Here is a 56,853-nt window from a genome sequence, read left to right on the forward strand (position 1 = left end):
CTTCGGAGTCGGCCAGTCGAAAAGCGATGGCGCAATATTGGCTTTGCGGCAGCGGCCTGCTCTATAATGTGCCGCATCGCCCAAAACGGCTGACGAAAAGCCAGAACGGACAACAAAAAGAATGGCGGAATATTCGGCCTTCTCGCTTCTCAAAAATGCGCTGACCGGCAACAAGGACTGGAAGCCGGCCTGGCGCAAGCCGGATCCGAAGGCGTCCTACGACGTGATCGTCATCGGCGGCGGCGGCCATGGCCTGTCGACCGCCTATTATCTCGCCAAGGAGCACGGCATCACCAACGTGGCGGTGCTGGAAAAGGGCTGGCTCGGCTCCGGCAATGTCGGCCGCAACACGACAGCCGTCCGCTCCAACTACCTGCTGCCGGCCAACACGCGCTTCTACGAACATTCGATGAAGCTGTGGGAGAACCTGTCGCACGATCTCAACTACAACGTCATGTTCTCGCAGCGCGGCTGCCTCAACCTCGCGCACACGCCCGCCCAGCTCGACGATTTTGCCCGCCGCGGCAACGCCATGCGCCATCTCGGCGTCGACGCCGAACTGATGACCACGGCCGAGATCGCGCGCCTGGTGCCGGCGCTGGACGTCTCCGCCACGGCGCGCTTCCCAATCGTCGGCGGCCTAATGCAGCGGCGCGCCGGCACCGCCCGCCACGATGCCGTCGCCTGGGGCTATGCGCGCGGCGCCGACCGCCGCGGTGTCGATATCATCGAGAATTGCGAGGTCACCGGCTTCCTGCGCGACGGCGACCGCATATCAGGCGTCTCGACGTCGCGCGGAGATATCCGCGCCAGGAAGGTGGCGGTCGCGGTGGCCGGCAGCACCGGGCAAGTCATGCGGCTCGCCGGCATCGATACGATGCCGATCGAGAGCCACGTGCTGCAGGCTTTTGTGACGGAATCGCTGAAGCCGTTCATCAACACAGTCCTGACTTTCGGCATGGGCCATTTCTACATGTCGCAGTCGGACAAGGGCGGCCTTGTCTATGGCGGCGATCTCGACGGCTACAACAGCTACGCCCAGCGCGGCAGTTTGCCTGTTGTCGATGAGGTGATGAGCGAGATGCTGGCGCTGTTTCCGGGTCTCGCCCGAGTTCGCATGCTGCGCTCCTGGGGCGGCGTCTGCGACATGTCGATGGACGGTTCGCCGATCATCACCACAGGCCCGCTGCCGGGCATGTATCTCAACTGCGGCTGGTGCTACGGCGGCTTCAAGGCGACGCCGGCCTCCGGCTGGTGTTTTGCCTGGACCATCGCCAAGGATGAACCGCACGACATCAACACGCCCTTCACGCTGGATCGCTTCCATGGCGGACTGGTGATCGACGACAAGGGCCAGGGCGCGACGCCGCGGCTGCATTAGACCATGATCCCGAACCGCAGGTCGGCGTAACAAAGAGTGGAAACCGGTTTTCGGCCAAGATCATGGTCAAACGAGAAGATACAATCGCATGCTGATTACCTGCCCCTATTGCGGCCCGCGCGACGTCATCGAGTTCACCTATCAGGGTGACGGCAACCGCGAGCGCCCTCAGCCTGCCTCGCAGGACCTCGATGCCTGGAACGCCTATGTCTACGACCGATTGAACCCGGCGGGTGACCACAACGAGATCTGGCAGCATTCCGGCGGCTGCCGCGCCCATCTCAGGGCCGTGCGCAACACGCTGACACACGAGATCTCCAGCGTCGTGTTCACGCGCGGCGACCACAAAGTGGCTGCCCGGCACAAGGCGGAGGGCAAGTCATGAGCCCGCGCCGCACCGATGCCGGTGGCCGGATCGACCGGCTGCGAACCATCCGGTTCACCTTCGACGGCGCGCCTTACACCGGCCATGCCGGCGACACCCTTGCCTCAGCGCTGCTGGCCAATGGCGTCACCCTGTTCGGACGCTCGTTCAAATATCACCGTCCTCGCGGGGTGCTGACGGCAGGCGTCGAGGAACCGAATGCCCTGGTGACGGTGTTGCGGGGCGAGGTTCGCGAGCCCAACATCGCCGCGACCATGGCCGAGATCTATGATGGGCTGACCGCCGTCAGCCAGAACCGCTTTCCATCGCTGGCCTGGGATGTCAGCGCCGCCAACCAGCTCGGCGGCAAGCTTCTGTCCGCCGGCTTCTATTACAAGACCTTCATGGGGCCGGCGATCGGCCCGCTGAAGAGCACGCGTTTCTGGATGTTCTGCGAGCATTTCATCCGCCGCGCCGCCGGTCTCGGCCGCGCCGGGACGGCTGCCGACGCGGCGCGTTACGAGCGCATGAACGCCTTCTGCGATGTGCTGGTGGTCGGTTCCGGTCCGGCCGGACTGATGGCCGCCAGGGCAGCCGCCGATCAGGGCGCGCGTGTCATCCTCAGCGAGCTCGAACCGCATTTCGGCGGCTCGGCCAACTGGTCGGGCGAGACGATCGACGGGATGCCCGGGGCCGACTGGGCAGCGCGAGCCGCCGGCCAGCTCGAAGGCTATGACAATGTCCGCCTGCTGCCACGCACCACGGTCTGGGGCTATTACGACGGCAACACGCTCGCCGCGCTTGAACGGGTTGCCGACCACAAGGAGAGGCCCGGCAAGGGCGAACCACGCCATCGCTACTGGATCATTCGCGCCAAGTCGGTGGTGCTGGCCACCGGCTCCTTCGAGCGGCCGCTGGTGTTTCCGGGCAACGATCGGCCGGGAGTGATGCTGGCGCATGCCGCCGAACGCTACGCCAACGAGTACGGCGTGTTGGCGGGCAACAGGATCGCACTGTTCACCAACAATGACAGCGCCTATCGCTCCGCCCTGACGCTGAAGAAGGCCGGTGCGGCGATTGTCGCCATCGTCGACGTGCGGTCGGAGCTTTCGAGCAGGATGCGCGAACTCGCCGATGAAGCGGAAGCCAAGATCCTTTTCGGTCACGCCGTGGTCGCCACCGAAGGCGGCAAGGCGCTGTCCGGCGTCAAGGTGCAGCGCTTCGACATGGTCAACGGCGCGCTTGCCGGCGAGGCGCGCAGCATTCAAGCCGACTGCCTGCTGATGTCGGGAGGCTGGTCGCCGACCATCCATCTGGCCAGCCAGGCCGGCGCCAAGGCGGAATGGAATGCCGCCAGACAAGCCTTCCTGCCACCGAAGCCAACCCAGCAATGGATTGGCGCCGGCGCTTTCACCGGCAGCTTTTCCACCGCCGAGGCAATCGCCGAAGGCCGCGCCGCCGGGCTTTCGGCGGCAGGTGGAACAGGTGCGCCAACGGCCCTGCCGGTCGTCGAAGCCGCACCCGGCGGTCCCGACCCGGCGCCGGTGTTCGAGATCAGGGCCGATGGAAAAAGCTTCGTCGATTTCCAGCACGACGTGACGGCGGAGGATGTACGGCTGGCGCATCGCGAAGGCTTTGTCTCGGTCGAGCATTTGAAGCGCTACACCACGCTCGGCATGGCGACCGACCAGGGCAAGAGCTCCAACATACCCGGCCTCGCCATCATGGCCGAGGCGCTGGGCAAGCCGATTCCCGAAGTCGGCACGACACGCTTTCGCCCACCTTTTTCGGCCGTGTCGATCGGCTCACTGGCCGCGGAGCGTTTCGGCGACTTGAGGCCCGAACGACTGACGCCGATGCATGACTGGCACGTCGCCAACGGCGCGACCATGTATTCAGCCGGCCTCTGGTATCGCCCGATGATTTATGGCCATCCCGGCGAGACGATCGAGCAGGCCTATGTGCGCGAAGCCAGGGCGACGCGGGAGAGCGCCGGCATCGTCGATGTCTCGACGCTGGGCAAGATCGCCGTGCAGGGCCCGGACGCGGCGGAATTCCTCGACCGGGTTTACACCAACATGTTCTCGACATTGGCCGTCGGCAAGGCCCGCTACGGGCTGATGCTGCGCGAGGACGGCCTCGCCTTCGACGACGGCACGACGTGGCGGCTCGGCGAACAGGACTTCCTGATGACCACCACCACCGCCAATGCCGGCAAGGTGATGCAGCATCTGGAGTATTTCCTCGACGTCATCTGGCCGGAATTGAAGGTCCATGTCACCTCGGTGACCGACGAATGGGCGGGTGCGGCGATCGGCGGGCCTAGGGCGAGAGAGATCCTTGCTGCTTGCGTCACCGGCACCGTCGTCGACAACGCAACCCTGCCTTTCATGGGCATCGTGCACGGCAAGATATCAGGCGTGCCGGTGATGATCTGCCGGCTTTCCTTCTCCGGCGAAATGGCCTTCGAAGTCTACTCCGGCGCCGGCTACGGCGCACTTGTCTGGGAAGCCTTGATCGAAGCCGGCAAGCCGTTCGGACTGGTGACCTACGGGCTTGAGGCGCTTGGCACGTTGCGCATCGAGAAAGGCCACGTCACCGGCGCCGAGATCGACGGCCGCACCACCGCACGCGACCTGCATCTCGACTGGATGCTGTCCAGGAAGAAGCCCTTCATCGGCTCGGCGATGATGGATCGCGAGGGCCTGATCGCGCCTGGCCGCCTGGAACTCGTCGGCCTGATTTCGCTGGACAACCAGCCGCTCAACGGCGGCGCGCACATCGTCGAAGCGCTTGACGAAGCCAATCCGCACGATTCCATCGGCCACATCACCGCTTGCTGTTATTCGCCGGCGCTCGGCAAGTACATCGCGCTCGCTCTGGTCAAGGACGGCAAGGCACGGCGCGGCACGCGCGCCCATATCTCCGATCCTCTGCGCAACCGGTTCGGCCCGGTCGAGATCGTCTCCAACCACTTCTTTGATCCGGACGGGAGCCGCATGCATGGTTGAGCGCCAATCCCCGCTTGAGCTGGAGCTGCGCACCGGCTCGCATGGCGATTTCGAACACGGCATCGAGGTCATCCTCTCCGAAACCAGGCCGGGATCGATCCTGCAGCTCGCTGCCTGGCCGGGCCAGGAGAAGGCGTTGATAGCAGGCATTCGCACCGTTACCGGCCTTGCGCTGCCCGATGGCGCCGGCGCCGGCAGCACCGACGGCGTGAGGTCGGTGTTCGGTTTTGCGCCGGGAAAATTCACCGTGGTCGACGAGGCCGAGGGCCTGGCATCGGCCTTTGCCAATGTCGTCACCCCTGATATCGGCACGGTGACTGACCTGTCGCATGGCCGCACCGCGATCCGCATCGCCGGACCGAGGGCCGAATGGGTGCTGGCAAAGTTCTTCGCCATCGACTTCGCGCTGCCGGCCTTCCCGGTCGGTGCCGGCCGCTCGACCATGCATCATGACGTCTTCGCCCAGATCCAGCGCACCGGCGCCGACCAGTTCGACATCTATGTGTTCCGCTCGTTTGCGCGCTCGTTCTGGAAGGCGCTCTGTCACGCCAGCGAGGAAGTCGGCTACGAAGTGCAGTAGACCGACGCGGCGCGTCGTCACCACGCTTGGCGTCACCTCAACTGGCGAACGTCACCCACTCTTCCAGCGGCGCGCGGTCGGTGCGGAACGCGTTTTCGGGCTTGGATGTGTCCTCACGGCCAAGCGCCATGCCACAGACGACGATCTCCTCGTCGGGAATGTTGAGCACCGGCCTGATCTGCTTGTGATAGGGTGCAAAGGCCGCCTGCGGGCAGGTGTGCAGACCCCTGCCCCGCGCCGCCACCATGATGTTCTGCAGGAACATGCCGTAATCGATCCACGAGCCCTTGTTCAGCCGCCGGTCAACGGTGAAGATCATGCCGACCGGTGCGTCGAAGAAGACGAAGTTGCGGTCGTGCTGCGCGCGCATCCTGTCGACCTCACGCCGGCCGATGCCGAGCACGCTGTAGAGGCCGAACCCGTTGGCTCGCCGCCGGGTCAGATAGGGCTCGAAGAACTGGTCGGGATAGTAGCGATACTCGTCCCACTCGGCCTTTTCGGCACGGATGCCGGAGTTGAGGATGGCGTCGGTGATCCGCTGCTTGACCTCGCCCCTGGTCACGTAGACCCGCCAGGGCTGCATGTTGGTGCCCGAAGGCGCCCGCGCGGCAACGGCGAGTATGGCGCGGATCGTCTCGTCGTCGACCATGTCGGGCAGGAACGCCCGCACCGAACGGCGCGACGTGATCGCCTCGTCGACGATCGCCGCGCCATCCGTAATCTTAGTCCTGTTTTCCAGCATGGGCGTCCCTTTGCGCGTGCCACGGAAACCGGAATCGATTCCGGAAAGGATACATGCGCCGTCTAGAAATGAGAGAGCACCATTGCGGTCCAATTTGACGCATGGCGCTCTAACGCAAACCTCGACCGGACGCCCTCACTGGCCGTTCGAGGCCAAGCCTTTGCCTGAACCGTCAAAACGGCGCAAGCAAATCTTGTGGCCTCATGAAAATTATCTTGATTTTTTCACGAACCTGACCCCTGATGAAATTTGCCCTCAATTTTTCACCAATTTCACCAGACAGATTTTTACCGAGAAAAAAGCTTTGACCTCAACCGCCGTCAGATCGGAGCAGGAAAGCCGCGAACGGCTGCTGGCCGGCGATATCAGGGCGCTGCGCAGGGCGCGCGGGCTGACGCTTGCCGAAACCGGCCTGAAGCTCGGCCGCTCGGTCGGCTGGGTCAGTCAGGTCGAGCGCGGCCTGTCGATACCATCGCTTAGCGATCTCAGGGCCTTCGCGGAATTGTTCGGCGTGCCGGTCAGCCTGTTCTTCAGCCACGACGTGCCCGTCGAGAACGAGCGCGGCGTGGTCGTGCGCGCCGGCAGCCGCCGCACGCTTGGCACAAGCGATTCCGGACTGGTGGAGGAGCTTCTTTCGCCCGATCTCGGCGGTAGCTTCGAGATGCTGCGTTCGGTCTTCGCGCCGGGTGCTGAACTGAAGACCGAAGCCCGCCGGCCGACGGAGGAAGCCGGATATGTCGCTTCCGGCAGCTTCGACATCGAGATATCAGGCGTCTGGCACCGGCTTGGCGAAGGCGACTCCTTTCGCTTCGACGGCAAGCCGTTCCGCTGGCGCAATCCCGGTGCGGAGCCAGCGGTAGTCATCTGGGTGGTTTCGCCGCCCGTCTATTGAAGGTTTGGAGAAGAACATGGCCGGTTTGCCGACCACGGCACGTGTGGTGATCATCGGAGGCGGTGTCGTCGGCGCGTCGGCGCTCTACCATCTCGCCAAGGCGGGCTGGACCGACTGCGTGCTCCTCGAAAAGAACGAGCTCACCTCCGGCTCGACTTGGCATGCGGCCGGCAACGTGCCGACCTTCTCCTCGTCATGGTCGCTGATGAACATGCAGCGCTATTCGACCGAGCTCTATCGCGGGCTGGCCGACGCGGTCGGCTACCCCATGAACTACCACGTCACCGGCTCGCTCAGGCTGGCCCATACGGCGGAGCGCATGCAGGAGTTCCAGCGCGCCAAGGGCATGGGCCGCTACCAGGGCATGGACATCGATGTGGTCGGGCTCGACGAGATCAAGCGCCGCTACCCGTTCATCGAAACGCATGAGTTGAAGGGCGCGCTCTACGATCCGAGCGACGGCGACATCGACCCGGCGCAGCTGACTCAGGCGCTGGCCAAGGGCGCCCGCGACCTGGGTGCGAAGATCATTCGCTTCTGTCCGGTCACCGGCGTGCGCCGCGACAAGGACGAGTGGGTGGTCGAGACCGCGCAGGGCGAGATCCGCTGCGAGATCGTCGTCAACGCCGCCGGCTACCGTGCGGCCGAAGTCGGCAGGATGTTCGGCCGCGACGTGCCGATGATGGTGATGAGCCATCAATATATCCTGTTCGAGGAAATCCCCGAACTGGCCGCGTGGTCGAAGGAGCAGGGCAAGAAACTGCCGCTGCTGCGCGACGTCGACACCTCCTATTATCTGCGCCAGGAAAAGAACGGCATGAATCTCGGCCCCTATGAGCGCAATTGCCGTGCCCATTGGGTCGGCCACAACGATCCGATGCCAGACGATTTTTCGTTCCAGCTGTTCCCCGACGATCTCGACCGGCTCGAGGACTATATGGCCGATGCCGTCGCCCGGGTGCCGATTCTCGGCACCGCGGGCCTGTCCAAGGTCATCAACGGTCCTATCCCCTACGCGCCGGACGGCAACCCGCTGATCGGCCCGATGCCCGGCGTGCCGAACGCCTTCGAGGCCTGCGTCTTCACCTTCGGCATCGCCCAGGGCGGCGGCGCCGGCAAGGTGCTGGCCGAATGGGTGACTGAAGGCCAAACCGAATGGGACATGTGGTCCTGCGATCCGCGCCGCTTCACCAGCTTTGCCTCGGCCCCGGATTACTGCGTCGCCAAGGGCATGGAAATCTACGGCAACGAATACGCCATCCAGTTCCCGCGCCATGCCTGGCCGGCAGGCCGCGACCGCAAACTGTCGCCGATCCATGATCGCATCAAGGCGCTCGGCGCTTGCTTCGACGCCTATAATGGCTGGGAGCGCGCCACCTGGTACGCGCAGGCCGGCGACGACGTCTCGGAAACCGCGACGCTGACCTTCCGCCGCGACGGGCCGTGGCAGCATCGCGTGCGCGAAGAATGCCTTGCCGTGCGCGATGCCGCCGGCATTTTGGACCTGCCCGGGTTCTCCCGCTTCAATCTCGACGGTCCGGGCGCGGCCGACTGGTTGAGCCAACAGATCACCGGCCTGGTGCCGAAACCCGGCCGCATCGGCCTCGTCTATTTTGCCGACGACAAGGGCCGCATCGTCACCGAAATGTCTGCCGTTCGCCACGACGAGAATTTGATGACGCTGATCACCGCCGCGGTGGCGCAATGGCACGATTTCGAATGGCTGAAATGGCGCATGCCGAAGGACGCCTCGTTCAGGCTGGTCGACCGGACCGAGGAATACGCCACGCAGATCCTCGCCGGGCCCAATTCGCGAAAAATCCTCGCCGATGTCTGCGCCGCCGACCTTGCCCTGCCCTGGCTGACCCACCAGGAGACGACAATTGCCGGCCGTTGGGCAAGGCTGTTGCGTGTGTCCTTCGCCGGCGAACTCGGCTGGGAAATCCACACCAGGATCGACGACACCGCCACCGTGTTCGACGCCGTCTGGGCGGCAGGGCAGAAGCATGGGCTGAAGCCGTTCGGCATGTACGCGCTGGATTCATTGCGGCTTGAAAAATCCTATCGCGCCTGGAAAGGCGACCTGTCGACCGACTATTCGATCCTGCAGGGTGGGCTGGAGCGTTTCGTGAAATGGGACAAGCCGGATTTCCGTGGCAAGGCGGCGCTGCAAAACGAGAAGCAGCAGGGCGTGAAGAAGCGCTTTGTCACGCTGGTCGTCGAAAACCCCGGCGGCTGCGACGCGCCAACCATGTCGACGCTGTGGCATGACGGCCGGATCGTCGGCGAGACGACGTCCGGCGGCTGGGGTCATCGGATCGACAAGTCGATCGCGCTCGGCGTACTGCGCGCCGACCTGACTGAGCCGGGAACTGCGGTCGAGGTCGAGATCTTCGGCGAGCGCTTCAAGGCGGTCGTGCAGAAGGACGAACCGCTGTGGGATCCAAACAACGAGAGGTTGCGCGCATGAATTCAGTCATTCTCACCGACGGCGGCATGGGCCAGGAACTGGTCCGCCGCAGCAGCTCCGATCCCACCCCGCTATGGTCGGCCAGGGTGCTGATCGACGAACCGGACCTGGTGCGCGACCTGCATGCGGAGTTCATTCGGGCCGGCGCCCGCGTCATCACCATCAACACCTATTCCGCAACCCCCGAGCGGCTGGCGCGCGAGGGCGCGGAAGAGCTGTTCAAGCCGCTGCAGCAGCGCGGCATAGAACTGGCAAGGCAAGCGCGCGACCAGGCCGGCGACGCGGCAATCGCCGGCTGCCTGTCGCCGCTGTTCGGCAGCTACGCACCGGCCCTGACGATATCCTTCGAGGATACGCTCGACATCTACCGCCGCATCGTTGCCGAGCAGGCCGACGGTGTCGATCTGTTCCTGTGCGAGACCATGGCGTCGGCCGAGGAGGCGCGCGCGGCTGTCACCGCCGCGTCGGAAAGCGGCAAGCCGGTGTGGGTGTCGTGGACGCTCGCCGATCACGGCGCGCCGCGGCTGCGCAGCGGCGAAACCATAGCGGCGGCAGCAAGAGCTCTCGACGGCCTGCCGGTCGCAGCCAGGCTGATCAATTGCTGCCGGCCCGAAGCCATTGCTGCAGCGCTGCCCGAACTGATCGCTCTCGGCGGGCCGGTTGGCGCCTATGCCAACGGCTTCACCTCGGTCGAGGCGCTCAAGCATGGCGGAACGGTGGAAGTGCTGCACGCCCGCCACGACGTCGATCCGGATGCCTATGCCGACCAGGCGGTCGGCTGGGTCGAGGCCGGCGCCGACATCGTCGGCGGCTGCTGCGAAGTCGGGCCGCCTCATATCGCGGCCCTGCGCGACCGGCTCGAACAGGCCGGCTACGAAATTTCGGGAGTAGCATAATGCCCAGACCGTCATCGCGCATTTCCGGCATCGTGCCTTCCGGCAAGGACGGCTGGGAGGTCCATTTCGCCGCCTGGACGCGCAAGCAGGCCGGCGAGGACATCATCATGCTGTCGGTCGGCGACCATGATTTCGACACGCCGACGCAGACGATCGAAGCCTGCGTGACCGCGGTTCGCGCCAGCAATCACCACTATACCCCGCTTGCCGGCATTCCCCGCCTGCGCCAGGCCATGGCGGCGGCCTCGACCGCCTGCACCGGCGTTACGACCAACCCCGACCAGGTCATCGCCACACCGGGCGGGCAGGCGGCACTTTACGCGGCGGTGCAGGCCGTTCTCGACCAGGGCGACCATGCCATTGTGGTGGCGCCCTATTACGCGACCTACCCCAACACCTTCAGTGCGGCGGGCGCCGATTTCACCGTGGTCGAGACACCCGCCGAGGATGGTTTCCAGCCGCGCGCCGCCGACATTCGCGCAGGGCTTCGGCCGAACACCCGCGCCATCCTGATCAACACGCCGAACAACCCGACGGGTGCCGTCTATTCGCGCCAGCGGCTGGAAGAGCTGGCGCAGATCTGCCGGGAGCATGACCTCTGGCTGCTGTCGGACGAGGTCTATTGGACGCTGGGCGGCGGCGAGCACGTCTCGCCGCGTTCACTGCCAGGCATGGCGGAACGCACGCTGGTCATCAATTCCATGTCGAAGAGCCACGGCATGACCGGCTGGCGGATGGGCTGGCTGAGCGGGCCCGAACAGATGATCTCGCTGCTGACCAACCTCAATCTGGTGACCACCTACGGCCTGCCGGCGTTCATCAGCCTCGCTTGCGCCGAGGCGCTGGAAAACGGCTACGGCGTCAAGGAGATCGCCGAACGCTATGCCGCACGGCGCAGCGTCGTCCTCGATGCCATGCGCGGCATGAACAACATCACCGTGCGCGGCTCCGAAGGCGGCATGTATGTCATGCTCGATATCTCGGCTCTCGAGCCGGACGACGAGAAATTCGCCTGGGCTCTGCTCGACAAGGAAAAGGTCGGCGTCATGCCCGGCTCGAGCTTCGGCGAGGCCGCCGCCGGCCATATTCGCGTCAGCCTCTGCCAGCCCGAGGCGGTGCTTCTGGAAGCAACCCTTCGCTTGCGCCGCTTCGCGTCCAGCTACCGCCGCGAGGCCGCATGAGCGCCCTGCCCCAGAAAACCATTCTGGCCAAAACCAATCCGCCCAAAACCATTCCTCCCAAGGCGAGGGCCGTCATCATCGGCGGCGGCGTCTCCGGCTGCTCGGTCGCCTATCATCTGGCCAAGCTCGGCTGGACCGACATCGTGCTGCTCGAGCGCAAGCAGCTGACATCGGGCACGACATGGCACGCCGCCGGCCTGATCGGCCAGTTGCGCGGTTCGCAGAACATGACGCGGCTGGCGAAATATTCGGCCGACCTCTACGTCAGGCTGGAGGCCGAGACCGATGTCGGCACCGGCATGCGCCAGGTCGGTTCGATCACCGTGGCGCTGACCGAAGAACGCAAGCACGAGATTTATAGGCAGGCGTCGCTCGCCCGCGCGTTCGATATCGACGTGCGCGAGATTTCGCCAAACGAAGTCAAGCAGATGTACCCGCATCTTAATGTTTCCGATGTGGTCGGCGCCGTGCATCTGCCGCTCGACGGCCAATGCGACCCGGCCAATATCGCCATGGCGCTGGCCAAGGGTGCGCGCCAGCGCGGTGCGACGATCGTCGAGAATGTGAAGGTCACCAAGGTTCACACCAGGAATGGCTGCGTCACCGGCGTTTCCTGGATGCGGGGCGACGAGCGAGGCATGATCGAGGCCGATGTCGTCGTCAATTGCGCCGGCATGTGGGCACGCGAGCTTGGCGCCCAGAACGGCGTCAGCATCCCGCTGCATGCCTGCGAGCATTTTTATCTCGTCACCGAACCGATCCCCGGCCTGAGCCGGCTGCCCGTGCTGCGCGTGCCGGACGAGTGCGCCTACTACAAGGAAGATGCCGGCAAGATGATGCTCGGCGCCTTCGAGCCGGTGGCCAAGCCGTGGGGCATGGACGGCATAAGCGAAGATTTCTGCTTCGACCAGTTGCCCGAGGATTTCGAACATTTCGAGCCGATCCTCGAAATGGGCGTCAACCGCATGCCGATGCTGGCCAGCGCCGGCATCCACACTTTCTTCAACGGCCCCGAGAGTTTTACGCCTGATGATCGCTATTATCTCGGCGAGGCGCCGGAGCTTTCCGGCTACTGGATGGCGACCGGCTACAACTCCATCGGCATCGTCTCCTCAGGCGGCGCCGGCATGGCGCTGGCGCAATGGATCAATGATGGCGAAGCACCCTTCGATCTGTGGGAGGTCGACATCCGCCGCGCCCAGCCGTTCCAGAAGAACCGCCGCTATCTCAGAGAGCGCGTCTCCGAGACGCTCGGCCTGCTCTATGCCGACCATTTTCCCTACCGGCAGATGGCGACCTCTCGGAACGTCAGGCGCTCCCCGCTCCATGAACATCTGAAGGCACGCGGCGCGGTGTTCGGCGAGGTTGCCGGCTGGGAGCGGGCCAACTGGTTCGCGCATGAGGGTCAGGAGCGCGAGTACCGCTATTCCTGGAAACGGCAGAACTGGTTCGACAACCAGCGCGACGAACATCTGGCGGTCCGAAACGGCGTCGGCCTGTTCGACATGACCTCGTTCGGCAAGATCCGTGTCGAGGGCCGCGATGCCTGCGCCTTCCTGCAGAGGCTTTGCGCCAACGACATCGACGTGGCGCCGGGCAAGATCGTCTACTCCCAGCTGCTCAACAAGCGCGGCGGCATCGAGAGCGACCTTACCGTCTCGCGGCTATCGGAAACGGCTTACTTCCTCGTCGTGCCGGGCGCCACGCTACAGCGTGATCTCGCCTGGTTGAAAAAACATCTCGCCGATGAATTCGTCGTCATCACCGATGTCACCGCGGCCGATGCCGTGCTCTGCCTGATGGGCCCGGATTCGAGGAAGCTGATTCAAAAGCTGAGCCCGAACGATTTCTCCAACGAAACCAATCCGTTCGGAACGTTTCAGGAGATAGAAATCGGCATGGGGCTGGCCCGCGCCCATCGGGTGACCTATGTCGGCGAACTGGGCTGGGAGCTTTATGTCTCGACCGACCAGGCCGCACACGTGTTCGAGGCGATCGAGGCGGCCGGCGCCGATGTCGGCCTGAAGCTTTGCGGCCTGCACACGCTGGATTCCTGCCGCATCGAAAAGGCCTTCCGGCATTTCGGCCACGACATCACCGACGAGGACAATGTGCTGGAGGCAGGCCTTGGATTCGCAGTGAAGACTGCCAAGGGCGATTTTCTTGGCCGCGATGCCGTGCTGAGAAAAAAAGAAACCGGATTGAACCGCCGGCTGTTGCAGTTCCGCCTGAAAGACACGCAACCCTTGCTCTTCCACAACGAAGCGATCCTGCGCGACGGCAAGATTGTCGGCCCGGTCACCTCGGGCAATTACGGCCATCATCTCGGCGGCGCTATCGGCCTCGGTTACGTGCCTTGCCAAGGCGAGAGCGAGGCGGATGTGCTGTCGTCTTCCTACGAGATCGAGATCGCCGGCGAGCGCTTCGCCGCGGAAGCGTCGCTGAAGCCGATGTATGATCCGAAGGCGGAACGGGTGCGGATCTAGGGCGCCCTTCCCTTCTCCCCTTGTGGGAGAAGGTGGCCGAGCGAAGCTCGGTCGGATGAGGGGTGTTCCAGCTTGGCACCCCCGCACTCCGTCGAGCACCCCTCATCCGTCTCGGCGCTGCGCGCCGATCCACCTTCTCCCACAGGGGGAGAAGGAGATCTCCGCCAGCTCAAAACCGCTCCAGTTTCGCCCGCACTTTCGCAAGGAAAGCAGCCCGGCTCCGGGGTGTCGACGCATCCATCAGGTAGTGCGCCAGAAAAAATGTCCTGCAGCGGGTGGCGCAGAGCGCCCGCATGCCGCGCAGGATTGTCTTGCGTCCCGGCTGGCCGACGACGACGCTCCACCAGGTCGGTGCGCCGCAGGTCGTGATCACCCCGATCTTCGTCACATGCCTCACCAGCGAATGGATCCGTCCCTTGCCGGCCGGCAGTCGGAAGGCGACGTCGGTCGCCCACACCCGGTCGAGCCAGCCCTTCAGCATTGCCGGCAACCCGTACCACCATGTCGGATAGATGAAGAGGATTGCCTGGGCCCAGTTGAGATTTTCGAAATGCGGCTTGAGCGCCGGATCCTGCGGGGCGTGCTCGTTATAGAAGCGTCGCTCGTCGCAGCCCATGACCGGATCGAAATTTTCCGCATAGAGGTCGAGCAGCCGCACCTCCCAGCCTCTCGCCTTCAGCACCTCGATGGCACTATCCCGGATCGCGGCGCAAAAGCTTTCCGGAACCGGATGGCAATAAACCACCAGGACCCGCATCAGAAGGCATCCATGCTGGCGGCGACCTTCGCCGTAAATCCCTTCCGCGTTTCATCGGTCGACAGGTTCATCGAATAATGCGCGAGATACGACACCGAGGCGCCTGGCTTGACCGTCGCGCGCAACACACGCTTGACCAGCTTACGCGGCGGGTCGCCCATCAGCATGGCGTGGAGCCGGCTGCCACCATAGGTGGTGACCGCCGCCAGCTTGCGGATGTTGTGCAGCGACGGCTGCACCTTGCCATTGGCCAGCTTGAAGGAGACGCCGGGCAGGAAGACGCGGTCGAAAAAGCCTTTCAGGATCGCCGGATAGCCGTAGTTCCACACCGGAAACGACAGCACCAGCGCCTCTGCCCGCAGCAGGCGCTCGACATAGGGCGCTGCCGGATCACCGGCGCCGCGCTCGTCGTGATAACCGAGCCGCTCGGCCCGTGTCAGCCGCGGGTCGAAATCCTCGGTATAGAGATCGCAGTCGTCGACGGCGTGACCAGCGGCCGTCAGCCGCTCGACGATCGTCCGGTGCAGACCGGCGTTGAAGCTGGTTTCGACCGGGTGGGCATAGAGCACGAGGATTTTCACCGAAGACCTCGCAGGTCAGCGCGACAGCGCCACACGCTCGTCATCATTCACCCCGCCTTCTGCAACCCCTTGAACAGGAACGACTTGCCCGAGCGATAGTCATAGTCCGGGTTTTCCCAGGCGATCATCTTGCCGGGGTTGAGCAGCCCTTGCGGATCGGTTTCGCGCTTGAAGGCGAGCTGCACCTCGTCCGTCTGCTTCATGCCGCCCTCTTCCAGCGTGTAGCGGTGCGGATTGAAGACCCAGCAGCCATTGTCCTCGTGGATGCGGATGATCTCATCGAGCCGCTCGGCCGTGGTGAAGCGGACCAACGGCAGTCCGGCGACGCCGATCGCGCCGTCGAAGCGAATGAATTCGAGATGAACCGGCACCTCGTCGCCGAAGCGGTCGATCATCGCCTTGACGTAAGCGAGGTGATCCGGCGAGGGATAGCGGGTCTGCAGATAGGTAATATCAGGGTCGACCCTGATGGCGCGCAGCGTCGTGTGGTTCCAGGTCAGCTCATAGGCCGGCGGCAAGCCCTTGAGATCGGCCTCCTTGTCGGCGCGGAAGACGATCTCGCCCTTGCTGCGCGCCGTGAGGGCGACAAAGGCGTCCATCGCCTGCGGTACGATCATGCAGACGACGATGCTTTGCTCGCGCCTGAAAAACCGCTGGTGCCGCTTGAAATAGTCGTAAGGGATCGGCGCGGCGATCGGCGTGATCAGCTTCGCCAGGATGCCGTCCTGGATGGCGAGATCGTTGCCGAAGCCGGCCGCATCCATGAAATCGTCGAAGCCGACGATGACGTCGATCCAGTCATAAGCAGCGGTCAGCGGCATCTCGACCTCGGTGATGATGCCGTTGGTGCCGTAGGCATGCATCACCTTCAGCACCTCCTCACCGGCAAGATCCATGATGCGAGGCTCCGCCTCCATGGTCACGGTCCTGAGCCGGATGACGTTGCCGAGGTCGCGCAGCCCGCCCCAGCGGATCGAGCCGATGCCGCCCGAGCCGCCGGCGACGAAGCCGCCGATCGAAGCGGTGTTATAGGTCGACGGCGACATCCGAAGCTCCTGGCCGGAATGGGCGCGCGTCGCCCTGTCGATGTCGGCGAGGACGGCACCGGGACCGGTCACGACGCGGCCGGGCGCGATCGCCTTGATTGCGTTCATCTCGGCGAGATTGAGCACTACGCCGCCGGACAAGGGCATCGCCTGACCGTAATTGCCGGTGCCGCTGCCGCGCGGCGTCACCGGAATGCCATGCCGGTGGCACGCGGCAAGCACGCGGATCACCTCGACTTCGGTCTTTGGCGTCACGATCAGGTCGCCGGTGACATGGTCGAGCTGTTGCTTCAGCACCGGGCTGTACCAGTAGAAATCGCGGCTCTTCTGCTGGATGATCGCCGGATGGTCGTCGATCTTCAGACCGTCGAGGTCGCGCTTCAGTGCCGAAATGTCCATCATTTCTCCATCAGATCGTCGAGTTCGGCATAGTCGGGCAATTGGCGCTCGATGGCGCGACCATCCCGCACCACGATGCGATCCGATTCGGGTCGCGACAGCAGTTCCGTCCAGTTCCGCCCCCTGAAGACGACGAAGTCGGCACCACCGCCGGCGGCAAGGGTGCCGAAACCGTCGAGCCGCATCACCCTGGCCGGCGTCGAAGTCACCACTTGCGGCCAGTCGCCGACCGGGTGATCGAAATGCAGGATACGCGTCGCCATGCGATAGACCTCCAGCACGTCGAGATCGCCATAGGCGTAGAACGGATCGCGGGTGTTGTCGGAGGCGACGGCGACGGGAATGCCGCGCGCTTTCATCTCGTGCAGCAGCGTCACGCCGCGCCAGCGCGGCGTGGTGTTGTCGCCGCGCCGGTCCTGCAGATAGAGATTGCACATCGGCAGCGACACCACGGCGAGCCCCGCCTTCGCCATCTTGTCCAGCGTGTCGAGCACGTCGAGATCGGGCTGGCGTGCCAGCGAGCAGCAGTGGCCGACGAGGATGTTTCCCTCAAACCCGTTCCACAGCGCCGCCTCGGCGATCTTCTTCAGCGAGATCGCCGAGATGTCGTCGGTCTCGTCGGCATGGAAATCGAGGTCGAGGCCATGCTTGATCGCCTGCGCGAAAACCCGATCGAGAAGCTCTTCCAGGTCCGGCAGCATATAGGTGACGACGCCAAGCACGCCGTTGGCCGCAGCGACGCGTTTGGCCAGGCTCTCGAACCATTTCTTGTCGCGTACGCCTTCGATGCCGAGCAGGCAGGCGGCCTGCAGCTCGATGCGGCCACGCCATTTCTCCCGTACCGTCTCGAACACCGGCCAGGAGATCTCCTCCTGCGGTGCGACGCTGTCGAGATGGGTGCGCAAAGCCCTGGTGCCGTGCGCGTAGGCGCAGCGCAGCGAAAAATCCATGCGGCGAGCGACGTCCTCGGGGCTCCAGCGGGCAGCACGGTCGGCGCCGGTGGCGTTCAGCGCACCCATGAAGGTGCCGTCCGGATTGGGTTTTCGAGGCCAGATATGGCCTTTGTCGATATGGGTGTGGCAGTCGACGAAGCACGGCATGACGATACGGCCGCCGAGGTCGACGGCGCCTGCGGGTGTATTGGACCGGCGATTCGCGACGATGCTGGCAATCCTGCCGTCGGCGACGGCGATGTCGGCGAGTGCAAAGCCGTCGCTGTCATAGGCAGCGGCAAGGTCCGGCGTCAAAGATGAATGAAGCCGGACGTTGGAAAGTACGAATTGGCCGGTTTCGGGAATAATTTCTGAGGTCATCGCTGCCCCTCATCTGCCTGCCGGCATCTTCTCCCCGTGAACGGGGAGAAGGGGGCTGACAGCAGCCTTGACGCTCGTTCTGCGACGCTGGTGGTTGGCGAAACCGCCGATGGAAGCGCCCTTCTCCCCGTCTCTATACGGGGAGAAGTGCCCGGCAGGGCGATAAGGGGCAGCGCCAACGACGAAAAGGACGCCAGGCAGTTTTTGCCTTGAACACACAACATCATCATCGCTCCTGCTTCAGCGCACTCTCGTGCCAGCGTCGCAGGATCAGGTGCGAGATCAGCGACAGCACCAGGAAGATCAAAATGCCGGTGAACGAGATCAGGATCAGCGCCGCAAACAGCCGCGGTGCGTTGAGCCGGTAACCGGCCTCGATGATGCGCGAAGCCAGCCCCGACGACTGTCCCTGGGCCCCGGCGACGAACTCCGCCACCACCGCGCCGATCAGCGACAGGCCGCCGGCGATCTTCAGCCCGCCGAGGAAATACGGCATCGCCGCCGGCAGGCGCAGATAGCGCAATTGCTGCCAGCGGGTTGCGCCGTTGAGCTTGAACATGTCGCGCAGGTTGCGGTCGACGGAGTTGAGGCCGAGCGTCGTGTTGGACAGAATCGGGAAGAAGGCGACGATCCAGGCACACAGCAGAAGCTTCGTCGTCTGGTTGTCGACATAGATGTTGATCAGCGGGAAGATCGCGACGATCGGCGTCACCTGCAGCACGATCGCAAACGGGAAGAACGACATCTCGACCCATTTCGATTGCGTAAACAGCACCGCCAGCCCGACACCGCCGATGACGGCCAGAAGCAGGCTGAGAAAGGTGATCCTGAGCGTCACCAGCAGCGAGGAGAACAGCAGCCCGGCATCGTCGAACAGCGTTTGCAGCACCACAGCGGGGCGCGGCAGGATATATTTCGGGATGTCGTTCCAGACGCAGATGCGGTCCCACAGCCAGATCGCCAGGACCATGATCGCCAGCGGCAGCAGCCATCGGCCGATCCGCTCGAGCCGCTCCTGGCGCACGCGACGCGCCTCCTCTGGATCCAGGGTTACGGCAGTATGATCAATGGCCGTCATGATGCGGTCCGGCGGTTGAGTTGATGGCGCCGATCAGCACATCGGACGCCTGGCGGCAGAGCGCGGCATAGGCGGGCGAGGTGCGGAAGGCTTCGTTGCGCGGATAGGACGCATCGATGGCGAGTTCTTTGAAGACCCTGCCCGGCCGCGCCGCCATGACGACGACGCGGCTGGAGAGGAAAACGCTTTCGAAGACGCTGTGGGTGACGAAGACGACGGTAAAACGCTCGTCCTGCCACAGTTCCAGAAGATCGTTGTTGAGCTTGAAGCGGGTGATCTCGTCCAATGCCGCAAATGGCTCGTCCATCAAAAGCACGCGCGGCTTGGTCACCATGGCGCGGGCGATCGAGACGCGCATCTTCATGCCGCCGGACAATTCGCGCGGCACGGCTTTCTCGAAGCCGGTCAGATGAACCCGCGCCAGCATCTCCATCACGACAGGCGCAGCCTTGGCCCGCGACATGCCCTTCAGCCTGAGCGGCAGCCAGACATTGTCGAAGACGTCGGCCCACGGCAGCAGCGTCGGTTCCTGGAAGACGAAGCCGATGTCAGAGCGATCGGCAGCGCTGCTGCCGCGCCAGTCGAGCAGGCCGGAGGTCGGCGTTGCAAGACCGGCGATGAGGCGCAAGGCCGTTGACTTGCCACAGCCGGACGGGCCGAGAAGGCTGAGGAAGTCGCCTTCCCGGATCGTCAGGTCGACGTCGCTGAGCGCTGTCACGCCGTTGGAAAAGACTTTGCCGACGCCGCGCAGCGCCAGCAGCATCGGACCTTTGCCCGATGCGCTTGCCGGCGCTTGCGCCACTTTCTCCTGCATCATGCCCGGGTGCTATTTCTTCAGGTCGATCCCGACGCCCTTGTTGACGAAGGCCAGTGTGTAGGACTTTTTGATGTCGACGTCGGCCGGCACGACCTTGGCCTTGACCATCTTGTCGTAGAAGCTCTGGATGCGCGCGTCGGTCATCGCGCCGATGCCGAGTTTTTCCGTATCGCCGGAATCGACGATGCCGAATTTCTTCATCTGCTCGATCGAGAACGCGATCTGCTCGTCGCTGATGTCGGGGTTGTCCTTCTTGATCGCCGCGTTGGCGGCAGCGTTGTCGCCGTAGAGATAGTTGTACCAACCCTTGGCCGAGCCATCGACAAAGCATTGGACCACCTCCGGCCGCTTGTCGATCGTTGCCTGCATGGTCTCGATCGTCGTCGCATAGGTGTCGAAGCCGTAGTCGGCGAGCAGGAACAGATTGGGCTGGAAGCCGCCTTCCTTGGCGACGGCGAAGGGCTCCGAGGTCACGTAGCCTTGCTGGATCGACTTCGGATTGGCGATGAAAGGTGCGGGGTTGAACGTATAGGGCACGCGCTTGGCCGGATCGAAGCCGAACTCCGTGATCATCCACTGGAAGTAGCTCTGTGCACCTTCGTCGCCAATAATGTACTGGTCCGCATTCTTCAGATCCTCCCATCTGTCGAGCCCCTGACCCGGATGGCTCATGATCACCTGCGGCTCTTTCTGGAACGAGGCGGCGACGACGCGCAGCGGAATCTCCTGCTGCACGGCATCGAAGGCCTGCAGCATGTTGCCGCCCATGTAGAAGTCGATCTTGCCGGCAAGCAGCAGCGGCCGGCCGCTGACCTGCGGTCCACCTTGCATGATCGTCACGTCGAGCCCGCAGGCGGCATAGGTGCCATCAGCCACCGCCTGATAATAGCCGCCGTGCTCGGCCTGGGCGAGCCAGTTGGTGCCGAAGGTGATCTTCTCGTTTGCTGCCGCGTTCAGCGTGCTTGCGGCAAGCAGCACGATCGCGCCAGCCGAAATCTTGAGTTTTCCGTCCATTCACACCACCCTCAGTTGACTCCGGCGCGCCGCGCGCCGGGCTCGACACCATCGATCGAAGAAGCAAGACACATGCCATCGCCCGGACCGCCCGCCTTGCGCAACAGTGGGGCGCGAAAGCCGGACTGGTCATGCCGTACCGGGGGCATCGTGCCTATTTTTTGAACGCCTGTCCATAATCGCCCTGATAGTATGCACTGCATCTTGAAGGCTCGCCTGATCCGGCTTTACTCTGGCAGTCAGACCGGAGATTTTCATGTTCAAATTCCTGACGCCGAAGTCGATCAAGCCGCCCTTTGCCCGCTACAGCCATGGCGTCGAGGTGCCGCCCGGCAAGCGGCTGGTGCTGTGTTCTGGCCAGGTCGCCATCACTGTGGACGATCAGATCCCGGAGGATGCCGGCGCGCAGGCCGAGCTCTGTTTTCAAAACATCGCAGCGATTCTCGGCGACGCCGGGCTTGGACTTTCCGACATCGTGCGCATCAACGCCTATGTCACCGATCGCGTCTTTCTGAAACCCTATATGAACGTTCGCGATCGCCTGTTCACCAGCCCGGCGCCGGCATCGACGCTAATGATCGTGTCCGGCTTCGCGCGGCCGGAATTCAAGGTCGAGATCGAGGTCGTCGCGGCAGGGTGAGGAGCCGGCTGGAATCGACAGGCCGTTGATCTCCAGTTACACGACAAAGGCTGGTGCTGCCTCTCATCCGCCTGCCGGCACCTTCTCCCCGTATAGTGACGGGGAGAAGGGAAGCGCTCCAACGCTGGCGCCCCCCTCTCCCCGTCTCTATACGGGGAGAGGGTACGGGTGAGGGGCAGCGCCAACGCCGCCAGTTTGCTCGAGGTTTCAAAATGACCGTTGCAACGAAACGCGTGTGGTGGGGCGACTATCGGACCACAGAATACGCCACCATCGACCCGGAGGCGACAATCGCAGTTGTGCCGGTGGCGGCGATCGAACAGCACGGGCCGCATCTGCCGGTTTCGACTGACACCTCGATCATGAACGGCATGCTCGAAACGGTGATCGCGCGCCTGCCTGGCGATCTCGACATCCGCATCCTGCCGGTCCAGGCGGTGGGCAAGTCGAACGAGCACCTGCATGCGCCGGGAACCCTTACATTGCCGGCGGCGACCTTGATCGAGGCCTGGACCGAGCTTGGCCTGTCGGTCGCACGGGCCGGGTTAAGGAAGCTGATCGTCGTCAACTCGCATGGCGGCAACGAGGAGATCATGGGCATCATGACGCGAGAATTGCGCGTGCGGGCAAAGATGCTGGCGGTGAAGACGAGCTGGCAGCGCTTTGGCCGGCCGGCCGGCTTGTACACCGAGCTTGAGGATAGCCACGGCATCCATGGCGGCGATGTCGAGACCTCGCTGATGCTGCATTTCCGGCCGGATCTCGTCGACATGGCAAAGGCCGACAATTTCGTGTCCAACGTCGCCCGCGCCGAAAAGCAATTTTCGCTGCTGCGCCACACCGGAACGCACGCCTTCGCCTGGATCGCCACCGATCTCAACCCGAACGGCGTGGTCGGCGACGCCAGCATTGCAACGGCCGAAAAGGGCCGGCTGACCGCCAACCATCAAGCCGACGGTTTCATCAGCCTGTTGAAGGACGTGCGCAAGGCCAAGCTTGCAAATTGGCTGGCCTAGGAGGCTTTTCGCCAGCGCCGCGCCGCCCCTCACCTGCCTGCCGGCATCCTCTCCCCGTAAACGGGGCGAGGGGGCGCCCTCATCAATGTTTTCGCCAATCGCCGGCATTGCAAAAAAGGCGCCAGCGCTGCGGCCAGCCCCTTCTCCCCGTCACTATGCGGGGAGAAGATGCCGGCAGGCAGATGAGGGGCAGCGCCGACGTCGCCAATACCTGCAGCGATCAAAGCACGAGTAGGTTGCTTGGTGGCTTGGTGGCTCAAACAACTGTCCTCAAGACTAGGAATCAGCCGTCGATCTTCAGCTCGAAAGGCGTGCCTTCGAAGGCCTCGGCGCCGCGCCCGATCGCCTCGATCGCACGGGTCATGCGGCCGTTGCGATCGAGCAGCGCGTCGGCGACCGCGATCAGCCGCGGGTTGGGTGTCGCCGTGGGCGACAGTGCACGCAGCGTCTCAGCCAACTCGACCTCGCAGCGCTGCGGCGCCAATGCCGCCGCGATGATGTAGGCCGAGGCCGTCGACCGGCTGATACCGGCATAGCAATGCACGACCAGCGGCCTTGCACGATCCCATCGGCGCGCGAAATCGAGCAGGTTGCGAACATGCTCCTCACCCGGCATGGTCATGCCCTCCTGCGCCACCGCGATATCGTGCATGACCAGGTGCAGATGGTTCTCCCGGGCGATCGACGCCGGCCGCGTCACCTCGGTGCCGGCAGCCAGCAGCGAAAGCAGCCGCTCGGCCCCGGTCTTCGCGACGGTTTCCTCGATTTTCGACAGCGAACAGACATGGATCATTGGTTGAGCTCCCAGTGCATGTCGCGCAAAAGTGCGCAGTGGTTTTGCGATAACGACATGCATAAAAAGAAGAACTTAAAGCGCGTCGCATGAGTCCGTTCAATTCTGACGCGCTTTAGGCCCCATCGTCGCGCTGTTGCGACCAGTCGGCAAGAGCCGATTCGAGCCGCCGCCATTCCTCGTCAGGTCCCGGCAGCCCGGCGCGCAGCACCTCCGGCCGGCCGGGAAAATGCCGAAGCAGGATGCCGCGCTCGCCAAGCGCCGAAAACAGACCGGCGGCGTCCGCCAGCCTGACATAGCGGAACAGGGTGGTGCCGCCGGCAACAGCAACGCCGAAGCGGCCGAACAGCGCATCGAGCCGCGCTGCATCCCTGGCCAGACGGTGCCGCATCTCGGCCTGCCAGCCGCTGTCGGCAATCGCACGGATGCCATATTCGAGCGCCGGACCGGCAACCGCCCACGGCCCGAACTGCGCCTCCAGCCGTTCGACCGTCAGTGCGTCGGCCAATGCAAAGCCGAGCCGCAGGCCGGCAAGGCCAAAAAACTTGCCGAAGGAGCGCAGCACGACGATGCCGCCATGCTCGACATCGCCGGCCAGGCTCTCGCCAAGCGGGCCGACATCCATGAACGCCTCGTCGACGACCAGCAGCCCGCCTCTGGCGCGCAATCGTTCGGCAAGCGCAAGCAGCTTCTCGCGCTCGACGATGCGACCGTCCGGATTGTTGGGGTTGACGACGATGGCAAGGTCGGCTCCTGCCAGGGCCTCGAAATCGTCGACCTCCATCGCCGCATGGCCGGCGATGGCCGCTGCCCGCTGATGCTCGGCATAGGTCGGCCCGAGCACCAGCGCCTTGCCGGGGCTGACCAGCGAAGCGACGCGCGGCAACAGGATCTGCGTGCCCGGCGCTGCCACCACATTGGCCGCCGATGGTGCGCCATAGGCGCTCGCCGCGACATCGGCCAGATCACGGACCCGCGCAGCTTCCGGCAATCTCGACAGGGCGGTGGCGGGCAGCTCGAAAAACGGATAGGAGTGCGGATTGATACCGGTCGAGAGGTCGACGAAGGGCTGCGGCGCATGCGGAAAAAGCGCCCTCGCCCGGCCAAGGCTTCCGCCGTGATCCACCACTGCCGCCGCTCTATCAAGAGACTTCATGTCGATCCTGATCGCTTTCCTGTCACTGCTTGTTGAATTCGCTGTCGGCTATCCCAGCTGGCTGCTCGGCGCGATCGGCCACCCCGTCACCTGGTTCGGCAGGCTGATATCCTTTCTCGACCGCAGGCTCAACCGCGATACTGATTCCGACGCCCTGCGCCGCCGGCGCGGTGTTCATGCGCTGCTGATCATCGTGCTGGTGCCGGCCACCATCGCTTTCGCTGTGGAAACCATGCTTGCGGGCATTCCAGCCGGATTGATCCTCACCGTGCTCCTGGCGACATCGCTGCTGTCGCAGAAGAGCCTGGCCGAGCATGTCGAGGCGGTGGCCGACGGGCTCGACAATGGCGGACTCGACATCGGTCGTGTTGCCGTCTCACAGATCGTTGGCCGCGATCCGGAAAAGCTTGACAGAGCCGGCGTCTGCCGCGCGGCGATCGAAAGCCTGGCCGAGAATTTTTCCGACGGCGTCGTCGCGCCGGTCTTCTGGATCGGCGTCGGCGGGCTGGCCGGCGGCGTCGCCTACAAGGCCGCCAATACCGCCGATTCGATGATCGGCCACCGCACGCCGCGCCACGAGGCCTTCGGCAGGGCGGCCGCGCGCTTCGACGATCTGATCAACCTGCCGGCGTCGCGGCTGACCGCACTGCTTATCGTGCTGGCCGCCTTCCTCGTCAAAGACGCCGATGCCGGCAACGCCTGGCGCACCGTGCGGCGCGACGCGAAAAAGCACCGCTCGCCCAATGCCGGCTGGCCTGAAGCAGCGATGGCCGGCGCGCTCGGCCTGGCGCTGGCCGGGCCGCGCTCCTACGACGGCATCATGGTCGACGACGCGTTCATGGGCGAAGGCGGCCGCCGCGATGTCGAGAGCGTGGACATCAGACGAGCGCTAAGACTCTATCAGGTTGCCGACTTTCTGCTGATGGGACTGTTCGGCTTGCTGTCGGTGATCGTAATCGTTGCGTGACGTCGAACAAATATGTGCTGCTTCAGGGCAATCGCTTCAGGTTGGCGCTGCCCCTCATCCGCCTGCCGGCACCTTCTCCCCGTATAGTGACGGGGAGAAGGGGCTTGCCGCGACCCTCAGCACCCTTTACGCAACGCTGGACATTGGCGAAATCCTCTGCGAAGTCGTCCTTTCTCCCCGTCACTATACGGGGAGAAATGCCCGGCAGGGCAATGAGGGGCGGCGCAGAGATCGACGATTAGCCATTTCAACATGAGTTGGATGCATCGTCTGCCCGAAGCATTGCCCTGTCCCTCGCGCGAACGAAACCTCAGAACTCTATGCCCTGCTGCGCTTTCACGCCGGCGGAAAAGTGATGCTTGGTTACGCCCATCTCGGTGACCAGATCGGCCGCCTCGACCAGCGCCGGCTTGGCGTTGCGGCCGGTGACGACGATATGCAGGTTTTCGCGGCGGCCCTTCAGCGCCGCCACCACCGTGTCGAGATCGAGATAGTCGTAGCGCAGCGCGATGTTCAATTCGTCGAGCACCAGCAGGCTGATCGATGGATCGGCCATCAGCTCGAGCACCTTGGCCCAGGCAGCCTCGGCGGCGGCGATGTCGCGCTTCAGATCCTGCGTTTCCCAGGTAAAACCCTCGCCCATCGTGTGCCAGACGACCCGGTCGCCGAAAGCGGCAAAGGCGTCCTTCTCGCCGGTATGCCATTTGCCCTTGATGAACTGGACGACGCCGACGCGCCTGCCGTAGCCGAGCATCCTCAGCGCCAGCCCGAAGGCGGCAGTGGTTTTGCCCTTGCCGGGCCCGGTGTTGACGATCAGCAGTCCCTTCTTGACCGTCTTGGCCGCGACCTCGGCGTCCTGCACCGCCTTGCGCTTGGCCATCTTTGCGCGGTGGCGTTGCTCGTCCCTGTCGTCGATATCGGTCATATCACTTCACCTTGAGCGGCAGTCCCGCCACCATCAGCAGCACCGTGCCGGCGACGGCGGCGACCTGCTGGTTGAGCCGGCCGGCGGCATCGCGAAACCGGCGGGCAAGCGCATTGTCGGGCACGATGCCTTGCCCGACCTCGTTGGAAACCACGAACCACGGCCCGCGCGGCCGCGACAACACATCCGCCAGCCCTCGGCATTCGGCCTCAATGTCGCGTTCGGCCAGCATATGGTTGGACAGCCACAGCGTCAGGCAGTCGATCAGGACGGGCCGGCCGTCACGCAGCGCCCCGATCGCGCCGACGAGATCGAGCGGCGCATCGATCGTCGTCCAGCCGTCGCCGCGCCGCGCCCGGTGCAGCGCGATGCGTTCGCGCATCTCGTCATCATAGGCTTGCGCCGTGGCGATGTAGGTCCACGGCGCCGGACAGGCCTTCACCAGGCTTTCGGCATGCGCGCTCTTGCCCGAGCGTGCACCGCCGACGACCAGGGTCAGCTTGCTGCCTGGAGCAGCGCGATCAGGCAAGGCTGTCGCGCAGGCCGGTTGCGGCGCCGGTCAAGCGGCCGCGCACCACGCCGACGACAGCGCCGAGCACCAGCCAGAACACCAGATTGGTCAGCGTCACCGCCACCACGAACTGGTGGTGCAGGCCTTCCGGGATCGGCGATTCGAAACTTTCGGGCTGCGGCGCGCCGACAATATGCGGCGCGACGATCAACGCTACGGCAAGGAGGGCCAGCGGCAGCGATTTGCGAAAGGCGAGCAGCCCGAGACCGGCAGCCGTCGCCACCACGGTCGCCGTCCACCAGATCTGGCGCTGGGCGAGATCGGCCGCCGGCATCGCCGGCAGTTCGGGCGGCAGGCCGAGGTTCGGGGCCAGCGTGAACACGGCGAAGCCGGCAAGGCCCCAGAACAGGCCCTGTCGCCAATTGCCGATGCCGCCGGCGAATTCCGAAGCGGCGACCAGGATCAGCGCAAAGCCGATGCCGGTGACGACGTTGGCAACGACGTTGAAAGCGAAGCGCTCGAAGCCATCGGCCGGCGCCCAGCCTTCCTCTTCCGCGGTGGCTGCTTCAGCCGGCACGGCGCTGCTCATGGCATTGCTGCCTGCTGCGGCCGGCGACAAACCATGGTCATGCGTGTGACCACCGCCGGCCTGTTCGTAGACTTCCGCCTTGAGGATCAGTGGCACGGTGGCGTAGGCCTGCATGCAGGCGAGAACGACGCCGGCCACTAGCCCTGCGATCGCCGCGATGAACACGACGTTGCGAAACAGTGTCATGGTGTCAGCCCCTCGTCAGTGGCAGGGAAAGCCCATCGAATGGCGATAGTCGTGAGCGGCATTGTGGACCGCATCGATATGCGAGAAGCCGACAAAGCCCATGACGAAAACGCCGAGAAATGCAGCAAGCGCCAACTGCACAAAGCGCGACTGCGAGGAAACGGAAGCGCCGAGCGAGACGGAAGCGGTATTCATGTCTTGTCCTTTCGCCCTCCACCCGAGGGCATAGAAGTCAGTTCTCCTGTCGCCGGCAGGTCTCCTGGCTCGCGGATCAGCGCCCTTCCCCACCTTCCCGAAGAAGCTCTTCCCGAAGAAAATCTTCAGTGGCATATGGAGAGGACTACCGCACACAGTTGCGGGGGCAGCCACGGCATCGGGCGAATTTTGCCCCTACCGCATTCCCTCTTGGTTCCAAAACGGAACCGACGACGGCTGCGACTATAGGCAGAATCGCCGCGCCCGGCAAACCAAATTCCGCCAGCTAGCAGCGCGAATGCGCCGTGCCGGCAGACCAGCTTGGTTCCTCGACGCCGCGATCTTGACAGGTTGAAAGCCGATCGTCCGCGCTGCCCCGGGGCGCTGTCATCGATGGTTTCGCCAATCACCAGCGTTGCAAGAAGGGCGCCGGCATTGCGGCCAGCTTCTTTCGCCCCGTTTACGGGGAGAAATGCCCGGCAGGGCAATGAGGGGCGGCGCCGGCCTCGACCACTGGCTGCGAGCGGCATACGGCGCTTTAGCCTAAGCCCTGGGCATCAATGGGCCCTGTCTTCTTTTGTCCGGGGCAACCATGATAGTCGTCTTGCAGCACTGAATCAGAATTGCGAGACCATGACCATTCCTACGCCGGCCGTTCAGGACCGATCCAGGCGCATCATCGCCATCGACGTCGCCCGCGGCATCGCTTTGCTTGCCATGGCGAGCTACCATTTCACCTGGGATCTCGAATTCTTCGGCTACACCGATCCCGGCCTGACCGCCTTTGGCTGGTGGAAATTCTACGCGCGCTGCATCGCTTCGACCTTCCTGTTCCTGGTCGGCGTCAGCCTGTTCCTCGCCCATGGCAAGCAAATCCGCTGGAACGGCTTCTGGAAACGCTTCGCCATGGTCGGCGGGGCGGCGCTCGCCATATCGGCCGCCACCAGGCTTGCCACACCCGACAGTTTCATCTTCTTCGGCATCCTGCACGAGATCGCGCTCGCCAGCCTGCTCGGCCTGGCGTTTCTGCGGCTGCCGGCGCTGCTGACGCTGGTTGTCGCAGCTTTCGTCATCACCGCGCCGCTCTACCTCAGGTCCGAGATCTTCGATCATCCGGCCCTGTGGTGGGTCGGCCTGTCGGCAACCAACCCGCGCTCCAACGATTATGTCCCGCTGTTTCCATGGTTCGGCGCTGTGCTTGCCGGCATCGCAGCGGCAAAGCTTGCCTTCGCCTCCGGCATGCTGACGCGGCTGGCGGGCCTAACGCCCGGCCGCTGGACTAATCCGCTGGTCTTTATCGGCCGGCACAGCCTCGCCTTCTATCTGATCCACCAGCCGGTGCTGATCGGCTCGGTCTGGCTGATTTCGCAAGTCATGCCGGCAGCCGTCGAAACCAGGCAGGTCACCTTCCTGAAAAAATGCCAGGCATCGTGCGAGCAATCGCGCGACACGGAGTTCTGCAGCAGCTATTGTGTCTGCATGCTCGATACGCTCGAGGGCGAGGCCACGCTTGATCGGCTCTACCGCAACGACCAGGCTGCGGAATGGAAGGCGCATCTCGACGAGCTCGCCGGCGCCTGCACTGCCAAGGCCGACGGCACTTTGATGGAGGGAGGAGCACAATGACCGACCATCAGCAGAAACCGGGCCAACAGAAACCGGGACAGCAGAAACCGGGGTTTATACCGTGGCCGCCGCTGATCTATGTCGCGGCCATCGCCGTCAGCATCGCGCTTGGCTTGCTTTATCCGCTGCCATGGATCGGCGGCCTTTTGGGCGACATCCTGTTCGCGGCCGGCTGGGTGGCATTGTTCGGCGTCGTCGCACTCTGGTTCACGGCGATCCGCATCATGATCCGGGCAAAGACGACGCTCCACCCGAACGCCGTGCCGGACCATCTGGTTACATCGGGCCCCTTCGCCGTCAGCCGCAATCCGATCTATCTGGCCAACACGCTGCTGATGATCGGCGTTGCCCTTATCTCGGGGAACGTATGGTTCCTGCCGCTGGCGATCATCGCCGCCTTCGCAACGCAGAAAATGGCGATCGAGGGCGAGGAAAAAGTTCTGGCAACGAAATTCGGCAAGAAATACCGGGATTACGCAAAAAGGGTGCGCCGCTGGATTTGAGGCGGCAACCGGAGCGGAGCGTACATTTGAGTAGGTGAGCACCGGAAGCGCAGAAAGCCACGCTGGCTGGCCCCCAGAGTAGAATTATCAAAAAGGCCGATCAGGTGTTGACGCCGAGCTCCACCAGCCGCTCGACGCAGGATTCCTCGGCCTGGTCCAGTTCAGCCAAGGTTTCTTCGAGGTCGCGGCGCTTCTGGCGCAGATCCTCGCGCTTTTCCTCGATGCGCTTGATCATCAGGTTGAGCTGACCGACCTCGCCGGGCGGCTCCTTGTACATCTGGATGATTTCGCGGATCTCGTTGATCGAAAAGCCGAGCCTCTTGCCGCGCATGATCTGGCGGATGAGGTGCCGGTCCGACGGGCGAAACAGCCGCGTGCGGCCGCGCCGTACCGGCTGCACCAGCCCCTCGTCCTCGTAGAAGCGCAGCGTCCGCGTCGAAACATCGAATTCGCGGGTCAGTTCGGTTATCGAATAATATTCCCGCATCATCACTCCAAATGCCCGGCCGCGCTACGAGTTCCAACCATGCGGCCTCGCTATCCGCACGCGTGTCAGAATCGGCCAGAGGCTGTTCCAAAATCTCGCATGGCATTTACGTAAAAGTCAATTGAGTGGGCGTCGCTCACACGCCGAACCACCATGTGGCGAGGCCGAGAAAGGCAAAGAAGCCAACAACGTCGGTGACGGTCGTGACGAAAACCGCCGAAGCCACGGCCGGGTCGATCTTGAACCGATCGAGCAGCAGCGGGATCAGGATGCCGGCCAGTGCGGCCACGAACATGTTGATGATCATCGCCGCGGCGATGATGCCGCCCAGATTGGGATCGCGGAACCAGGCGGCCGCGACGATGCCGATCAGGATGGCGAAGATGATGCCGTTGATGAATCCCACCCCCATCTCGCGGCGGATGATGCGGCCGGCGTTGTAGATGTCGAGGTCCCTGGTCGCCAGCGCCCGCACCGTGACCGTCATGGTCTGCGAGCCGGCATTGCCGCCCATGCCCGCGACGATCGGCATCAGCACGGCCAGCGCCACGATGTGCTCGATCGTGCGGTCGAACAGGCCGATCACCGAGGCCGCCAGGAACGCCGTCAAAAGGTTGACGAGCAGCCACGGAACGCGCGAGCGCGAGGTCGAAAGGATGCTGTCCGACAATTCTTCGTCGCCGACACCGCCCATGCGCAGCAGATCCTCCTCGGCTTCCTGCTGGATGACGTCGACCACGTCGTCGATGGTCAGCACGCCGACCAGCCGCTCGTTCTCGTCGACGACGGCAGCGGAGAGAAGGTCGTATTGTTCGAATTCGCGTGCCGCCTCTTCCTGGTCCATCGTCGCCGGAATGGCGTGCCTGGTCTCATGCATCACCTCTTCGACCTTGATCGAGCGCTTGGTGCGCAGGATCTGGTCGAGGTCGATGGCGCCGAGCAGCTTGAAGCTCGGATCGATGACGAAAATCTGGCTGAAGCGGTCGGGAAGGTTGTTGTCCTCGCGCATGTAGTCGATGGTCTGGCCGATCGTCCAGAATGGCGGCACCGCGACGAACTCGGTCTGCATGCGGCGGCCGGCGGTCTCTTCGGGATAGTCGAGCGAGCGGCGCAGCCTGATCCGCTCGGTGAACGGCAGTTGCGACAGGATCTCGTCCTGGTCTTCCTTTTCGAGATCCTCGAGAATGTAGACCGCGTCGTCGGAATCGAGGTCCTGCACCCCCTGGGCAATCTGGGCGTTGGGCAGGCTGTCGACGATGTCGCGGCGGATAGCCTCGTCGACCTCGGTCAGCGCGGAAAAATCGAAGTCGGCGCCCAACAATTCGACCAGCGCGCGGCGCTGTTCTGGATGAAGCGCCTCGATCAGGTCGCCGAGTTCCGATTGGTGCAGGTCGTCGACTTCACGCTTTAGCGTCAGCGTGTCGCGATCGGCGATCGCGGCGCCGATCTGGGCAAGGAACGACGACAGAATGGCGCCATCCTCGCCATAGATGTCGGCGCTGTCCTCAGCGGTCCTGGCGCCGGTCGTCTGTTCGTCCTGGCCTTCCACAAGCGCCTCCCGCCATTCTGAATTCCGGAAAAGCTGCGTGTCAGGTCTAGCGCATGACCATGAAAATCGGAATCGATTTCCAGAAAGGATCATGAGCAGCGTCAAATTGCTACAGCGTCCGTCAGATTTCGAAGTCGATGTCAGCCGGCGCAATCATCCACCAATCGCACAACGTCTTCGGCTCTCCCATAAGCGTCGCGCCGAGGCTCCTCGGTATGTTCCCTATCGGCGTCTCTGGGGGCTACCATTGCGGGCGGAGTCAATATTCTCACCGACGTGCCACCAGCCTGGCGGCCGCCTGGCGACATTTGCGGATGGCGGCTGGAAACCTTATATAACCCAACTTGTGCATGCTGCGGCGTGCGCAGATCAATCGTAGAGAAGGATACAGATGCCGGACTCGGATGCGGCGATACCTCGAATTGCTCTCATTTCAACCCACGGCTACGTAGCAGCCAACCCGCCACTGGGCGCGGCCGATACCGGCGGACAGGTGGTCTATGTCCTGGAACTTGCCAAAAAGCTGGCCCAGTTGGGTTATGCCGTCGATATCTGGACGCGACGATTTGAAGACCAGCCTCCTGTCGATGAAGTGGCCGACGGGGTTCGCGTCCTGCGTGTCGCCTGTGGCGGACCCGATTTTATTCCGAAGGAATATCTCCACCGCCACCTTCTCGAGTGGTGTGAAAACGCGCTGCGGCTGATTCGCCGGGAAAATCTCTCCTACGACTTCATCAACAGTCACTACTGGGATGCGGGCGTGGCAGGGCAGCGGCTGTCCGAAGCGCTCAATATCCCGCACATCCATACGCCGCATTCGCTTGGCATATGGAAGCAGCGCCAGATGAAGACCGACTACCCTGACAAGGCCGATACGTTCGAGGCCGAGTTCAATTTCAGCGAGCGCATCAAGCACGAGACGATCATCTATCGAAGCTGCGCCATGGTGATCGCAACAACGCCGCCGCAGGTCGACATGCTGGTCGAGGACTACAGCCTCGAGCGCGACCGCGTGCACATGATCCCGCCCGGTTACGACGACAACCGGTTCTTCCCCGTCAGCGAGGCGTCTCGCCGGTTGATCCGCCATCGGCTCGGCTTCGAAGGGCGGACGGTCCTGGCGCTCGGCCGGCTCGCCACCAACAAAGGCTACGACCTGCTGATCGATGCGTTTTCCGTGGTGGCGCCACGTGTGCCGGATGCGGTCCTGAGGCTCGCTGTCGGCGGCGAGAACATGGACGAGCAGGAGCAGAAGATCCTCAACCAGCTCAAGCAACAGGTCGAACGGCTAGGCTTGCAGGATCGTGTCGTCTTCTCCGGCTATGTTGCCGACGAGGACCTGGCCGATACCTATCGGGCGGCGGACATGTTCGTCCTGTCAAGCCGCTACGAGCCGTTCGGCATGACCGCGATCGAGGCAATGGCCTGCGGTACGCCGACCGTAGTTACGATCCATGGCGGCCTCTATCGCGGGATCAGCTATGGCCGGCATGCGCTTTTTGGCGATCCGTTCGACAAGGAAGATCTCGGCATCACCATCGTCAAGCCGATGAAGCACCAGCGCCTCTACGGCCGCCTGGGCCGAATGGGTGCGCACAAGGCGCGTAGCCTGTTCACCTGGACAGGCATCGCCCAGCAGCTGGTCAGCCTTGTCGAAGGCCGTCCGGTGCTGAAGGCGGTCGACGATCATGACTGGGACGAGCCGTGGAACGACGGCGATTGAAACCGATCGCGCTTTTGTCGAGTGATCTCGACGGGACCCTGGCGGGCGATGCGCCGGCGACGTCACGCTTTCGGTTGAAATGGCAAGCGCTCGATCCCGAGCACCGGCCGGTTCTCGTCTACAACAGCGGTCGCCTGGCCGACGACATCTTGAACTTCGTCGACGAAGTCGGCCTGCCGGCGCCGGACTATGTGATCGGCGGTGTCGGCACGATGCTCGCCGGTCCGCGGCACACCTCGCGCCCCACACACTTTACTGATTTGGGGCATTTTACCCAAAGATTTTCGGAAGGCTGGTCGCTTGAAAAGGTCGATGCGGTGCTCGGGCCGCTCAAAGACACCGTCCGCCAGCCCGACGGCTATCAGCACGCCTTCAAATCGAGCTGGTACCTGCTCGACGCCAGTCCGGAAGCCCTTGCCAGCATCGAGCGCGCTTTGGCCGAGGCCGGCCTGTCGGTGACGATGGTTTATTCGAGCGGACGCGATCTCGACATCCTGCCGCGTTCAGCAGACAAGGGCCAGGCGCTGGCCTGGCTCTGCAATGAACTCGGCATCGGCCTCGATGAGGTGGTCGTCGCCGGCGATACCAACAATGATCGCAGCATGTTCGAGCTGCCGGCGGCGCGTGGAATTGTCGTCGCCAATGCCCTTCCCGAACTGCTTGACATGGCGCGGGACAACCCGCTGATCTACAGCGCCAAGCAACAGTTCGCCCTTGGCGTCGTCGAAGGCCTCGTTCATTGGTCGGTGTTTGCGGACGCCCGATCCTGAACTGGAAATATCTATCTCCTTCTCACGGTTTGAGCGCCCATACCGTCGCGTGTAGTACGGCGCCCGTTTCGGCGATGAGACGTGCCGATTGCACCGGCTCAAAACCGCTGATCCGCTTCGTGCCGGCCCAACGACCGCGATCCGCAAAAACCTCGATCGATCCGTAGTCGAGGAATATCCGCAGCCGTTTTGGACGGGCTCCCTTGGCAATATAGTGAGGGGATGCCGCTGCGGCGTCTCCATGACGAATGGCAAGTCCCTCGTCGTCGACGACAACCTCGAGCCGGACGGTTGGATGTTGCAGCTTCAAGTGGAAATGGGCACCCGGCTTTTCGAGCTCGAACAGGATTTCGACGGCGCCGTTGATAAAGCTTACCTGCTCTCCGGCTGCGAGGCGTGTCCGGTCCAGAATATGGCTCCGCAGGCTCTCGGCAGCGCCGATGGGCGGGGTGTGCAACTCGCCTGCAGACAGATGGATATTGCGAGGCAACGTCATGGCTGTGGGGAAATCGATTGCCGGCCCGGTGTCGGCCCAGTTGGCAAGCCAGCCTATGCCGACAATGGCATCACCGTCGGCGAAGGCCTGGAAGGCGTAATTATCCGTCCCGAAGTCCAGTTCCTGTTCGAATTCCTTGGCAAAGGTCCGACCATCGAACCAGCCGACAATGGCCATTGTCAGGTTCTTGCGCCGGGTCGACCGGTCCTCACTGTTCATCAGCCCGACAATCAGAACCCAGCGCGTCGCTGGATCGGTCGCAGGCCCGTCGAGCGGCAGCAGACAGGGACATTCGATCGCCGTCGTCCGATAGTGTTTCTCGACCAGAAGCTTGCCGACATACGTCCATCCGGTGGCGGCCGTATGATCACGGGTTTCGTAGAGCAGGACAACGCCGCCTTCATCGCTCTGGCTGCCCAGCAGCATTTTCCAAAGGCCATCAGGTCCCCTGAAGACGTATGGGTCACGAAAATCCGCTGTCAATCCCTGGTCAAGCGGGCGGTATGGCAGGATGACGTGCGCATCTCCCGCCATGATGAGGTCGCTGGAAGTGGCCGTGAGTTGGATCTGCTGTTCCGGGATACGGTCCTGTACCTGCTCGGTGAAAAAGACGCGAATGCCCGGGCCATCGGCAAGCGGGATGGCCGAGCCGGAATAGGCGCCGCCCCGTTTGTCGGGCCTGGCGGTGAGATCTTCCGACGGAAACAGGAAGATTGGCATGTGACGCCACCGCAAATAATCCGAAGAGACGGCGTGCCCCCAATGCATCGTGTTCCAGCGAAGCCCATGCGAATAATGCTGATAGAACAGATGTGGGCGGCCTCCAAACCGGCCAAATCCGTTCGGATCGTTCATCCAGCCGAACGGCGGACGAAAATGATAGCTGTCGGGGATGTTCGGTGGGGCATTTCCCGGATTGGTGTGGAGAACTGTAATGCCTGTCTCCAGCACGTCGGCCAATGCGAACCAGTAGGCAACCGAAACCGAGGTCTGATCCGCATCGTAATCCAGTTCGACACTGCCGCCGCCGAAGACGTGAAAAATTCTGAATTCATGCTCTTCGGCGTTCGCGACGCTCACCTCGCCGAACTTGCCGCGAACGTTGGAAAACGACAGCGAGCCTGGAACGTCCGGCCTGGTCGCCTTGAGCCAGATATGGAAGGTGGCGTTGACCGGCAGATCGGCATGCAGGCTTCGAATGGTGTTCCCGGCCGCAATCCTTACCTGGCTGTCACTCATAAATAGGGCTCCGTTGCGTGCGGCTTTCCCAGGTAAAACCGGATGCTCGACCTGGAATGCATTGCAGAAGGTTAAGGCTGGATTTTGACTTTGGCAAAGTCATTCCCCAGGATCGACAGTTCTTGAGGGCAATCGCGGCACGGATCGCCGCCTGCAACTGCTGAACTCGCGGCGTAAGAAGGTTGACGGCTCGCAGAGCATGATTGCATTGTCCGACGGCGCAACACCTTCTCTTTTCCGCGGGTTTCGACCCGCGGCGCAAGCCCGTGCAGCCATTGTCCAGATCGGCCAACCAGTTGTCCGCATACGATGGAACGACGAACGGGACCCCGCCCGTCCGGACCGACAGCCGGGTTGGATCGGACTGTCGGTCCTGCGCTATGATTGAAAGCTGGATTTAGGAGGAGCTCATGGCCATCGGCCCTGACACCAAAACCGTCTACACCATTGCCCCGACGCCGTTCGAGGCGGATGGCAAGATCGACTGGGAATCGCTTGATTCGATAGTCGATTTCTACGAGCGCTGCGGCGTCGATGGGATGACAATCCTCGGCATCATGGGTGAGGCCCCGAAGCTCGACGCCGGCGAATCGATCGAGATCGTCAAACGTGTCGTGGCGCTCACCAGGCTGCCGGTCATCGTCGGCGTCTCCGCCCCCGGCTTCGCCGCCATGCGCAGCCTTGCGCGCGCCGCGATGGAGCTTGGCGCGCAGGGCGTGATGATCGCGCCGCCGCCGGCGCTGCGCACCGACGACCAGATCGTCACCTACTTCCGCAACGCATCCGAAGCGGTCGGCGAGGATGTTCCTTTCGTCCTGCAGGATTATCCGCTGACCCTCTCGGTGATCATGACGCCGGCCGTCATCCGCCGCATCGTCACCGACAACCCGGCCTGTTTCATGCTCAAGCACGAGGACTGGCCGGGCCTGGAGAAGATCAGCGCGCTGCGCGGCTTCCAGAAGGACGGCTCGCTGCGGCCGCTGTCGATCCTTACCGGTAATGGCGGCCTCTTTCTCGACTTCGAGATGGAGCGCGGTGCCGACGGCGCGATGACCGGCTATGCCTTCCCCGATATGCTGGTCGAAATGGTGAAACGGTCTGCCGCCGGCGAGCGCGACAAGGCACACAATCTTTTCGACGCCCACCTGCCCTATTTGCGCTATGAACAGCAACCCGGTGTGGGACTTGCGGTACGAAAATATGTGATGATGAAGCGCGGCGCCATCGCGTCGGACGCCCAGCGCAAGCCGGGCAGTGCATTGTCGGCGGCGGCCAGACAAGAGGTCGACTATTTGCTCATGCGGCTGGAAAATCGCGTCCGCAAACAAGCCTTGAGATAACGCACTAGCGGGCGATTTGCCGCGCAATCACATCAATATATAGCCGCTTGCCTGGAAAGCGCATTTTTCGCCGCGCATTGCCAAGTGTCCGTTTCGCGGCACGGTTCGGTCTTTGAAGCAGCTGGCATGTAACGGCGGGTCAAACCACGCGGTGAGGGCGCGGCATTCCGCATCCAACCAGCAACGGGTTCGCGCAGTGTTCAGTTTGCACAAACAGTCTTGGAAGGACTGCAGGGAAACAAAAAAAACGCACATAAAAATAACCGCTTACTGGATAAAGCTGGTGCGGTCGAGAAGACTCGAACTTCCACGGGTTGCCCCACAGCGACCTCAACGCTGCGCGTCTACCAATTCCGCCACGACCGCACGTGGTAGGAGCCGGAACGAACCGGCTCGCGGCGTGTAGCAAATCGTTTCCAGCGAAACAAGGGCGCGTCGCGCAATAATTGCCCGGGCTTCGGCATAACCCTCCAAAGAGCTGAAACGCGCTCGCAACTGGACGTTTCACCCGATTGCCGCCATATGTGAGGCGACACGAGACACACCATGACAGAACGCAGCCAGATCGCCACGTCGTTCCTGCCCCTGCCCGGTTCGGCGCCGGTCGAATGGCGGATCGAACCCGGCCTCACCGCCTATCCGGATGCGCTTGCCGTGATGGAGGCGCGTGCCGAAGCGATCCGAGGCGGCGCCGCCGGCGAGATGGTCTGGCTGGTCGAGCACCCGCCGCTCTACACCGCCGGCACCAGCGCCCGCATCGAGGACCTGATCGAGCCCGAACGTTTTCCGGTGTTCGCGGCGGGACGCGGCGGCGAATATACCTATCATGGGCCGGGCCAGCGGGTCGCTTATGTGATGCTCGACCTGAAGCGGCGCCGCGAGGATGTCCGCGCCTTCGTCGCGGCACTTGAACAATGGATCATCGGCACGCTGGCCGCCTTCAACGTGCGCGGCGAACGGCGCGAGAACCGTGTCGGCGTCTGGGTGGTGCGGCCGGATCGCCCCGCCCTGCCCGACGGATCGCTCGCCGAGGACAAGATCGCCGCCATCGGCATCAGGCTGAGGCGCTGGGTGAGCTTTCACGGCATCGCCATCAATGTCGAGCCGGATCTCAGCCACTTCAGCGGCATCGTGCCGTGCGGTGTGCAGGACCACGGCGTCACCAGCCTCGTCGACCTCGGCCTCCCCCTGGCAATGGCCGATCTCGATGTCGCGCTGAAATCCGCCTTCGAGGATGTCTTCGGACCCACCGCAGCTCTGCTTGTCGAAACGGCCCGCAAGGCCGGCTGACGAAGCGGCGCTGAACCACCGAGCTCCGATGCCGCCCCTCACCCCGCGAAGAACGAGGCGCGCTGCCTCACATCGCTCCGATCCAGATCGCCATGGAAATGAGAAACGTGCTCATGCACACCAGAGACACGACATCCTGAACAAGACCGGTCATAACGCTCTCCTGTTTTCAGTATGTTCGTATTTTGTTCTGAATTTGTTCGGATGTCAACGGCGGCAATCCGAGCGTGGCACGGATTTCGGGCGATCAGTTCGGCACGGTTAAGGAAAGGTTGAGAGCGGGTTTCTCTGTTTCCGCGCTGGCTGCGTGCGGGGAAACACGGTCGCTGGTGATCAGCCCGTTAGGTGTGTCGGGATTCAGGTCAGGCCGCGCCGACAATGGTAGCTTCCGAGAACCGGAGCGGAGCGTACTTCAGTACGTGAGCCCACATGACCCCGAAATCAAGATCGATTTCGGTCATGCGCGAAATCAAAGTTCTACAGCGTCCTTTGCGCGCCCAAGAGGGCGCGCGGCGCTGTAGGGAAGCGCAGGAAACCGCCGTTCGCAGGCCGGCTGAATATCGATACACCTAAAGCGGAACAACCTTGCCGTCGGCGAGCGTGACGCGACGGTCCATGCGCGAGGCAAGCTCGTGATTGTGGGTGGCGATCAGCGCCGCCAGGCCCGACTGCCGGACCAGCGCCCCCAGTGCCTCGAACACATAGGAAGCGGTGACCGGGTCGAGGTTGCCTGTCGGCTCGTCGGCCAGCAGCACCAGCGGCGCATTGGCGACGGCGCGGGCGATGGCGACGCGCTGTTGCTCGCCGCCGGACAGTTCGGACGGCCGGTGCTGCGCGCGTTTGCCGATCTGCATGTAGTCGAGCAGTTGCGCCGACCGCTCGGCAGCCTCCTTGCGCGTCAGCCCTTTTATCAGTTGCGGCATCATGATGTTTTCCAGCGCCGTGAACTCGGGCAGCAGGTGATGGAACTGATAGACGAAGCCGACATCGTTGCGGCGGATCGCCGTTCGCTCGTCGTCGGAAAGCCGCCCGCAGGCGCGGCCGGCCAGAATGACATCGCCGGCGTCCGGCCGCTCCAGCAGTCCGGCGGTGTGCAACAGCGTCGATTTGCCGGTGCCCGAAGGCGCCACCAGCGCCACGATCTCCCCGCGCTTCAACGAAAAATCGGCGCCGTTGAGGATGGTCAGCTTGCGCGGCCCCTGGACATAATGCCGCTCGACGCTCTTCAGCTCGATAATGGCATCGGCCATCATTCGTACCTCAGCGCTTCGACCGGATCGAGCCTGGCCGCGCGCCATGCCGGAAACAGCGTCGCCAGGAACGACAGCACCAGCGCCATCAGCACCACCGAGATCGTCTCGCTGGCGTCCATGCGGGCAGGCAACTGGCTCAGGAAATAGAGCTCGGGATTGAACAGCCTTTCGCCGGCCAGCCAGGAGAAGAACTGGCGAATGCGCTCGACGTTCAGGCAGATGACGACGCCGAGCAGGACGCCGGCGAGGGTGCCCACCACGCCGATCGCCGCCCCCGTCATCAGGAAGATGCGCAGGATCGCGCCGCGCGTGGCGCCCATGGTGCGCAGGATGGCGATATCGTGGCCCTTGTCCTTGACCAGCATGATCAGCCCCGAAATGATGTTGAGCGCGGCAACCAGCACGATCAGCGTCAGGATCATGAACATGACGTTGCGCTCCACTTGCAGCGCATCGAAGAATGTCCGGTTTCGTTCTCGCCAGTCGACCATGGTTATCGGCCGCTGCGATGCCTCCTCGACCTTCGGCTTCAGCGCGTCGACATTGTCGGGATTGTCGACATAGATCTCGATCGCCTGGGCCCGGCCATCCATGTTGAAATAGAGCTGCGCTTCCGAAAACGGCATGTAGACGATGGAGCTGTCATATTCCGACATGCCGACCTCGAAGATCGCCGTGATCGGGTAACCCTTCATGCGCGGTGTCGTGCCGAGCGGCGTGACATCGCCGTCGGGGGCGATAAGCGTGATGGTGTCGCCGAGCACAAGACCAAGATTGTCGGCCATGCGGCTGCCGATGGCGACGCCCTCGCCTGTGTCGAAGCCGGCGATCGAGCCCTGCTGGATATTGTTGGCGACGATTGAAATCTTGCCCAGGTCCTCGCCGCGTATGCCGCGCACCAGCGCCCCCGACCCGCCGCCGACATTGCCTTGCGCCAGCACCTGGCCGTCGATCAGCGGAATGGCGTATTGGACGCCGGGCACGCCGTTGATGCGGCCGGCGATCTGCGCATAGTCCTCCAGCGGCATGTCGAGCGGCTGCACGATCAGATGGCCGTTGACGCCGAGGATGCGCGTCAGAAGCTCGGCGCGAAAGCCGTTCATGACAGCCATCACGACGATCAGCGTGGCGACGCCCAGCATGATGCCGAGGAACGAGATCGAGGCAATGACGGAGATCACCGTCTCCTTGCGGCGCGAGCGCAGATAGCGCCACGCGACCATGCGTTCAAACACGGAAAAAGCTCCGGCGGCCATGGGTTTAGCTGCTGCCGCTCCACTCATCCGGCAAAACCGAAGCGTTTCTTCACGTCTTCGATCGGCAGCGTCTCACGCTCGCCGTTCCTGCGGTTCTTGATCTCGACCTCGCCGGCCGCCACGCCGCGCGGCCCGACGATCACCTGCCACGGCAGCCCGATCAGGTCGGCTGTGGCGAACTTGCCGCCCGGCCGCTGATCGGTGTCGTCGTAGAGCACGTCCTTGCCGACGGCGACAAACGCTGCATAGAGTTCATCGCAGATGCGGTCGCAGTCGGCGTCGCCGGCTTTCATATTGATCAGGCCGATGTCGAAAGGCGCCACCGCCTCCGGCCAGATGATGCCGTTGTCGTCGTGGCTGGCCTCGATGATCGCCGCCACCAGCCGCGTCGGGCCGATGCCGTAGGAACCTCCGGAAGCAAAATGATCCTTGCCGTCGGGCCCGGTCACCTTGGCGCCCATCGGCTTCGAATATTTGTCGCCGAAATGGAAGATGTGGCCGACCTCGATGCCGCGCGCCGAGACCCGGTCGCTTGTCGCGACCTTCTCCCACGCCGCCTCGTCGTGCATCTCGTCGGTCGCCGCATAGGGCGTCGTCCATTTCTTGACGATGTCGCCGATCTCGGCATCGTTGGAGAAGTCCGTGTCCGCCCCCGGCACATCAAGTGCGAGATAGTCGCGATGGCAATAGACCTGGCTCTCGCCGGTGTCGGCCAGGATGATGAATTCGTGGCTGAGGTCGCCGCCGATCGGCCCGGTGTCGGCACGCATCGGGATTGCCTGCAGCCCCATGCGCGTGAACGTCCTGAGATAGGACACGAACATCCTGTTATAGGCCGCCCTGGCGCTTTCGAAGTCGAGATCGAAGGAATAGGCGTCCTTCATCAGGAACTCTCTGCTGCGCATGACGCCGAAGCGCGGCCGCACCTCGTCGCGGAATTTCCACTGGATGTGATAGAGATTGAGCGGCAGATCCTTGTAGGACTTAACATAGGCGCGGAAAATCTCGGTGACCACCTCCTCGTTGGTCGGCCCATAGAGCATGTCCCGATCCTGCCGGTCCTTGATGCGCAGCATCTCCTTGCCATAGTCGTCATAGCGGCCGCTTTCGCGCCACAGCTCGGCCGACTGGATGGTCGGCATCAGGATCTCAAGCGCGCCGGCCCGGTCCTGCTCCTCGCGAACGATCCGGCAGACCTTGTCCAGCACCCTCTTGCCCAGCGGCAGCCAGGAAAAACTGCCTTGCCCCTGCTGGCGGATCATGCCGGCGCGCAGCATCAGCCGGTGCGAGACGATTTCGGCCTCGCGCGGATTTTCTTTAAGGATAGGCAGGAAATAGCGCGACAAACGCATGGACCGGTCCGTGAGAGAGAGGATTGCCGCACCGGAATCGGCGCAGCGCAGGCTTGCTTGCCCCGGCTTCATAGCCATTTCATGACGGAATGGAAACCCGCCTCCCCCAAGCCAACTGGCAGCCAACTGGGCGCCCGATGGGGCGTCGCAAAGGCGCCGCAGTGCCGCGTTCGCCTTGCTGGTCGTTTCGCAAGCAACGCCTGCCATACTATTGTGCAGTGCAGCACGAGATTGCTTATTTCCGGGCAAAATTCTGCGTGACATTTTCACCCGGCTTGGTCTAATGTGCGCCGATAAACGAGAGGGCGGAAAGAAATCTGCTCTCCTACGCGGTCAAAGTCTTGGGAGGATGCGATCTAGGCGCGGTTACTCGCTGCCGCCGGATACCGGAAACAGATCGGACGCGTTTAATTGCAAGGCCTCGTGCCTTGCATTTTTTTTGTGCAATCATTTGGTTAGCACGACAAATTGCTAAACCGCTTTACCTGGCGCCAGCACAGCCGGTTCGGAACCTGCATCGGCTTCCAGCCCGGATTGGTGCTCGCATGCAAGATGTGGCCAGCCGTACCCGGCGGTCTAGTTTTCGGGACTCCGGCTGAAATCCGGCACGATGTGCGGGATGTCGTCGATGCCGAGGCCGAGCCCCCGCGTCATGCCATAAAAGATGCCAAGTAGAACCAGCGTGACGATCGTCGTCCGCAGCACCGCGCGCAGCATATGCGGTCCGCGCGGCGCGCTGGATACCGTGCCCAGCGTCACGTCCTCATCCTCGTCCTGCGTCCTCAGGCTGAACGGCAGGATGGCGAACAGCACCACCCACCATGTGATGAAGAACAGGGCGAGAAATGAAACCCAGCTCATGCTTGCTCCAGTTCGACCAGCGTGCCGAAGAAATCCTTGGGATGCAGGAAAAGCACCGGCTTGCCGTGCGCGCCGGTCTTCGGGTTGCCGTCGCCAAGGACGCGGGCGCCGCTGGCCTTGAGGTGATCTCGCGCGGCAAGAATGTCGTCGACCTCATAGCACAGATGATGCATGCCGCCCGAGGGGTTCTTCTCGAGGAATGCCGCGATCGGCGAACCCTCACCAAGCGGCTCCAGCAATTCGATCTTGGTATTGCCGACATCGACGAACACCACCGTCACGCCATGCTCCGGCAACGCCTGCGGCGCCGTCACCCGAGCGCCGAGCGTGTCGCGATAGGCCGCTGTCGCCGCAGCCAGATCCGGCACGGCAAGCGCGACATGGTTCAGGCGTCCAAGCATTGGTTTTCCTCAGGGCAGTAAGGCAACAGGGCAGTATGGGAGTAGGGAAAAACGACTTTCTCCCCCTACTGCCGTACTGCCCTACTCCCCTCTTCCCTTACCTTGTGACGAACACCGTCACCAGCGGCTTCTTGCCCCAGGCTTCATTGGCGGCGCCACGGACGGCGCGGCGCACTGCCTCCTGCACGAGGTCGAGATCTCTTCGGCGCTGACGGGGGATGGAGTCCACGGCGCCGACTGCCGCATCGATCATCAGGTCCTCCAGGCTCTCGCCGCGGCCATCGGCCTCGGCGACGCCGATGGCGACCAGATCGGGATCGCCGGCGAGCTCATATTTGTCGTCGAGCACGACATTGACCGCGACATGGCCGGCGAAAGACAGCTTGCGCCGGTCGCGAATGCCCATCGCCTGGTCGGTGCCGATCAGCCTGCCGTCCTTGTAGATGCGGCCGAACGGCACCTGGTCGATGATCGCCGCCGCACCGGGATAGAGCCGCAGCATGTCGCCGTTGCGCACCTGCGCCACCTGGCCGATGCCGGACACCGACATCAGCGATCCCTGCGCCACCAGATGCGCCGCCTCGCCATGCACGGGAACGCCGATCTGCGGCCGCACCCATTCATACATCTTGCGCAGCTCGCTGCGGCGCGGATGGCCCGAGACATGCACCAGCGCATCACCGTCCTCGATGATCTTGATACCGAGATCGATCAGGCGGTTCTTGATCTCAAGGATATCCTTCTCGTTGCCGGGAATGGTACGCGAGGAAAACACCACCGTATCGCCTGCCGTCAGCGACACCGATTTCATCTCCTCGCGCGACAGTTTCGCCAGCGCCGCAAGCGGCTCGCCCTGGCTGCCGGTGCAGATGATGACGAGGTTTTCGCGCGGGATGAAGCCAAAGTCCTCCTCGGCGATGAATTCGGGCAGCCCATCCATGTAGCCGAGTTCGCCGGCAACATCGATGACCCGCTTCAGCGAGCGGCCGAGCACCAGGCACTGCCGGCCGGCATCGCGTGCCGCCTTGGCAATGGAGACGATGCGTCCGACATTGGAGGAAAAGGTGGTGACCGCAACGCGGCCCTTGGCGCTCTGGATGACGCCCTTGAGGCCCTCGCCAACCGCGACTTCCGACGGCGACACCCCTTCCCGCAGCGCATTGGTGGAATCGCAGATCAACGCCAGCACGCCCTTGTCGCCATAGGCGCGAAAGCGCGCCTCGTCGGTCAGCGGACCGATCGTCGGCGCCGGATCGATCTTCCAATCACCGGTGTGGATGACGGTGCCGGCCGGCGAGGTGATCGCCAGCGACATCGGCTCGGGGATCGAATGCGCGACCGGGATGGCCTCGATCTCGAACGGGCCGACGCTGAACTTTTCACCGGCGCGGTAGATCGTCACCGGGATCTTTGGTGCGCCCTGCTCGCCCTGCCGCTTGGCTTCCAGCAATCCAGCGCCGAACGGCGTCATCCAGACCGGCGCCTTGAGCTTCGGCCATGTGTCGAGCAGCGCGCCGTAGTGGTCCTCATGCGCGTGCGTGATGACGATGCCACGCAGATTGGCGATGTTCTCCTCGATGAAGCGCGTGTCAGGCAGCACCAGGTCGACGCCAGGCAGGCTGGCATCGGGAAAGGTCACGCCGACATCGACGACGATCCAGTCGCGCGCATTGGCCGGCCCGTAGCCATAGAGGGCGAAGTTCATGCCGATCTCGCCGACGCCGCCAAGCGGCACGAAGACGAGTTCGGCGTTTTCCGCTGTCGCCATGATCATTCCTTTCCTGGCCGGTCAACCCAAGCCCGTCAAACTCTGGGGCCAGTCAAACCTGAGCCCGTAAAAAACTTGGCCTGTCAAAACCTTGGCCTGCCAAACCTGGGGGGCCTGTCAAACCTGGGCCGACGCGACCGCACCGAAATGCACGTCGCCGGCGGCGATCGTCAGAACCGAACCCTCATCGTCGCGGATCACGAAACGGCAGTCCTCGTCAATGGTCTCGAACGTGCCGCGCACCACATTACCGTCAATTCTGACAGCAACCTGCCCGCCAAGCCCTGCCGCACGCGCCAGCCAGCGCCGCCTGACGGCGGCCAGCCCGCGCCCATCGTTCCACAGCCGCGCATTCTCGCTCCAGGCATCCGACAGCGCCAGAAACAATGTCTCGGCATCGCAAGCAGCGCCCAGCGCGCCAAGCGATGTCGCGGGATAAGGCAAATCCTTGGGGTATGCCACCACATTGACACCGATGCCGACCGCCACCGCAAAGCGATCGCCTTCGAGTATCGCCGATTCCAGCAGGATGCCGGCAAGCTTGGCGCCGGAGGCAAGCACATCGTTCGGCCATTTCAGCTCGAAACGGTTTTTTCCATCGCTGCCGCCGTCGAGGCCGATTGCGATCCTGCCCTTCGGCACGACGGCGTCGAGCGCATCGGCCAGCGCCAGCCCGGCGACGAAGCCGAGCGTCGCGGCCAAGCGAAGCTCGGCATTGGTGACCACCAGCAGGGTCGCCGCCAGATTGCCCTCGGGCGTCGCCCAGACCCGGCCGCGCCGGCCACGCCCGCTTTCCTGTTTTTTCGAAACGACCCAGAGCTTGCCCGGATCTCCCGCCCGCGCACGGTCGAGCGCCAGCGCATTGGTCGAACCGACCGTGTCATGTGCCTCGAGCCGGAACCCTTCCGAGGCCGCTGTTGGAGCCAGCCGAAACGCCATCCCGTCAGAAGAATGTCTTGGCGGCGGCTTCGGCATAGGTGCCGATCGGCCCGCCGATCAGCACGTAGAACAGCACGAAGGCGCCGCAGACGCCAAGCACGATGCGAAGCTCGGTCGCCATCGGCACGAAGCCGCCGACCGGTTCGTCGAACCACATGATCTTGATGATCCGCAGATAATAATAAGCGCCCACCACCGAGGCCAGCACGCCGATGATCGCCAGCGCGTAGAGGTTGGCGTTGATGGCGGCAAGGAACACGTACCATTTCCCCCAGAAGCCGGCGAGCGGCGGAATGCCGGCCAGCGAGAACATCAGGATGGTCAGGATCGTCGCCATGATCGGATTGGTCGATGACAGCCCGGCGAGATCGCCGATCTGTTCGACATTGCCTTCCTTGCGCCGCATGGCGAGGATGAAGGCGAAGGTGCCGAGCGTCATCACCAGATAGATCAGCATGTAGATGGCGACGCCGCGCACGCCGGCCTGGCTGTTGGCGGCGAGGCCGACCAGGGCGTAGCCCATATGGCCGATCGAGGAATAGGCCATCAGCCGCTTGATGTTGGTCTGGCCGATAGCCGCAAAGGCGCCGAGCAGCATCGAGGCGATCGAGATGAAGACGATGATCTGCTGCCAGTCGGCGGCGATCGGCTGGAAGGCGTCCATGGTGACGCGCACGATCAGCGCCATCGCCGCCATCTTCGGCGCCGCAGCGAGGAAGGCCGTCACCGGCGTCGGCGCGCCTTCATAGACGTCGGGCGTCCACATGTGGAACGGCACCGCCGATATCTTGAAGGCAAGGCCGGCCAGCACGAAGACCAGGCCGAAGACCAGGCCAAGCTGCCGCTCGCCGCCGCCAAGTGCTGCGGCGATCTCCTGGAAGCCGGTGTTGCCGGTGTAGCCGTAGACGAGGCTGATGCCGTAGAGCAGCATGCCCGACGACAGCGCGCCGAGAACGAAATATTTCAACCCCGCCTCGGTCGAGCGCAGATTGTCCCGGTTGATCGCCGCCAGCACGTAGATCGCCAGCGACTGCAGTTCGAGGCCGAGATAAAGCCCGATCATGCCGTTGGCCGAGATCATCAGCATCATGCCGAGCGTGCACAGCAGGATCAGCACCGGATACTCGAACTTGTCGAAATGCTCCGCCTTGGCGAAGCGCATCGACATGACCAGCGTCACCGCCGACCCGATCAGCGCCAGCACCTTCATGAAGCGGGCGAAGGGATCCTGGACGAAGGCTTCGCCGTAAGCGTTGCCCTGCCCGGTGGAAAGGATCGTCCAGAGGCCGGCAACCACCAGGACGGCGACGGCAAGGCCGCTGACCGTGGTGGTGGTGTTGGCGCGCGAATAGGCGCCGAGCATCAGCAGCGCCAGGGCGCCGACGGCGAGGATCAGCTCTGGCGTCGACAGCGACAGGCTGGAGAGAAGGTCCGGCGTCATGGTTCGCAAACCTCTCGGGTCAGTTCGCCGCCGCGGTCTGCGCGGTGTCGATGGATGCGGTGACATTGGTGACGAGCGCCTTGACCGATGCGGCGGTCGCGTCGAAGACCGGCGCCGGGTAGACGCCGAAGAAGATGACCAGCACGGCCAGCGGGTAGATGATCACCTTCTCGCGCGTCGACAGGTCGAGCAGGCCTTTCAGGCTGTCCTTGGTCAGCGCGCCGAAGATCACCCGGCGATACAGCCACAGCGCATAGGCCGCCGACAGGATGACGCCGGTGGCGGCGAAGAACGCCACCCAGGTGTTGACCCGGAACACGCCGAGCATGGTCAGGAACTCGCCGACGAAGCCGCTGGTGCCGGGCAGGCCGACATTGGCCATGGTGAAGATCATGAACACGGTGGCGTATTTCGGCATGTTGTTGACCAGCCCGCCATAGGCGTCGATGTCGCGCGTGTGCATGCGGTCGTAGATGACGCCGACGCACAGGAACAGCGCGCCGGAGACCAGGCCGTGCGACAGCATCTGGAAGATCGCCCCCTGGACGCCTTCCTGGTTCATCGCGAAGATGCCCATGGTGACGAAGCCCATATGGGCGACCGACGAATAGGCGATCAGCTTCTTCATGTCCTCCTGCATCAGCGCCACCAGCGAGGTGTAGATGATGGCGACGACGGACAGCGCGAAGACCAGCGGCGCAAACATCTCCGAGGCGATCGGAAACATCGGCAGGGAGAAGCGCAGGAAGCCATATCCGCCCATCTTAAGCAGGATGGCGGCCAGGATCACCGAACCGGCCGTCGGCGCCTCGACATGCGCGTCCGGCAGCCAGGTGTGCACCGGCCACATCGGCATCTTCACGGCGAAAGACGCGAAGAAGGCGAGCCATAGCCAGGTCTGCATGGAGGCCGGGAAGTTGTGCGTCAGGAGCGTCGGGATGTCGGTGGTGCCGGACTGGAAGAACATCGCCATGATGGCAAGCAGCATCAGCACCGAGCCGGCCAGCGTGTAGAGGAAGAACTTGAACGAGGCGTAGACGCGCCGCTTGCCGCCCCACACGCCGATGATGATGAACATCGGGATCAGGCCGGCCTCGAAGAAAACATAGAACAAGACGATGTCGAGCGCGCAGAACACGCCGATCATCAGCGTCTCCAGCAGCAGGAAAGCGATCATGTAGGCCTTGACGCGCTTCTCGATCGATTCCCACGAAGCCAGGATGCAGAGCGGCATCAGGAAGGTGGTCAGGATGACGAACAGCATGGAGATGCCGTCGACGCCCATATGGTAGGAGATGCCGGAATCCAGCCAGGCAAACTTCTCGACGAACTGGAAGCCGGGCTCCGCATTGTCGAAGCCGGTCCAGATGAACAGCGAGATGATGAAGGTGATACCAGTCGTCCACAAGGCAATGGCGCGGATGTTGCGGCGGGCATTCTCGCTGTCGTCATTGATCAGCAGAATGAACAGCACACCAACCAGCGGCAGGAAGGTGACCAGCGAGAGGATCGGCCAGGCGGTCATCAGAGCATCATCCAGGTGACGAATGCGGCAACGCCGATCAGCATGGCGAAGGCATAGTGATAAAGGTAGCCGGTCTGCAGCTTGACGACCCGGTTGGTGACGTCGACGACGCGCGCCGAAACCCCGTCAGGACCAAGTCCGTCGATCACGGTGCCGTCGCCGGTCTTCCACAGAAAATGGCCGAGGCGTTTTGCCGGCCGCACGAACAGGAAGTCGAAAAGCTCGTCGAAATACCACTTGTTGAGCAGGAAGGCGTAGAGCCCGCGATGCTGCGCCGCGAGGTTCTTCGGCATCTCCGGCGCGCGGATGTAGAATTGCCAGGCAATCGCAAAGCCGATCAGCATGGCGACGAACGGCGCCAGCTTCACCCAAAACGGCACTTCGTGGATATCGTGCAGGATGTGGTTGTCCGGCAGCGTGAACAGAGACGCCTTCCAGAACTCGGCATAGCCCTCGCCGATGAAGGCGCCATGGAAGATCACGCCGGCCAACAGCGCGCCGGCCGCCAGGATGTACAGCGGCACCAGCATGACCGGCGGCGATTCATGGACGTGGTGCATGACCTCGTGGCTCGCCCGCGGCTGGCCGTGGAAGGTCATGAAGATCAGCCGCCAGGAATAGAAGCTGGTGAAGCAGGCGGCGACGACCAGCAGCACGAAGGCAAGGCCGGCGACCGGATTGTGCGCGGCAAAGGCGCTTTCGATGATCGCGTCCTTGGAGAAGAAGCCGGCGGTGCCGATGACCGTCACCGGAATGCCGACGCCGGTCAGCGCCAGCGTGCCGATCACCATCATCCAGTAGGTCTTCGGAATGAGCGTTCTGAGGCCGCCCATCCTGCGCATGTCCTGCTCATCAGAGACGGCGTGGATCACCGAGCCCGAGCCGAGGAACAGCAGCGCCTTGAAGAAGGCATGCGTGAACAGATGGAAGATCGCCGCGCCATAGGCGCCGACGCCGAGCGCCACGAACATGTAGCCGAGCTGCGAGCAGGTCGAATAGGCGATGACGCGCTTGATGTCGTTCTGGACGAGGCCGACGGTCGCCGCGAAGAAGGCGGTGAAGGCGCCGATGAAGGTGACCACGATCAGCGCCGAATGCGACAGTTCGAACAGCGGCGACAGCCGCGCCAGCATGAACACGCCGGCCGTCACCATCGTGGCGGCATGGATGAGCGCCGAGACCGGCGTCGGGCCTTCCATGGCGTCCGGCAGCCAGGTGTGCAGCGGCACCTGCGCCGACTTGCCCATGGCGCCCATGAACAGCAAGAGGCAGACGACGGTCATCGCAGCCTGCTTGTCGAGGGCATAGCCGAGGAAGGTCAGCACGGCAGCGCCCTCCGGCGCGCCTTCGGCCGGAATGAACGTCGCCGCATTGGCGAAGATGGTGCCGAGATTGACCGAGCCGAACAGCACGAACACGCCGAAGATGCCGAGCGCGAAACCGAAATCGCCGACGCGGTTGACGACGAAGGCCTTGATCGCGGCGGCATTGGCCGACGGCTTCTTGTACCAGAAGCCGATCAGCAGATAGGAGGCGAGGCCGACGCCTTCCCAGCCGAAGAACATCTGCACGAGGTTGTCGGCCGTCACCAGCATCAGCATGGCGAAGGTGAACAGCGACAGATAGGCGAAGAAGCGCGGCCGGTTCGGGTCGTGATGCATGTAGCCGATGGAGTAGATGTGGACCAGCGCCGACACCGTGTTGACGACGACCAGCATCACCACCGTCAGCGTGTCGATGCGCAGTGCCCATGCGGCTTCCAACCCGCCCGACTGGATCCAGCGCAGCACCGGCACGGTGAACACCTCGCCCTCGCCGAAGCCGACGGCGAAGAAGGCGACCCACGACAGCACGGCTGATATCACCAGGAAGCCGGAGGTGATGTATTCGGACGCCTTGGCGCCGAGCGACGTGCCGAACAGGCCGACGATCAGGAAGCCGAGCAGAGGAAGGAAGACGATGGCCTGATACATGGTGGTTTCCGTCAACCCTTCATCATGTTCACGTCTTCGACCGCGATCGAGCCGCGGTTGCGGAAGAAGACGACGAGAATGGCGAGGCCGATCGCCGCTTCAGCCGCTGCGACCGTCAGCACGAACAGCGCGAACACCTGTCCGACGAGATCGCCTAGCGCTGCCGAGAAGGCGACGAAATTGATGTTGACCGCAAGCAGGATCAGCTCGATCGACATCAGGATGACGATGATGTTCCTGCGGTTGAGAAAAATGCCGAACACGCCGAGCGTGAACAGGATCGCCGATACGGTCAGATAATGTGCGATGCCGACGACCATCTCAGATTCCTTCGCCCGTCTTGACCTTGCGGATTTCCATTCCCGTTGCCGGCGTGCGGCCGACCTGGGCGGCGATCGACTGCCGCTTGATGCCCGGCTTGTGGCGCAGCGTCAGCACGATGGCGCCGATCATGGCGACCAGCAGCACAAGGCCGGCAATCTGGAAGTAGTAGAGGTAGTCGGTGTAGAGGATGTCGCCGAGCGCTGCCGTGTTCGAGCGCGCGGCAAGGTCCGGAATGGGTTTTGCAACCGTCGCCGCCAGTTGCGGCGCGAATGTATAGCCGCCGAGCACGACGATCAGCTCAGCCGCCAGGATCAGCCCGACCAGCGCGCCGATCGGCGCGTATTGCAGGGCGCCTTCTTTCATCTCGGCGAAATCGACGTCGAGCATCATGACGACGAACAGGAACAGCACCATGACCGCGCCGACATAGACGACGAGCAGGATCATCGCCAGGAACTCGGCGCCGGTCAGCATGAAGAGGCCCGCGGCATTGAAGAAGGTCAGGATCAGGAACAGCACCGAATGCACGGGATTGCGCGCCGAAATGACCATGAACGCCGATGCCACCGCGACAAAGGCGAAGAGGTAGAAAAAGGCCGCCTCTAGTCCATTCAGCATGGGTTCCCCCGGGTTCCTGTCCGAACAGGACGTTCGTCCTGTTCGATGTGTGCTTCGTTCCGCCTCCGGTGCCGAAGCCGCGTGTTCCTTAGACGAGGCCTCTCGCCCCGTCCATGCGTCAAATGTCAGCGGTACGGCGCGTCCAGCGAGATGTTGCGCGCCAGTTCGCGCTCCCAGCGGTCGCCATTGGCCAGGAGCTTGTCCTTGTCGTAATAAAGTTCCTCGCGCGTCTCGGTCGCGAATTCGAAATTCGGCCCTTCGACGATGGCGTCGACCGGGCAGGCCTCCTGGCAGAAGCCGCAATAGATGCACTTCACCATATCGATGTCGTAGCGCACGGTGCGGCGGGTGCCGTCGTTGCGGCGCGGGCCGGCCTCGATGGTGATCGCCTGCGCCGGACAGATCGCCTCGCACAATTTGCAGGCGATGCAGCGTTCCTCGCCGTTCGGATAGCGGCGCAGCGCATGCTCGCCGCGGAAGCGCGGGCTGGTCGGCCCCTTCTCGTGCGGATAGTTGATCGTCTCCTTCGGCGCGAAGAACTGGCGCATCGACAGGAAGAAAGCGCTGACGAAATCCTGCAGCAGCAGGGATTTTGCGGCTTGGGCTAGAGCAGACATCACGCAAACCCCGTGATCTTGAGGAACGCGGCGACAATCACCACCATCGCCAGCGAGATCGGCAGGAAGACCTTCCAGCCGAGCCGCATCAGCTGGTCGTAGCGGTAGCGCGGCACGAAGGCCTTCACCATCGAGATCATGAAGAACACCAGGCAGACCTTGAGCACGAACCAGATCAGCCCCGGCACCCAGGTGAAGGGAGCGAAATCGAAGGGCGGCAGCCAGCCGCCGAGGAACAGGATGGTGGCCAGCGCGCACATCAAGACGATGGCGACATACTCGCCGAGGAAGAACAGCAGGAACGGCGTCGACGAATATTCGACCATATGGCCGGCGACGAGTTCCGATTCGGCTTCCACCAGGTCGAAGGGCGGGCGGTTGGTCTCGGCCAGCGCAGAGATGAAGAAGATGACGAACATCGGGAACAGCGACAGCCAATGCCAGTCGAGGAAGGTGTTGGGCAGGCCAACCCTTGTGCCAAGGCCGTCCTGCTGCGACAGCACGATGTCGGACAGGTTGAGCGAGCCGACGCAAAGCAGCACCGTGACTATGACGAAACCGATCGAGACCTCGTAGGACACCATCTGCGCGGCCGAGCGCAGCGCGCCGAGGAACGGATATTTCGAGTTGGACGCCCAGCCGCCCATAATCACGCCATAGACCTCGAGCGAGGAGATGGCGAAGACATAGAGGATGCCGACATTGACGTTGGCGATCGCCCAGCCCTCATTGACCGGGATCACCGCCCAGGCCGAGATCGCCAGCACCGCCGAAACCAAGGGCGCCAGCAGAAAAACGCCCTTGTTGGCGCCGGACGGAATCACCGGCTCCTTGAACACGAACTTCAGAAGGTCGGCGAAAGCCTGCAGCGTGCCCCATGGGCCGACGACGTTCGGGCCGCGGCGCAGCTGCACCGCCGCCCAGATCTTGCGGTCCGCGTACAGGATGTAGGCGACGAAGATCAACAGCACGACGATCAGCACGACCGACTTCAGCAGGATGAGAAGCGCCGGCAGCGCGTAGAAGGAGAAGAAGGTGTCCATGCTATTCCGCCGCCTGCCTAAAACCGTTTTTCGCCAGCGCCGAGCACTCCGCCATCACTGCGGAAGCCCGCGCGATCGGGTTGGTCAGGTAGAAATCCTTGACCGGCGAGGTGAAGGCGCCCTTGCCAAGCCGCCCGCCAAGCTTCGCCACCTTGGCGATATCGTCAGCATTGCCGGCCGCGACCTGGTCGATGCGGGCAAGATGCGGGTATTCGCCATAGAGTTTTGCGCGCAGCTGCGGCAGCGAATCGAACGACAATCTCTTGCCCAGCACATCCGACAGCGCCCGCAGGATCGCCCAGTCCTCGCGCGCATCGCCCGGCGCGAAGCCGGCGCGGTTGGTCTGTTGCACCCGGCCCTCGGTGTTGACGTAGGTGCCCGATTTTTCGGTATAGGCGGCGCCCGGCAGGATGACGTCGGCGCGGTGCGCGCCGTGGTCGCCATGCGTGCCGATATAGACGACGAAGGCGCCGCCGGTGCTGGCCATGTCGATCTCGTCGGCGCCGAGCAGGAACAAAACGTCCATCTCGCCCAGCATACCGGCGACGTTCTTGCCGCCCTCGCCCGGCACGAAGCCGACATCGAGACCGCCGACACGCGCCGCCGCAGTGTGCAGCACGGCAAAGCCGTTCCAGTCGGCTCTCGCGGCATTGACGGCCAGGCTGAGCTTCGCCGCCTGGCCGAGCACGGCCGCGCCGTCCGAGCGCGACAGTGCGCCCTGACCGACGATAACAAGCGGATGCGTCGCCTGCTTCAGCACCTGGAAGAATTTGCCGTTGCCGTCGGCCAGATCCTTCAGCGATTCCGGTCCGGCGCCGAGCTGCTCATAGTCGTAGCGCGTATCGCCGACATCGCCGATGACGGCGACCGGCAGGTTGCCGAACCGCCAGCGCTTGCGGATGCGGGCGTTGAGCAAGGACGCCTCGAAGCGCGGATTGGCGCCGATGATCAGCACCGCGTCGGCCTGCTCGATGCCCTCGATGGTCGGGTTGAAGAGATAGCTTGCCCGGCCGAGCGACGGATCGAGCGCGGCGCCATCCTGGCGGCAGTCGGTGTTCTTCGAGCCGAGCGAGGCCATCAGCAGCTTCAGCGCATAGATCTCCTCGACGGCGGCGAGATCGCCTGATATGGCGCCGATCTTGTCGGGCGCGGTTCGCGACACCGCTTCCTTGATCGCGGAAAAAGCCTCGGCCCAGCTTGCCGGAGCCAGCTTGCCGTTCTTGCGGACATATGGCCGGTCGAGGCGCTGGGTGCGCAGACCGTCCCAGATGAAGCGGGTCTTGTCGGAAATCCACTCCTCGTTCACCGCCTCGTTGGTGCGCGGCAGGATGCGCATCACCTCGCGGCCTCTGGAATCGACGCGGATCGCCGAGCCGACGGCGTCCATCACATCGATGGATTCGGTCTTGGTCAGTTCCCACGGCCGCGCCTGGAAGGCGTAGGGCTTGGAGGTTAGCGCGCCGACCGGGCAAAGATCGATGACGTTGCCCTGCAGTTCCGATGTCATCGCGCTTTCGAGATAGGTGGTAATTTCGGCGTCCTCACCGCGGCCGATCAGGCCGAGTTCGGAAATGCCGGCAATTTCGGTGGTGAAGCGGACGCAGCGCGTGCAATGGATGCAGCGGTTCATGATCGTCTTGACCAGCGGCCCGATATATTTGTCTTCGACCGCCCGCTTGTTCTCGTGATAGCGCGAGGAATCGACGCCGAACGCCATCGCCTGGTCCTGCAGGTCGCACTCGCCGCCCTGGTCGCAGATCGGGCAATCGAGCGGATGGTTGATCAGCAGGAATTCCATCACGCCTTCCCGGGCCTTCTTGACCATCGGCGTGTTGGTGAAAATTTCCGGCGTTTCGCCATTTGGTCCCGGACGCAGATCGCGCACGCCCATGGCGCAGGACGCCTGCGGCTTGGGCGGCCCGCCCTTCACCTCGATCAGGCACATGCGGCAATTGCCGGCGATCGACAGCCGCTCATGGAAGCAGAAGCGCGGCACTTCGGCGCCGGCGTCCTCGGCTGCCTGCAGCAGCGTGTAGTGGTCGGGTACAGTAATCTCTTTCCCGTCGACCTTGAGCTTTGCCATCAATTGCCCCCGGCGGTCTTCGCCGTCTCATATGCCTGGAACAGGTCTTCAAGGCTGATGCTGTTGATCATCATGCCCGCAACCTGCGCGTTTTCTATCTTCACGTTGCTCATGTTCACGTTGGTGAAATACGCGTTCGAAAGATTGGCGTCTTCCACCTTGGTGTTGCTCAGGTTGGTGCGGCGGATCCTGGCCGCCGACAGGTTGACGTCGTGAAACCGGGTGTTCGACATGTTGACGTCATCGAAACTGGAATTGCTGACGATGGCGTTGCGCACGTCGAGAACATCGCGCCTGTCGTGGACCTCCATCGCGTCGCCTACCTCTCGGCCTTGGCGGCCAGCGCCGCCGCCTGGCCAAGCCAGTTGTCGCGACCGATGCGGCCCTTGA

The 56,853-nt window shown here is 63.4% G+C and carries 52 protein-coding genes, 1 tRNA gene and 1 riboswitch (1 of these 54 only partly in view); of the genes, 18 read left to right on the forward strand and 35 right to left on the reverse strand.

Annotated elements, in window-relative coordinates; translation table 11 throughout:
* Positions 1–121: 121 nt before the first annotated feature.
* The 4 genes from AC0L2C_RS29005 (at position 122) to AC0L2C_RS29020 (ending at position 5,336) form a co-directional block, all read left to right on the forward strand.
* Positions 122–1,381: a sarcosine oxidase subunit beta gene (locus AC0L2C_RS29005; protein ID WP_128246502.1), complete on the forward strand. Its 1,260-nt coding sequence runs from the start codon at positions 122–124 to the stop codon at positions 1,379–1,381.
* Positions 1,382–1,469: 88 nt separating this feature from the next.
* Complete coding sequence (locus AC0L2C_RS29010; RefSeq protein ID WP_128246501.1) at positions 1,470–1,766, forward strand: sarcosine oxidase subunit delta; 297 nt, start codon at positions 1,470–1,472, stop codon at positions 1,764–1,766.
* The gene (locus AC0L2C_RS29015) at positions 1,763–4,756 is read left to right on the forward strand and encodes a sarcosine oxidase subunit alpha (protein WP_473525056.1); all 2,994 of its coding nucleotides are present in this window, start codon (positions 1,763–1,765) and stop codon (positions 4,754–4,756) included. Before AC0L2C_RS29010 ends, AC0L2C_RS29015 begins: the two co-directional genes overlap by 4 nt.
* Positions 4,749–5,336 carry a sarcosine oxidase subunit gamma gene (locus AC0L2C_RS29020; protein WP_128246499.1) on the forward strand — a complete coding sequence of 196 codons (588 nt, stop codon included), beginning with the start codon at positions 4,749–4,751 and terminating at the stop codon, positions 5,334–5,336. The genes AC0L2C_RS29015 and AC0L2C_RS29020 overlap by 8 nt, the downstream gene beginning before the upstream one ends.
* 37 nt (positions 5,337–5,373) lie before the next feature.
* On the opposite strand, the gene AC0L2C_RS29025 is transcribed toward AC0L2C_RS29020, so the two are convergent.
* Positions 5,374–6,078 carry a nitroreductase gene (locus AC0L2C_RS29025; protein WP_023798904.1) on the reverse strand — a complete coding sequence of 235 codons (705 nt, stop codon included), beginning with the start codon at positions 6,076–6,078 and terminating at the stop codon, positions 5,374–5,376.
* Between the two features lie 304 nt (positions 6,079–6,382).
* Here AC0L2C_RS29025 and AC0L2C_RS29030 point away from each other — a divergent pair, with 304 nt between their 5' ends.
* The 5 genes from AC0L2C_RS29030 to AC0L2C_RS29050 are packed head-to-tail and all read left to right on the forward strand — an operon-like array spanning position 6,383 to position 14,003.
* Positions 6,383–6,970 (forward strand): helix-turn-helix domain-containing protein, encoded by a 588-nt coding sequence (locus AC0L2C_RS29030; RefSeq protein WP_473525057.1) that lies wholly within the window; start codon positions 6,383–6,385, stop codon positions 6,968–6,970.
* A gap of 16 nt (positions 6,971–6,986) precedes the next feature.
* A complete protein-coding gene (locus tag AC0L2C_RS29035) occupies positions 6,987–9,440 on the forward strand; it encodes a GcvT family protein (RefSeq protein WP_128246498.1) in 2,454 nt (817 codons plus the stop codon).
* Complete coding sequence (locus AC0L2C_RS29040) at positions 9,437–10,336, forward strand: homocysteine S-methyltransferase family protein (protein ID WP_473525058.1); 900 nt, start codon at positions 9,437–9,439, stop codon at positions 10,334–10,336. Before AC0L2C_RS29035 ends, AC0L2C_RS29040 begins: the two co-directional genes overlap by 4 nt.
* Positions 10,336–11,517 (forward strand): pyridoxal phosphate-dependent aminotransferase, encoded by a 1,182-nt coding sequence (locus tag AC0L2C_RS29045; RefSeq protein WP_023798900.1) that lies wholly within the window; start codon positions 10,336–10,338, stop codon positions 11,515–11,517. The genes AC0L2C_RS29040 and AC0L2C_RS29045 overlap by 1 nt, the downstream gene beginning before the upstream one ends.
* The gene (locus AC0L2C_RS29050) at positions 11,514–14,003 is read left to right on the forward strand and encodes a GcvT family protein (RefSeq protein WP_128246496.1); all 2,490 of its coding nucleotides are present in this window, start codon (positions 11,514–11,516) and stop codon (positions 14,001–14,003) included. Before AC0L2C_RS29045 ends, AC0L2C_RS29050 begins: the two co-directional genes overlap by 4 nt.
* Positions 14,004–14,172: 169 nt before the next feature.
* Here the strand turns inward: AC0L2C_RS29050 and AC0L2C_RS29055 are convergent, their stop codons facing one another.
* The 7 genes from AC0L2C_RS29055 to AC0L2C_RS29085 form a co-directional block, all read right to left on the reverse strand.
* Entirely contained in the window at positions 14,173–14,760 is a 588-nt protein-coding gene (locus AC0L2C_RS29055; RefSeq protein ID WP_023798898.1) for an NAD(P)H-dependent oxidoreductase, read from the reverse strand.
* Positions 14,760–15,341 (reverse strand): NAD(P)H-dependent oxidoreductase, encoded by a 582-nt coding sequence (locus AC0L2C_RS29060; RefSeq protein ID WP_128173865.1) that lies wholly within the window; start codon positions 15,339–15,341, stop codon positions 14,760–14,762. Before AC0L2C_RS29060 ends, AC0L2C_RS29055 begins: the two co-directional genes overlap by 1 nt.
* A 47-nt stretch (positions 15,342–15,388) precedes the next feature.
* On the reverse strand, positions 15,389–16,789 hold the full coding sequence (locus AC0L2C_RS29065) for an FAD-binding oxidoreductase (RefSeq protein WP_473478088.1): 1,401 nt from the start codon (positions 16,787–16,789) through the stop codon (positions 15,389–15,391).
* Positions 16,786–18,099 carry a cytosine deaminase gene (locus AC0L2C_RS29070; protein ID WP_419693687.1) on the reverse strand — a complete coding sequence of 438 codons (1,314 nt, stop codon included), beginning with the start codon at positions 18,097–18,099 and terminating at the stop codon, positions 16,786–16,788. Before AC0L2C_RS29070 ends, AC0L2C_RS29065 begins: the two co-directional genes overlap by 4 nt.
* A 226-nt stretch (positions 18,100–18,325) precedes the next feature.
* Complete coding sequence (locus AC0L2C_RS29075) at positions 18,326–19,177, reverse strand: ABC transporter permease (RefSeq protein ID WP_023798894.1); 852 nt, start codon at positions 19,175–19,177, stop codon at positions 18,326–18,328.
* Positions 19,164–19,994, reverse strand: a complete 831-nt coding sequence (locus tag AC0L2C_RS29080; protein ID WP_128166950.1) for an ABC transporter ATP-binding protein — start codon at positions 19,992–19,994, stop codon at positions 19,164–19,166. The genes AC0L2C_RS29075 and AC0L2C_RS29080 overlap by 14 nt, the downstream gene beginning before the upstream one ends.
* 9 nt (positions 19,995–20,003) lie before the next feature.
* Positions 20,004–21,008, reverse strand: a complete 1,005-nt coding sequence (locus tag AC0L2C_RS29085; protein WP_023798892.1) for an ABC transporter substrate-binding protein — start codon at positions 21,006–21,008, stop codon at positions 20,004–20,006.
* 256 nt (positions 21,009–21,264) lie between these two features.
* Between AC0L2C_RS29085 and AC0L2C_RS29090 the strand changes: the two genes are divergently transcribed.
* Complete coding sequence (locus AC0L2C_RS29090) at positions 21,265–21,648, forward strand: RidA family protein (protein WP_023798891.1); 384 nt, start codon at positions 21,265–21,267, stop codon at positions 21,646–21,648.
* Between the two features lie 212 nt (positions 21,649–21,860).
* Positions 21,861–22,664, forward strand: a complete 804-nt coding sequence (locus AC0L2C_RS29095) for a creatininase family protein (protein WP_473525059.1) — start codon at positions 21,861–21,863, stop codon at positions 22,662–22,664.
* 283 nt (positions 22,665–22,947) lie between these two features.
* Here the strand turns inward: AC0L2C_RS29095 and AC0L2C_RS29100 are convergent, their stop codons facing one another.
* Together AC0L2C_RS29100 and cobD are read right to left on the reverse strand one after the other, a co-directional pair.
* A complete protein-coding gene (locus AC0L2C_RS29100) occupies positions 22,948–23,457 on the reverse strand; it encodes a tyrosine phosphatase family protein (RefSeq protein WP_473525060.1) in 510 nt (169 codons plus the stop codon).
* Between the two features lie 115 nt (positions 23,458–23,572).
* Positions 23,573–24,613 carry a threonine-phosphate decarboxylase CobD gene (gene cobD / locus AC0L2C_RS29105; protein WP_473525061.1) on the reverse strand — a complete coding sequence of 347 codons (1,041 nt, stop codon included), beginning with the start codon at positions 24,611–24,613 and terminating at the stop codon, positions 23,573–23,575.
* Here cobD and cbiB point away from each other — a divergent pair.
* Positions 24,612–25,580: an adenosylcobinamide-phosphate synthase CbiB gene (gene cbiB / locus AC0L2C_RS29110; RefSeq protein ID WP_473525062.1), complete on the forward strand. Its 969-nt coding sequence runs from the start codon at positions 24,612–24,614 to the stop codon at positions 25,578–25,580. The two genes, cobD and cbiB, sit on opposite strands and share 2 nt — an antisense overlap.
* Before the next feature lie 310 nt (positions 25,581–25,890).
* Here cbiB and cobO read toward each other — a convergent pair whose 3' ends face one another.
* The 4 genes from cobO to AC0L2C_RS29130 are packed head-to-tail and all read right to left on the reverse strand — an operon-like array spanning position 25,891 to position 27,986.
* A complete protein-coding gene (gene cobO, locus AC0L2C_RS29115) occupies positions 25,891–26,505 on the reverse strand; it encodes a cob(I)yrinic acid a,c-diamide adenosyltransferase (RefSeq protein WP_473525063.1) in 615 nt (204 codons plus the stop codon).
* Between the two features lies 1 nt (position 26,506).
* Entirely contained in the window at positions 26,507–27,004 is a 498-nt protein-coding gene (cobU, locus tag AC0L2C_RS29120) for a bifunctional adenosylcobinamide kinase/adenosylcobinamide-phosphate guanylyltransferase (RefSeq protein ID WP_473525072.1), read from the reverse strand.
* Positions 27,005–27,026: 22 nt separating this feature from the next.
* Positions 27,027–27,791 carry a CbtA family protein gene (locus AC0L2C_RS29125; RefSeq protein WP_128246488.1) on the reverse strand — a complete coding sequence of 255 codons (765 nt, stop codon included), beginning with the start codon at positions 27,789–27,791 and terminating at the stop codon, positions 27,027–27,029.
* 15 nt (positions 27,792–27,806) lie between these two features.
* Positions 27,807–27,986, reverse strand: coding sequence for a CbtB domain-containing protein (locus tag AC0L2C_RS29130; protein ID WP_023798882.1), 180 nt, complete (start codon positions 27,984–27,986; stop codon positions 27,807–27,809).
* A 37-nt stretch (positions 27,987–28,023) separates the two neighbouring features.
* A riboswitch (cobalamin riboswitch) is annotated at positions 28,024–28,233 on the reverse strand.
* 386 nt (positions 28,234–28,619) lie between these two features.
* On the opposite strand from AC0L2C_RS29130, the gene AC0L2C_RS29135 reads away from it, so the two are divergent.
* Together AC0L2C_RS29135 and AC0L2C_RS29140 are read left to right on the forward strand one after the other, a co-directional pair.
* Complete coding sequence (locus AC0L2C_RS29135; protein WP_473525064.1) at positions 28,620–29,612, forward strand: heparan-alpha-glucosaminide N-acetyltransferase; 993 nt, start codon at positions 28,620–28,622, stop codon at positions 29,610–29,612.
* Positions 29,609–30,115, forward strand: coding sequence for a methyltransferase family protein (locus AC0L2C_RS29140; protein WP_051407790.1), 507 nt, complete (start codon positions 29,609–29,611; stop codon positions 30,113–30,115). Before AC0L2C_RS29135 ends, AC0L2C_RS29140 begins: the two co-directional genes overlap by 4 nt.
* A 100-nt stretch (positions 30,116–30,215) precedes the next feature.
* On the opposite strand, the gene AC0L2C_RS29145 is transcribed toward AC0L2C_RS29140, so the two are convergent.
* Both AC0L2C_RS29145 and mgtE read right to left on the reverse strand, forming a co-directional pair.
* Positions 30,216–30,602, reverse strand: a complete 387-nt coding sequence (locus AC0L2C_RS29145) for a MerR family transcriptional regulator (RefSeq protein ID WP_023685221.1) — start codon at positions 30,600–30,602, stop codon at positions 30,216–30,218.
* Between the two features lie 136 nt (positions 30,603–30,738).
* Positions 30,739–32,151: a magnesium transporter gene (gene mgtE, locus AC0L2C_RS29150; protein WP_023798879.1), complete on the reverse strand. Its 1,413-nt coding sequence runs from the start codon at positions 32,149–32,151 to the stop codon at positions 30,739–30,741.
* 391 nt (positions 32,152–32,542) lie between these two features.
* Here mgtE and AC0L2C_RS29155 point away from each other — a divergent pair, with 391 nt between their 5' ends.
* Complete coding sequence (locus AC0L2C_RS29155) at positions 32,543–33,874, forward strand: glycosyltransferase family 4 protein (RefSeq protein ID WP_287174669.1); 1,332 nt, start codon at positions 32,543–32,545, stop codon at positions 33,872–33,874.
* Positions 33,871–34,644 (forward strand): HAD-IIB family hydrolase, encoded by a 774-nt coding sequence (locus AC0L2C_RS29160; RefSeq protein ID WP_287174672.1) that lies wholly within the window; start codon positions 33,871–33,873, stop codon positions 34,642–34,644. Before AC0L2C_RS29155 ends, AC0L2C_RS29160 begins: the two co-directional genes overlap by 4 nt.
* A gap of 22 nt (positions 34,645–34,666) precedes the next feature.
* Here the strand turns inward: AC0L2C_RS29160 and AC0L2C_RS29165 are convergent, their stop codons facing one another.
* A complete protein-coding gene (locus AC0L2C_RS29165; RefSeq protein ID WP_287237321.1) occupies positions 34,667–36,379 on the reverse strand; it encodes a GH32 C-terminal domain-containing protein in 1,713 nt (570 codons plus the stop codon).
* Positions 36,380–36,789: 410 nt separating this feature from the next.
* Between AC0L2C_RS29165 and AC0L2C_RS29170 the strand changes: the two genes are divergently transcribed.
* Complete coding sequence (locus tag AC0L2C_RS29170) at positions 36,790–37,719, forward strand: dihydrodipicolinate synthase family protein (protein ID WP_473525065.1); 930 nt, start codon at positions 36,790–36,792, stop codon at positions 37,717–37,719.
* Positions 37,720–38,000: 281 nt separating this feature from the next.
* Here the strand turns inward: AC0L2C_RS29170 and AC0L2C_RS29175 are convergent.
* Positions 38,001–38,085: transfer RNA gene (locus tag AC0L2C_RS29175), tRNA-Leu, on the reverse strand.
* Between the two features lie 180 nt (positions 38,086–38,265).
* Here AC0L2C_RS29175 and lipB point away from each other — a divergent pair.
* Positions 38,266–39,009, forward strand: coding sequence for a lipoyl(octanoyl) transferase LipB (lipB, locus tag AC0L2C_RS29180; protein WP_287174678.1), 744 nt, complete (start codon positions 38,266–38,268; stop codon positions 39,007–39,009).
* A 569-nt stretch (positions 39,010–39,578) separates the two neighbouring features.
* Here lipB and AC0L2C_RS29185 read toward each other — a convergent pair.
* From AC0L2C_RS29185 to AC0L2C_RS29265, 17 genes are all read right to left on the reverse strand, one after another.
* Positions 39,579–40,259 (reverse strand): ABC transporter ATP-binding protein, encoded by a 681-nt coding sequence (locus AC0L2C_RS29185; RefSeq protein WP_036269595.1) that lies wholly within the window; start codon positions 40,257–40,259, stop codon positions 39,579–39,581.
* On the reverse strand, positions 40,259–41,545 hold the full coding sequence (locus AC0L2C_RS29190) for a lipoprotein-releasing ABC transporter permease subunit (protein ID WP_023798872.1): 1,287 nt from the start codon (positions 41,543–41,545) through the stop codon (positions 40,259–40,261). The genes AC0L2C_RS29185 and AC0L2C_RS29190 overlap by 1 nt, the downstream gene beginning before the upstream one ends.
* Positions 41,542–42,870, reverse strand: a complete 1,329-nt coding sequence (gene proS, locus AC0L2C_RS29195) for a proline--tRNA ligase (protein WP_128173880.1) — start codon at positions 42,868–42,870, stop codon at positions 41,542–41,544. Before proS ends, AC0L2C_RS29190 begins: the two co-directional genes overlap by 4 nt.
* Positions 42,871–43,446: 576 nt before the next feature.
* Positions 43,447–43,731 carry a DUF1467 family protein gene (locus tag AC0L2C_RS29200; protein WP_023798870.1) on the reverse strand — a complete coding sequence of 95 codons (285 nt, stop codon included), beginning with the start codon at positions 43,729–43,731 and terminating at the stop codon, positions 43,447–43,449.
* Positions 43,728–44,132: a methylmalonyl-CoA epimerase gene (mce, locus tag AC0L2C_RS29205; RefSeq protein ID WP_023798869.1), complete on the reverse strand. Its 405-nt coding sequence runs from the start codon at positions 44,130–44,132 to the stop codon at positions 43,728–43,730. The genes AC0L2C_RS29200 and mce overlap by 4 nt, the downstream gene beginning before the upstream one ends.
* A 97-nt stretch (positions 44,133–44,229) precedes the next feature.
* Positions 44,230–45,900: a ribonuclease J gene (locus tag AC0L2C_RS29210; protein WP_473525066.1), complete on the reverse strand. Its 1,671-nt coding sequence runs from the start codon at positions 45,898–45,900 to the stop codon at positions 44,230–44,232.
* Between the two features lie 117 nt (positions 45,901–46,017).
* Positions 46,018–46,839 (reverse strand): biotin--[acetyl-CoA-carboxylase] ligase, encoded by an 822-nt coding sequence (locus AC0L2C_RS29215; protein WP_128173882.1) that lies wholly within the window; start codon positions 46,837–46,839, stop codon positions 46,018–46,020.
* A 4-nt stretch (positions 46,840–46,843) separates the two neighbouring features.
* Complete coding sequence (gene nuoN, locus AC0L2C_RS29220) at positions 46,844–48,280, reverse strand: NADH-quinone oxidoreductase subunit NuoN (RefSeq protein ID WP_023798866.1); 1,437 nt, start codon at positions 48,278–48,280, stop codon at positions 46,844–46,846.
* 19 nt (positions 48,281–48,299) lie between these two features.
* Positions 48,300–49,805, reverse strand: a complete 1,506-nt coding sequence (locus AC0L2C_RS29225) for an NADH-quinone oxidoreductase subunit M (protein ID WP_023798865.1) — start codon at positions 49,803–49,805, stop codon at positions 48,300–48,302.
* Positions 49,805–51,778, reverse strand: coding sequence for an NADH-quinone oxidoreductase subunit L (gene nuoL / locus AC0L2C_RS29230; protein ID WP_023798864.1), 1,974 nt, complete (start codon positions 51,776–51,778; stop codon positions 49,805–49,807). The genes AC0L2C_RS29225 and nuoL overlap by 1 nt, the downstream gene beginning before the upstream one ends.
* Positions 51,779–51,789: 11 nt before the next feature.
* A complete protein-coding gene (gene nuoK / locus AC0L2C_RS29235; protein WP_023798863.1) occupies positions 51,790–52,098 on the reverse strand; it encodes an NADH-quinone oxidoreductase subunit NuoK in 309 nt (102 codons plus the stop codon).
* Position 52,099: 1 nt separating this feature from the next.
* Positions 52,100–52,720, reverse strand: a complete 621-nt coding sequence (locus AC0L2C_RS29240; RefSeq protein WP_091594336.1) for an NADH-quinone oxidoreductase subunit J — start codon at positions 52,718–52,720, stop codon at positions 52,100–52,102.
* A gap of 125 nt (positions 52,721–52,845) precedes the next feature.
* Positions 52,846–53,337 (reverse strand): NADH-quinone oxidoreductase subunit NuoI, encoded by a 492-nt coding sequence (nuoI, locus tag AC0L2C_RS29245; RefSeq protein WP_023798861.1) that lies wholly within the window; start codon positions 53,335–53,337, stop codon positions 52,846–52,848.
* Positions 53,337–54,380: an NADH-quinone oxidoreductase subunit NuoH gene (gene nuoH / locus AC0L2C_RS29250; protein ID WP_473525067.1), complete on the reverse strand. Its 1,044-nt coding sequence runs from the start codon at positions 54,378–54,380 to the stop codon at positions 53,337–53,339. Before nuoH ends, nuoI begins: the two co-directional genes overlap by 1 nt.
* A gap of 1 nt (position 54,381) precedes the next feature.
* Positions 54,382–56,463, reverse strand: coding sequence for an NADH-quinone oxidoreductase subunit NuoG (nuoG, locus tag AC0L2C_RS29255; RefSeq protein WP_473525068.1), 2,082 nt, complete (start codon positions 56,461–56,463; stop codon positions 54,382–54,384).
* Positions 56,463–56,774: a pentapeptide repeat-containing protein gene (locus AC0L2C_RS29260; protein WP_473525069.1), complete on the reverse strand. Its 312-nt coding sequence runs from the start codon at positions 56,772–56,774 to the stop codon at positions 56,463–56,465. Before AC0L2C_RS29260 ends, nuoG begins: the two co-directional genes overlap by 1 nt.
* An 8-nt stretch (positions 56,775–56,782) precedes the next feature.
* Positions 56,783–56,853, reverse strand: partial view of an NADH-ubiquinone dehydrogenase gene (locus tag AC0L2C_RS29265; protein WP_128173885.1) — the final stretch only. Its footprint extends 622 nt past the window's final position; 71 of the gene's 693 nt are visible here — the last part of the coding sequence; the start codon falls outside the window, past its right edge; it ends in the stop codon at positions 56,783–56,785.

This window comes from Mesorhizobium sp. WSM4845, from assembly GCF_055811455.1.

Bases quoted from the DNA above. Each gene is read 5' to 3' on its own strand.
- AC0L2C_RS29005 (WP_128246502.1), top strand. From the start codon at position 122: ATGGCGGAATATTCGGCCTTCTCGCTTCTCAAAAATGCGCTGACCGGC.
- AC0L2C_RS29010 (WP_128246501.1), top strand. From the start codon at position 1,470: ATGCTGATTACCTGCCCCTATTGCGGCCCGCGCGACGTCATCGAGTTC.
- AC0L2C_RS29015 (WP_473525056.1), top strand. From the start codon at position 1,763: ATGAGCCCGCGCCGCACCGATGCCGGTGGCCGGATCGACCGGCTGCGA.
- AC0L2C_RS29020 (WP_128246499.1), top strand. From the start codon at position 4,749: ATGGTTGAGCGCCAATCCCCGCTTGAGCTGGAGCTGCGCACCGGCTCG.
- AC0L2C_RS29025 (WP_023798904.1), bottom strand. From the start codon at position 6,078: ATGCTGGAAAACAGGACTAAGATTACGGATGGCGCGGCGATCGTCGAC.
- AC0L2C_RS29035 (WP_128246498.1), top strand. From the start codon at position 6,987: ATGGCCGGTTTGCCGACCACGGCACGTGTGGTGATCATCGGAGGCGGT.
- AC0L2C_RS29040 (WP_473525058.1), top strand. From the start codon at position 9,437: ATGAATTCAGTCATTCTCACCGACGGCGGCATGGGCCAGGAACTGGTC.
- AC0L2C_RS29045 (WP_023798900.1), top strand. From the start codon at position 10,336: ATGCCCAGACCGTCATCGCGCATTTCCGGCATCGTGCCTTCCGGCAAG.
- AC0L2C_RS29050 (WP_128246496.1), top strand. From the start codon at position 11,514: ATGAGCGCCCTGCCCCAGAAAACCATTCTGGCCAAAACCAATCCGCCC.
- AC0L2C_RS29055 (WP_023798898.1), bottom strand. From the start codon at position 14,760: ATGCGGGTCCTGGTGGTTTATTGCCATCCGGTTCCGGAAAGCTTTTGC.
- AC0L2C_RS29065 (WP_473478088.1), bottom strand. From the start codon at position 16,789: ATGATGGACATTTCGGCACTGAAGCGCGACCTCGACGGTCTGAAGATC.
- AC0L2C_RS29070 (WP_419693687.1), bottom strand. From the start codon at position 18,099: ATGACCTCAGAAATTATTCCCGAAACCGGCCAATTCGTACTTTCCAAC.
- AC0L2C_RS29075 (WP_023798894.1), bottom strand. From the start codon at position 19,177: ATGACGGCCATTGATCATACTGCCGTAACCCTGGATCCAGAGGAGGCG.
- AC0L2C_RS29080 (WP_128166950.1), bottom strand. From the start codon at position 19,994: ATGATGCAGGAGAAAGTGGCGCAAGCGCCGGCAAGCGCATCGGGCAAA.
- AC0L2C_RS29085 (WP_023798892.1), bottom strand. From the start codon at position 21,008: ATGGACGGAAAACTCAAGATTTCGGCTGGCGCGATCGTGCTGCTTGCC.
- AC0L2C_RS29090 (WP_023798891.1), top strand. From the start codon at position 21,265: ATGTTCAAATTCCTGACGCCGAAGTCGATCAAGCCGCCCTTTGCCCGC.
- AC0L2C_RS29095 (WP_473525059.1), top strand. From the start codon at position 21,861: ATGACCGTTGCAACGAAACGCGTGTGGTGGGGCGACTATCGGACCACA.
- AC0L2C_RS29100 (WP_473525060.1), bottom strand. From the start codon at position 23,457: ATGATCCATGTCTGTTCGCTGTCGAAAATCGAGGAAACCGTCGCGAAG.
- cbiB (WP_473525062.1), top strand. From the start codon at position 24,612: ATGTCGATCCTGATCGCTTTCCTGTCACTGCTTGTTGAATTCGCTGTC.
- cobD (WP_473525061.1), bottom strand. From the start codon at position 24,613: ATGAAGTCTCTTGATAGAGCGGCGGCAGTGGTGGATCACGGCGGAAGC.
- cobO (WP_473525063.1), bottom strand. From the start codon at position 26,505: ATGACCGATATCGACGACAGGGACGAGCAACGCCACCGCGCAAAGATG.
- AC0L2C_RS29125 (WP_128246488.1), bottom strand. From the start codon at position 27,791: ATGACACTGTTTCGCAACGTCGTGTTCATCGCGGCGATCGCAGGGCTA.
- AC0L2C_RS29130 (WP_023798882.1), bottom strand. From the start codon at position 27,986: ATGAATACCGCTTCCGTCTCGCTCGGCGCTTCCGTTTCCTCGCAGTCG.
- AC0L2C_RS29135 (WP_473525064.1), top strand. From the start codon at position 28,620: ATGACCATTCCTACGCCGGCCGTTCAGGACCGATCCAGGCGCATCATC.
- AC0L2C_RS29140 (WP_051407790.1), top strand. From the start codon at position 29,609: ATGACCGACCATCAGCAGAAACCGGGCCAACAGAAACCGGGACAGCAG.
- AC0L2C_RS29145 (WP_023685221.1), bottom strand. From the start codon at position 30,602: ATGCGGGAATATTATTCGATAACCGAACTGACCCGCGAATTCGATGTT.
- AC0L2C_RS29155 (WP_287174669.1), top strand. From the start codon at position 32,543: ATGCCGGACTCGGATGCGGCGATACCTCGAATTGCTCTCATTTCAACC.
- AC0L2C_RS29165 (WP_287237321.1), bottom strand. From the start codon at position 36,379: ATGAGTGACAGCCAGGTAAGGATTGCGGCCGGGAACACCATTCGAAGC.
- AC0L2C_RS29170 (WP_473525065.1), top strand. From the start codon at position 36,790: ATGGCCATCGGCCCTGACACCAAAACCGTCTACACCATTGCCCCGACG.
- lipB (WP_287174678.1), top strand. From the start codon at position 38,266: ATGACAGAACGCAGCCAGATCGCCACGTCGTTCCTGCCCCTGCCCGGT.
- AC0L2C_RS29185 (WP_036269595.1), bottom strand. From the start codon at position 40,259: ATGGCCGATGCCATTATCGAGCTGAAGAGCGTCGAGCGGCATTATGTC.
- AC0L2C_RS29190 (WP_023798872.1), bottom strand. From the start codon at position 41,545: ATGAGTGGAGCGGCAGCAGCTAAACCCATGGCCGCCGGAGCTTTTTCC.
- proS (WP_128173880.1), bottom strand. From the start codon at position 42,870: ATGCGTTTGTCGCGCTATTTCCTGCCTATCCTTAAAGAAAATCCGCGC.
- AC0L2C_RS29200 (WP_023798870.1), bottom strand. From the start codon at position 43,731: ATGAGCTGGGTTTCATTTCTCGCCCTGTTCTTCATCACATGGTGGGTG.
- mce (WP_023798869.1), bottom strand. From the start codon at position 44,132: ATGCTTGGACGCCTGAACCATGTCGCGCTTGCCGTGCCGGATCTGGCT.
- AC0L2C_RS29210 (WP_473525066.1), bottom strand. From the start codon at position 45,900: ATGGCGACAGCGGAAAACGCCGAACTCGTCTTCGTGCCGCTTGGCGGC.
- AC0L2C_RS29215 (WP_128173882.1), bottom strand. From the start codon at position 46,839: ATGGCGTTTCGGCTGGCTCCAACAGCGGCCTCGGAAGGGTTCCGGCTC.
- nuoN (WP_023798866.1), bottom strand. From the start codon at position 48,280: ATGACGCCGGACCTTCTCTCCAGCCTGTCGCTGTCGACGCCAGAGCTG.
- AC0L2C_RS29225 (WP_023798865.1), bottom strand. From the start codon at position 49,805: ATGACCGCCTGGCCGATCCTCTCGCTGGTCACCTTCCTGCCGCTGGTT.
- nuoL (WP_023798864.1), bottom strand. From the start codon at position 51,778: ATGTATCAGGCCATCGTCTTCCTTCCTCTGCTCGGCTTCCTGATCGTC.
- nuoK (WP_023798863.1), bottom strand. From the start codon at position 52,098: ATGGTCGTCGGCATCGCACATTATCTGACCGTATCGGCGATCCTGTTC.
- AC0L2C_RS29240 (WP_091594336.1), bottom strand. From the start codon at position 52,720: ATGCTGAATGGACTAGAGGCGGCCTTTTTCTACCTCTTCGCCTTTGTC.
- nuoI (WP_023798861.1), bottom strand. From the start codon at position 53,337: ATGTCTGCTCTAGCCCAAGCCGCAAAATCCCTGCTGCTGCAGGATTTC.
- nuoH (WP_473525067.1), bottom strand. From the start codon at position 54,380: ATGGACACCTTCTTCTCCTTCTACGCGCTGCCGGCGCTTCTCATCCTG.
- nuoG (WP_473525068.1), bottom strand. From the start codon at position 56,463: ATGGCAAAGCTCAAGGTCGACGGGAAAGAGATTACTGTACCCGACCAC.
- AC0L2C_RS29260 (WP_473525069.1), bottom strand. From the start codon at position 56,774: ATGGAGGTCCACGACAGGCGCGATGTTCTCGACGTGCGCAACGCCATC.